We start from the raw sequence: 56,764 nt of genomic DNA on the forward strand, positions 1-56,764 counted from the left end.
AGCTTCGGGTCGAAGTGCGGGGCGATCTAGCCGACATCCTTGCGATCTCGCTGGAACGTAAAAAGCCCTCCGGTGGGGAGGGCGGTGCGCAATTTGTGATGGTTGCGGGGGCTCGCAACCTACGAGAGCGACACTCGCTCGAAGCCGCAATTTGATGGTGATTCAAATCCGCGAACGCAAATCCAGCTAACGAGGGTGCCCCATCCATCTTGGCCTTCATCTGCAGCACGATCCTGGATCAAAAATCACGCCTCGCTGGAACCCCATCCGATTCATAACGATCGAAAATCGTTCTAGGCCGAAGATTTCCGACATGGGAATGCGATCCGTCAAGCATCATTCACTTTGCCGGCGAAGGTCGGCTGATCCGCGAAACGCCATGGTCCGCGCGTCGATCGCGCCGGTCCCGCGGGACCTGCTCGGCTGAGCCGGTCTCTGGCTCGCGATCTATAGCAGCGGCCATACATCAAGTCGGTTACGGGCCGGTAGCGAACAGTGTGGCTATCGTGCCAAGTCGTCGAGGAATTCAGAGGCTGGATCGACACCGGTGATCAGCAGCCGGTCGCGAGCGCGGGTGCAGGCGACATAAAGCAGATGACGTTCGGTGTTGTAGACCTCCTCCAGATCGGACTCATCGGCGACTGTCTCGATCCGCTCCTGCAACGGCAGCACCTCGTCGTCGCACGCCATCACGGCGACTGCGCGGAATTCGAGGCCCTTGGCGAGGTGCATGATGCTGATTGCGATCTTACCTGCTTCCGCCTCTACCTTGTCGCTCAGCTCGACACCCGATGCGCCAGCGGTCTTGATCGCGGTCCGCGCACGCTTCAGTTGCTCGCCGGTTCGAACGAACAGGCCGACCTCATGCGGCTGGCAACCCTCTTTCAGGCGATCGGCGAGCCAGTGCCCGACAGCTTCGCTCTCTTCCGTGGCCGTATCGAAGGTGCAGATCTCGGGTGCCGGCCCGTTGAACACGGAGATGGTGCCGCGGCGGCTCTCGGTGTTGCCGTCAACGTCGGAGATGTTCGGCGGCAGCAGCCGATCCGCCTGGGCGCGGATCTGGTGGGAGGTGCGATAGTTGATCCGCAATGTGTGGGAGCGTCCACGCAAGTCGATGCCGAGCGATTTCCACGAGAAGGGTTGCTGGAAGATGCGCTGTCCGAGATCGCCGGCGAAGAACAGCCCGTCCGGCTTGTGCGAAACCAGTGCGGCCAGGAAGCGGGCCTCGGCCACGCTGATATCCTGCGCCTCGTCGACGACCGCGAAATCGAACGGCCGTTTCTCCGTCGCGCCATAATGCGCCGCAAGGCGACCGAACATGCCGGACCATGTCACCGCCTTGCGCTCGGCGAGACCGGCGCGCAACCGCTCGAAGATCGACCAGAGGGATTCCCGCTGCTTGCCGCCGATCCGTGTCTTGCGGCCAAGGCGCGAGACGTCCCGGTACCCCTCCCAGTTCTCGATCTGCCAGGCGTCGACGACCTCCGACCATTCCCCGGCAAGGAAGGGCAATGAGAACTTCTGGCCATCGTCCTGTCCCGCCGCCTTGGTGAGCAGAGTGTGAACGAGGGACGGCGAGGCGATGTTCGGCTGTCCGAAAAGACTGGAATAGAGATCATAGGCGACGCCCGTGATGGACTGCACGGTGATCCGCGCCAACACGGCCGGTTCGTTTCCGGCCAGATGCTGCAGCTTCACCTTCAGCGCATTGGCTAGCGCCTTCGAGAAGGTCGTCAGCAGGATTCGCGCCTGTGGATCGTTGCGCGCCAGATGCACCGCGCGATGCAGCGCGACCACCGTCTTGCCCGTGCCCGCGGCCCCCGAAATCCTCGCCGGCCCCGAGTAGCTGCGCTCCACATATTGCAGCTGGTCGGGATGCAGGAAGACCGCCCATTTCTCCCAGGGATAGTCGAGCGCGCGCTGCAGTTCCTCGATGTTGGTCAGGACACGGAAACGCCGCTGCGCATCGGGATGGGCGAACGGATCGGCCTCCACGGGGGCCGTCAGCGGCGGCTCCGGCTTCTCGCCCACCGCCAGCTTCAGGAGCGCCTCCTGCGCCTCCTGCGGCAGATGGGAGATGATGTCAAACAGGGTGTCCTCGGTCGCCAGGCGAACGTCGTTCACCCACTCCTCGGGCACGCCGAAACCCATCAGCTCGAACTTGCGCAGATTGTCAAAGAGTCTCGGCTTCGCAGCCGGTGCCGCGGCAACCGGCTCCACGACCTCCTTCGGCTTGAAGATCTCCACCTCTTCGACGCGCTCGCGCACTTCGACGAGTTGCATCGCGCCCGTTGTCGGATGCCGCTCGATCTTGCGCCGCTCGGCCCATTTGTAGGCATCGTCGTGATGATCGACGTAGACAAGCAGAAGGCTGGACCGCGTGCGGTGGACGATCAGCCGGATGTCAGCGTTCACCCGCACCGACCAGAAATTCGGGTCCTTGGCGCGGTCCAGCTTGTGGAAGGAAAGGCCCGGCGCAGAGGCGTCGAGCTGCAGGTCGAAGGCGGTTGTTTTCACCGCCTTCTGTTCCTGTGTGGTCAAGCGAGAGAGGCTCTCGGTGAAGGTGTCGGCGATGCGGAACTCCACTCAGCCTCCCTCCCGATCACCTGACGCAACATTTGCTGAAATAAGCTTCCGTTCAGCAATTCGGCTTGCCAGGGCATCTTGGTCGCGGACCAACAGCGGCAAGAGAGCGTCGTGAACTTCAGGATGATCGTCGAGCAGTGCAAGCGCTTCCTGAGCGTTTCTTATCTTAAGCGACTGCAATGTTTCGCGCTCTTTCTCGACCTGAAGGCGCTTCAGTTCGGTGTCGAGGCTAGCTTGCGTATCCCGCTCTCTCCGTAGATGCGCCTCGTCGAAATAGACCTTTATCCGCCCAACTGAATTGGCGATGGTTTCGAATACCTTGCCGATGCCAAGCAGATCGATGCCGCCAGGCGACGCGTACTGAATACGGTCAACTCTCAATCTTTCATAGGACGGAGTCTCGTACCGAGCACGCTCCAGCAGGCGTTGATTGATCTGGTCGAGCGCTGCCTCAAAGGGCAGCCCACCGTATCTCGCGCTTCCCCACATGTAGTAGTCATCGTCAAGCCAGTACGGCAGGCCACGAAGCCGACGCGATCCGACCGGCGCCAACTTGTAGTAAAATGATTCTGTGGACCTCAGTACCTCGACAAAATCCTGCGGCTCCCACGCACCGTCGATCTCAAGCATCAGCATTTTTGGTTCACCCCACCGAGAACACCTTCATGACCTCGTCGCCGAGGTGGTTGATGACCTTCACCGCGATGCGGCCGGAGACTGGCTTCGGGAAGGGGCGCGACGTGTCGCTGTGCAGACTTTCCCATGCCTCCTGATCGATCTCGGCCTTCAGCGTCGTCTTCAACGCCTTGTACGGATCGTTCGCGCCGAGGAAGTAGGCGTGGCGAACGAAGAAGCTTTCCTCGTTATAGTCGGTGTCGAGCATCCACAGCGCGATGCCGTCGGTGCCTTCGGAGACGACTTCGCCCGACTGCGGCTTGAAGACGTCGACGCCGAACACCTTCACCCGGATCATGCCGTCGCCGGCGTCCTCGATCTTGATGTCAGGCTCACCAAAGATGACGAAGAGGTTGCCCGCGCCGGTCGATTTCAGGTCGCCGCCCATGTGAAGGTCGGGGTTCATGCGGGCCTTCAGCACCGGCACGCGGCCGAGCCTGTCGAACTCGGCCGAGTGGGCGTCGTAGTTGAAGGCGCAGGCGATCAGCACGTCGAAGCCCGCATCCCCGGCCTCGCGCGCGGCCGCCACCAGATCGGGGCGGGAAACGGTGCCGAACTCGGGGCCGATGAAGATGCCGGCGCGTTTCTGGCGCTCACCCTCCATGAACGTCCCCTCGGCGCAGATGAAGCGGCCGGGCCAGCCGGTCAGGCTGGTGAAGGTGATCCGGTCTTCCTTGTGCGCCTGCTGGACGCCGGCGGCCTTCAGGTTCTCCAGGATCATGTGCGCGAAGTCGGTCACGTTCTCGTCGCGGTCCGCCGCCTTGCGCTTGCCCTCGGCGGCCTCCAGCACATCGATCAGCTCGTCGTTCCAGTCCACCGCCAGCGTGCGGTGGGGCGAGAGGCTCTCGACCGTGAACGGACCCGCGACGCGGACCTTTGAATTGTCCGGATAAGGCTTGTCGTAGAGATACTCGAACTCGGCCTTGGCGGCGATGGAGGCGTCGATCTCCTTCTGCCGCGCGATGCGCGCCTCCCACCATTCTCCATGAATCCTGATTGCCTCAGCATTCGTCCAGGGATCAATCGGTCGCTCGGGCAATGTTTTGAATGTGTAGGCTCGACCAAGGATCGCGTTGAGCTTGTCGAGTGCCCTCTGCGATTTCTTCCCGACTTCATCCTCGGCAATCGCCTCGCGCAATTTCGAGTGGATAGCGGCGGCCTCGGGCTTCCAGGGATCACCGGCCTCGCGCGGTATCTCCCATTCCTCCCAGAGCTGATTCCTACCGAGCACGCGATTCAACTCATCTCGCAGCGGCTCCAGCGTATCCTGCCACCGCTCCCAGATCACGTCGATCTCGGCATTGTTGGCGATGGATTTCAGCGTGATGTGCGGCACGCGGTCGTAGACGAAGCCCATGCGGATATCGCCGCGGGTCGGCGTAGTTTTCGGGACGGTGCGCGCGATCTCGCTTTCCTTGGCCTGCCCCTCGGGGCTGTCGGCCAGGAGGTAGTAAGGATAGCGCCCGCCCATCAGGCGCGAGCGGGCGAGCGCAATGGCGACGCGGCTGGTGTCAATAGTGATCCAGCGCCGTCCCCATTGCTCGGCCACATAGGCCGTGGTCCCGGAGCCGCAGGTGGGGTCGAGCACCAAATCGCCGGGGTCGGTGACCATCAGGACGCAGCGCTCAACGACCTTTGGTAGTGTCTGAACCACATACAGCCGATCAGCACCAAATCCGCTCGTCTGGGTGTCAATCCAGATATTCAAGAGTGGCGTAACGTTGTAGTCGTCCAAATAATTCACAAAGCGCAGCGTTTTGCCCTGCGCTACAAATCGATCTGCTCGGGAGACAACTGCTAGGCCGGCCCCGTGAGTCTTCCAGTGCGAGTTCGATGATGGTTCAAATGATTGGCCTCGCCAGATGAACGGCTTGTCGCGTGCAGACGGACCGTCCGAGAACATCGGATACGGCTGCATGATCCTAGCGGAATCAGGGATGGGGCTTTCGCCGCGCTTTTCTTTCGCGTTGAGCGGCCGCCGTTCGCCCTGGATAGTCTCAATCCAAGTATAATTCGTCGCGCCTTCATCCCCAGGTCGCTTTTCATCGTAAAGCTGACGATATTTCATTGCCTTAGCAGACTTCGCGAACCACAGAATGAAGTCCGTCACATTGGCCAGCGCTCCAGAGCTCTGCCCCCCGGTCTTCTTGAAGGCTATCTGACTGACGAAATTGTCTTCCCCAAACACCTCATCCATCAGGGCGCGAACGCGATGAACGTTCTCGTCGCCGATCTGCACGAAGATGCTCCCGCTCTCGTGCAGCAGGTCGCGCGCAACAGTCAGCCGATCGCGCAAGTAGGTCAGGTAAGAGTGGATGCCGTCGCGCCAGGTGTCGCGAAACGCGCGCACCTGTTCGGGCTCTCGCGTGATGTGGTCCTTGGCCCCGTCCTTCACGTCGCGCGAGGTCGTCGACCACTGAAAGTTCGAGTTGAACTTGATGCCATAGGGCGGGTCGAAATAGATACACTGCACCTGCCCGCGCAGGCCCTCGCGCTCGGCCAGTGACGCCATCACCGAGAGCGAGTCGCCTGAGATCATCCGGTTCGACCAGTGCTGATCGTGCTGGTAGAACTCGGTCGCCGCTTCTGCATCCCGCAGCCCATTGAAATCGGCGAAGAGGTCGGCCATCGGCGGCGCGGCTTCATCGGCGCGCGCCTTCGATTCGCGCTTCAAGTCGTCGATGATGACCTTGGGGTGCACCTTCTCTTGTATGTAGAGCGGCGGAGCGGAGACGATGAGGTCCGACCAGTCCTGCTCGTCCTTGCCGCGCCAGACGAGCTGCGGATCGAGATCGCGGTTACGCCGCTCATAGGCGAGCTGGATCGGCGTCTTGTCCGCCTCGCGCATGACGCTCTCGAACTCGGCCGTCGGGATGTTCTTGCGCGTCGCCGCGTCGTGCTTCAGCGCTTCGACCTCGATCGGTTTCTTCGCCATTACGCGGCCTCCTCTGCTTGCGCGTCGGGCAGATCGAAGCCCTCGTCATCCTGCGGGATATCCTCGCCTTCGTCGGGCGCCACGCCGGCCTTGATGACAGGGTGGCCGGTCGCCTTGGCGATCATGGCGAGGAGCCGCGCCTCGCGATCCGCCATGAACCCCTCGAAATCGTCGGCACGCAAAAGGGCCGGGTCCATCGCGTGGCTGGCGAGATACTCGTCCAGCGCGTCGGGCGCGATGGGCGGTGTATCCTTGCCGCCCATCTCCAGCCGGGAGAGATACTCCGAAGGCGCGACCCCGCCGAGGATGCGGTTGGTCTTGTAGCTGAGCGGGGTCTTGTTGACGACGGTGTCAAAGACCTTCGGTTCGATCTTCTGCTTCTTGCACCAGTCCTGCGGGAAGATGTGGTGGATATCGACATACTCGTCGAAGAACACCGTCTGGCCGTAGGGCTGGCCCGAACGGAAATCGATCGCGCCCTCGGCCATCAGCAGGGCGTGGATGCCCTTGTAGGCGGCGGAAAGGCGGGTGCGCAGCGTGCGCAGCCGTTCGGGGCGGAAACGCCCTTCGGTGATTGTGCTGGGCTCAGGTCCGCCGTCGAGCCAGGCGGGGACCTCGAGCACGTCCTTCGCGAAGCGGGATTCGATGGCCGAACCGTAAAGCTCCCCGAAGATGCCGCACCAGAACCAGCGCGCCAGCCGGTCGCGCACCGCCGCATGGTCGAACTTCGGGCCGATGATCGCGAGGATCGCGGCAAACGGGACGAGCTGGCCCTGATAAGGCAGGTCGATGACGCGGTAGATGTGGTTCTGGCGCAGGAAACGGGCGGCCGCCTTGAATCCTTCCTCGACCGCGCCACGGTGCTTCAGATAGGCCTCCAACGGCAGGTCCAGCAGCGACTGGCGCGTCGCCCGGACGGCGGAGAGCTCGGACTCCTTACGGCCCGCGGCGATTTCGGCCGCGCGCTTCTCGACGCCGTGCAGGAGCGCGATCGCCTGCAGGACATCCGTCGCGGCGACCTTCTCCAGAACACCGAACTTCTGCTCGGCCGCGCGGCCGTAGAGCTGCAGCCGTATCTGCAGCCCGGCTTGGCCATCGGCGCCGAGCCAGTCGTCGCGGAGGCGATGCCCGCGGGCGGCGTACATGGCGGTTACGAGTTCGAAGGCATCGAGCGGCTTGCCGCCGGTGTTCACCTTCTCGAAGACGAGGCATACCGCTTCGTGCGAGGTGTCGGGGCCCAGCGCGATGACCGGCAGCTGGTAGGCCTTGAAGTTCTGGAGGACTTCGTCCTTAAACGGCTTGAAGAGCTTGCGCGTCTCAGGATCCTTCTCCAGCCAGTATTCGTTGAACCCGTCCTGCCATTCGTCCCAGTCGAACACCTGGTTCAGCGGGAACATGAGGTTCTGGTATTCGAGCTCGGGCGTGGAGAGATCGAGTTCGATCTTCCGGTCGAAATCCGATTTGATCCGCCGATCCTCCGGCACCGAGACGATGGCGTTCTCGCGATCCTCGGACGGGTTCATGGCCTTGCGGATGTCGATGTAGAACCAGCGCCTCACGAGCTTGAGGCGCGGAGTAACCGTCTGCACCACCTCACGCCTCAGGCAGGTCTGGTAGAGGGACGTCATGCGCTGCTGGCCGTCGAGGAGGAGCTGGTCGGGGGCGGCGGTCGCGACAATATCGGCGCCCTGGATCGGGCGCCGCGCGAAGGTATCGGCAGCTCCCGGCTTCACTTCGAGCGTCATCAAGGCGCCGACCGGAAAGGCCTGCGAGATCGACGCGATGAGACCCTTGATCCGCTCCTCATCCCAAACCCAGCTGCGCTGAAAATCGGGAAGCTGGATCTTCCCGCTTCCGCAATGTCGGAGCAGCTCCTCGAGGCTAATCGGATTTGTCTTGAATGCTGCCTGCTTCCCCAAGGTCACACCTCGTGATCGACGACTTCTGCGGCAGCGTATTCACGCTGCGCAGCGATCAGTTTGTTGAACTCCGTCTCGATCTCGTAGACGGCAGTGAATTCGGCGAAGGCCCAACGACCGAACTTTTCGAGGTTGTTGACGCCTGGCACCCAATAGGCCCGCATCGTGTTCGCCTTCTCCTTGGCGTCCTCGCCGCGGAAGCCCTTGATCTCAACGATGAGGTTCAGCGGATCGGAAAAGCCGTCATCCACCTGGACGATGAAGTCCGGGATATACTTTCGGGGTGTCGAGCCCATCAGGTAGGGCACTTCGAGGCCAAGATTCTGGTTCTTGACGTAGGCGCGAACCTTGGGATGCGCCTCCGCCACACGGCAGAACTCCGCCTCCCAGTCGCTGTCGCAGACGACCCAGTTCACGTGGCATTTGCGCGGGTCGGTCTGCCAGCGCGTTTCCTTCGACGTCGTGAAATTGACGAAGGCTGTCGAGCCGGTGGGGTTGTAGGCGTCGAGGATCGCTTTGACCGGACGATCGCCGGCGAGCGTTTCGGTGATGGCGGCCTTGATCCGTTCGGCCGCCATGTCGGCGATTTCCTTGTAGATCAGCTGTGCGGGATAGGTGCCACCCGAACACTTGAGATAGCCGCCTTCGAGCCATTGGCGCGTAATGCGCTTGAGCTGCCCGAACAAATGGAGCTTCGGCTCCTCTCCCGGATCGCGGTACTTGTTGTAGAGCAGGTGTCGCGCGAGGTGAAACAGGACGGTCGAGGACCGCATGTCCTCCAGATGCGCGACAGTCAGATCGACGCCTTCGCCGATGATGCCCTGATTCTTGGTCACAGACGGACCGACAAGCTCCGGCGTCAGATGGAGGACGTGATCCTGCCCGAAGGCCGCTTCCAGCCGCTCGTCGGGCAGTTCGACGCGATAGCCCTGGACGCGAGGAAAGACGATCTCCAGCGCGTCGCGGTCCGGTTTGACGGCATGGACCCGCACGGTCTCGCGCGGTTTGGCGGGCGGTGAGACGACCGGTTTGGCGGCAAAGTCGAAAGGAATGCCGAGCACGTCGGCATACTCCACGTTGAACAGCCCCTCCTCGTTGAGGTCATAGGACTGTCGACGCAGGCCGCGACCGACCACCTGCTCGCACAGGAGTTGCGTGCCGAAGGCGCGAACGCCGAGAATATGGGTGACGGTGTTGGCGTCCCATCCCTCCGTCAGCATCGAGACCGAGACGACGCAACGCACCTGCTCACCCAGCCGCCCCTTCTTGCCGACGGTGTTCATGACCTCACGCAAGAGCGTGGCGTCGTCGATACTGTCGGGGGCGTGGACGTCGCCGGTGCGCTCGATCATCTCGCGACGGAAGCGCTCAATCTCATCGCCCGCCATCTCGCGGAAGTCCTTGTCGAGGGCTTCACCGGATTCGAGCTGAGCCGAATCGATCAGGATCGTGTTCGGACGGGCGATGCGGTTTCCGTAGTCGTCGTAATTGCGGAACAGCGCCAAACGCCCATTTTCAAGCGTGGTAGAGCCGTCGTCGTTTTCGCGGTGGAAGCCGGAGACATATTTGTAGATCAGCTCCGAGGTCGAGGTGTTGTTACACACGACGATGAAGACCGGCGGCACACCGATGCCCTCGTTCTCCCAGAGCTCGAACGTTTTCTGATAGTGGCCATAGAGCGCTTCGAGCGCGGTCAGCAGCTCGGCCGGCAGGCTCAGCGGATCGAGCGACTTGCCTGCGCTGCGGCCCTTCTTCGGCAATTTCTTGCCGATATGCTCCCATAGATTGCGGAACTTCGGCGTATCGCCGCCTGAAATATTGTCGGCGACCGGAACGCGCGGCAGCTTCACGATCCCGCATTCGATCGCGTCCATGAGGGAGAAGTCGCTCATGGTCCAAGGGAACAGGGTGCCTTCCGCATAACCCGAGCCGCGCAAGAAGAAGGGCGTGGCCGAGAGGTCATAAACGAGCGATATCCCGAGCTTACGCTTGACCGCTTCGAGCCCTGAGATCCACATTCGGGCGGCCTCATTGTTGGCTTTGGCCTCGTCCTTCGCCTCGCCCTTGAGGTCGGCCTCGGTTTCGCCCTCGGCGTCCTTCACTCGTTCGCGATAACAGTGATGCGCTTCATCATTCAGCACGACAACGTTCTTAATGCCCATGAGTTCGGGCATGACTCGTTGCAGCATCTGACCTTCAGTTTCCAGCGTCTGAAGCGTCTCTCCTCTCCAGCCTTCCAAGGCGGTGCGGGTGCCCTTGGAGACTGAAATCCGCTCACGCAATTTGAAGGCGTGATAGTTGGTGATGACGATCTTCGCTCGGTCGACATCGGCAAGCATATCGGGCGGCAGGATCTCACGGTGCCGGTAGTAGCTCTCAGGGTCATGGGGCAACAGGACCCGCAAGCGATCCTTGATAGTGATGCCCGGCGCGACGATCAGAAAGCCGCGCGAGAACTGCTTGCTGTTCGGATGGCGGACAGCATTCACCGTCTGCCAGGCTATCAGCATCGCCATCACGGTCGTCTTACCCGCGCCGGTGGCGAGCTTCAGCGCCAAGCGCGTGAGCTCCGGATTGGCCTGCGCGTTGCCGCCCTCGATGTGAGCCCAGAATTTCTTCGTCCGTGCGCCGAGCTTCGGCGCGACCTCCGTCAGCCAGATTGCCGTCTCAACCGCTTCGATTTGGCAGAAGAATGGGCGCACGCCCTCGAAATTGTGGTGACGCCAATGCACCAGTAGGCGCGCTGTTTCAGGCGTGACCAGCCATTGGTCGGGATTGGGCAGCTTGCGCCATTCCTCGACGTAGGTGCGGACCTCGTTGATAATCGGAGTCGGGTTGTACTCCTGCTCCTCCGACGACAAGCCGGCGTCATCGCCAAAGATCATCTGGGCCTGATTGCCGCGTCCCTGACGGCGTTTCTTCGGCTTAGGCACCGGGGTGATGAGGTCGGATCGGCGCCGTATCTCAATGACGCGATTGGTCGGCTGCCCGTCCTCGTCAAGTTCCCAATGTCGGCGGGGATACTCGTAGGGCGAGTTCAGGATCGGGCGCTCGAAGAATGTCTCGCTCATACCCGAGCCTCTCCACTGTCCTGCCGCGCCAGTCTCGGGCCAGCGGCATCTTGATTGAGCAGTACGATCTGTTGATCCTGAGGACGCCGCGCGGTCGGATCGGTATCAAGGCCGAGCCGTCGCAGCGCGTAGTAAAGGAGCGCCTTCCGAACCACGATCTTGGCCTTCCCGCCGCGCCTCCCATAAGGGCCATGCAGCTTGTTCGCGATCCCAAAGATGAAACTGATGAGATCTTGCTGGATGGCTGTCATTCGGCGTTCTTCCCGTCGTCGTCCTGAATTGTGCTGCCCTTGGTGAGCTTCTCGATCTCGTCCCTCCGGAAGCGCCAGGCGCCCCCGACCTTGAAGCCGGGAAGCTTGCCCTCTGCCGCAAGACGGTAAGCCGTTTTCTCATTGATCTTGAGATACTCGGCGACCTCTCGGACGGTCAGAATGTCATTGCTCATCAGCACGCGAACCCCTCCGCCGAAAGGATTTCGAGAAAATAGTGGAAAATTGTGGAAGTCACAAGCGAAGCTGTACACGAGCTTTAGCCGACCCATGTCTGTCAGGCTCTAGGCCGAACGCCAAGCGCTTGGCGAACCTCTTCATAGACAGGGACGTTTTCGCCTGCCTCAATCGTGACGGCAAATCCGTAACGGATAGATTGGTCGAGCGCTCCACCTTGCTCCCGACAAAAAACCCGAAGCGCCAAGGTGCCGTCATCGACGAAAGCCACTGCTCGTTCGCCTGTATAGCGAACGTGAAATAGTGACCCACGAGGCACAGCTTTATCGGAGGGCTGCCCAGAAACCCGCTTCACGCCGAAACGAGCTTCGGGTTCATCTGGTGCGACTTCCAATTTCGCCCGACGATAAGCCTGATGCCGGATGTTCACTGGCGAGAACCACGCCAACGACACAGTTAACGCTCGCGGTTCAACCACGCGCTCCAGACTCGACGGCAGCGGAATTCGATACAAAGCGGCATCTTCGCCAGCAGGAATAGTACCGTAGCCGATCATCGTTGCCCGGTTCGCCGCACATTCCATTGCCTCGTGAACCAGTGGCCGACCGTATCCTAGTAAGCGAGCGATGCCATCGCGCCGGACCACGTGAGTGCCCTGACCCTGCGGCTGCCATGTTTGATCGAGCAGTTCTCCGATGCTTCCCCATTGGGCACGATGAACCAGCATGGCCTTGACGATTACCGCATAAAAGGCGGGGTCAACGTCGGCGAGCAAATTCCCATTATCGGGATCGGAAAGCGCGTCAAATATTCGATGCGCCGCTCTCGTGGCGAGAGCCGTGGCCGCACTGGTGCCTGAGCCAAGCCCTTCTCTGGAAAGACCACCACCGGCATCTGGCATTGCGCAACGCAATCCATATAGACGTCCTGGAGGAACCAGTCTCAAGCTGACCCCATTCGCTCCATTTCCGGCGACCCGGACCAGCTCTCGTCCTCCGGGCATGAAAATATCGGGTTTGACAACCTTGCGATGTCCAAGGCCGAGAGCGGACGAAATATTAGGACCAGGCTCATCCGCGAAGGGCGAGAAAACGCCAACGTTATTCGTTACGGGAGTGCCATCTTCATGCCATGCGCCGACAGTGATCGCATTCAGGGATTCAGCCGGCGATAGCAATGTGCGCACAGCTTGCTGCTGAGCAAGAGCGCGGAGAATTGCGGCCTCACGGTTTGCAGCAGATGCATCCTCGAATTCGATGAGTCCGGCAAAATCGGGGACATTAAGGGGTTGGCTGACATTGCCTGCACTCACCAAGAATAGGATGCCAAATCTATCTGCGAGATAGTCGAGCAATCGACCCCAAGGGCTCATCGGCCCTGCAAAGGGGCGGTTGCGATCTCCTAGCGATAGATTGACGATGAATACGTTCGGAGCTGGAGCCTCGCCTTCATCGTCGCCGACTTTCATCCGCAGCACCGAGCGGTAGATCAAGTCCAACAACAAGCGATCTCCCGGCGGGCGCTCATTACCACCGGCACCGGGCGCATAGAGGACCGGCCGAAAATAGATCGGCCGAGGCAACGGTTCTTCTCCTAGATTACGGTCTCCATGCAAGATCAGAGAGGCCATCTCTGTTCCATGCTTGCGCTCCGCGACAACGCTCATCGCATCGAAATCATCTGGATCGTCCAGCACAAGACGGTTGGCCAGCAACGCATGATTCTGAACAGGCATTGCATCGAATATGGCAGCGATTGGTGGAACGTCCGCGCGAGCGGCTGGCGGCACCGCCACCGCCTCTTCCAGCAGTTCGGCGTCAACCGGGAACTCGACAGTGGACTGCGGTCGCACCATCATGACTTCGTCGCAGATCGCGAGATTGACTTCCTCGCGCCGAATGAGGCGTTGAACTTCCGCAGCCGGAAGGTCCACCAACCTAGCTACGTAACCGATTTCACCAATCTCTGCTTCATCAACGATCACACCTTCAGCTGCTGCGACAGCCCGAGCAAACGTCCTCTGTGAAGCAGTGCGGCGCTCGGTCGTGTTTTGGTACCATAGTTCGATCTCCACTCGGACAGTGGCGTCCTGACCTTTTTCGGCAAGCTCTTCCTCAAGATAAGCGATTGTCTCTTCAGGAAGCCGATCCTCCGGTCCCCATGCACGCAGTTTGTGAAGATGTCCAAACACGTGAAACCACGGAGCGAATCCATCAGGAGCGGCTTGTCCGGCTTCATAGCGCCGCCAAAGCGACAGAAGGTGCCGCAACGCCTGCACATCAGGCATTGCCATATAAAGCCGCCCTGAAATCGGCTTGTCTTCACGAATACCGGGCTCACGCCCTTTGCGCGTCTCAATCACACCGAAATCTTCATCGGGATCGAGAACAAGTTCCTCGTCCGCAAGAAAGGCTAGGCCATCAATCTTGGCGACAGCTGCACTGAAATCGTTGATAGAGCCCGCCACCTCAAAGACAAGAGCACGCTCGGGAGCGATTCCGGCAGGATCATCGCGAAGGCTTAATGGATCACCATTCTGCTCGAAGACTTGTCTTAGTCGCTGAAATGCAGGGCCTATTCGCTCGCCTTGCCGGGCTCTCGATGGCGTCTGGAGTTTGCTTCCGCCACCTCCTCCTTTCGGCCGCTTATCACGCCCCGGCTTCGGGACCGGCAGAAGGGGGTAATCTGTCATGCGAAACATCCTCCCGGGCGTTCGGTGAGGTCCGCGCGGCCCACATCTTTAGCCGCCCCTCAACGATCTTTTTTAATGGCGTATCACCCATCGCGAGAACATGTCTGCGGCGGACATCAAGACAAAACTCTTCGGCTTCAGCATAACTGATCGAGCCGAGCGCTTTCGCAATGGTGCCAGGCGCTCGCCCAAGAGGCTCCACCATACTCTCCGCGAAGCGCTGGAAATATGCGGTCAACTCAGCCTTTGTAGGGGCATTCAGCGATAACCTGAGTTGAAAACGTCGCCAAACTGCACGGTCCAGAAGTTCACTATGGTTCGTCGCCGCGACCACGATCGTATAGCTGGGCAAATCATCCATCTGCATCAGCAGTGAGGTTACAACTCGTTTTATCTCTCCGGTTTCATGCTCGTCGCCTCGCTCCTTACCAACCGCATCGAACTCATCGAAGAAAAGAACGCATGGCGTGGTCCTCGCATAGTCAAAGACGCGCTTTAGACGAGAGGCCGTCTCACCGAGATAGCTGCCGATCATCGCCTCGTAGCGTACAACGAAGAACGGTAGCGCCAATGCTTCTGCGATTGCCTCCGCAAGCGAGGTCTTGCCATTTCCGGGCGGCCCGGAGAGCAGCACGCGATGACGCGGCTCCAGTGAATGGGCGCGCAATATCGAAGCTCTACGTTGTTCTTCGATCAGTTCTTCGCAGGCATGCCGGTTCAACTCCGACAGCACCAGCTCTTCGATTCTTTTCTGCGGAATCAGCTCCAGAAGAAATTCTTTGTGTCGGCTGACGCTTGTCCCCAGAACTGGCGCGGCCTTATGGCCGTTACCGTTCACATGCAAAGCGCTCGTCAGGCGCTCCGCCAGAATATTATGATTCTTCGCTTTCTCTTCAGCGATGATAGCTTCAGCCGCCGCGCGCACGCTTTTTGCATCGCCACTTGATCCTGCCTTTACGAGCGAAATGAGTAGATCACTTCTGGCCATGATCTACCCCAAGCGCCGAACCATTGCGTTTCGAGTGCCTTTCTCGATCAAGCTTCTCAACGACAGCTTCTAGAATCCAAGTGTTTCGGGGGACTCTGACCTGCCGCGTGTTTCGCTCTTGGTCGATATCGCTGACAAGCGCGCGCGGCACCCTTACCGTCAGCGCTGAAACGCCATCTTCGGATGATTGAAGCTTCTTAGACATGGCAATCAACTATCAGAGCGGACGTCACGATTCCATCAAAATGATGTCAGCGTGACGTCGATACACAGATTGTGTACAGCTGTGAAGATGGCATCCTTAGCTAGCGTCCATCTGAGGGCGTCGGATTGGCGGCTTGGGCAGCACCTCTCCGAGCCTTGGCGAAGCCGCGATCCGTGGCGATGAACCGCTCCAACATTGGCACGATCAGCCTGACGGGATCGGCTACAGGCTGGCCGGTTTCGCGGGCCAGCACCTCGGCATAGGCGATCAGATCGCGGTTGAGCGTTGCGGGCAGCTCCAGCGTGACCTTCACGGGCTTGTCGTCGGGCAGCGGGCCGAGTTTCAACCTGGTCATGGTCAACCTCCTGCCGGCTCGAATACAAGGTCGCGGGTGACGATGATCCTGACCGGGAAGCCGGGCCGGATGGTGAGCGTTGGCGCGACCTGCAACTGGCGCTGGACGATCTGCTGACCGGCCTGATTGACGGTATCTTGTGCGCCATCGCGGATGGCCCGGATAAGCCGGTCCTCGTCGCTCGTCGCCAGCTCCGTGCCGATTGCGAGCAGCGTAGACAGCCCGGCCGCCTTCATAAGATCCCACCAATGATAATCGACGCCATCCTCAAGGCCGGCGTAGCCGCTGGCGTCCGCGCCCGGCAGGCGCTCAAGGACGATGGAACGGCCGCCCGGCAGGATCAGGCGATTCCACACCAGCAACACGCGGCGCTGGCCGAAGGTCACGCCATCATCGTATTGACCGATGATGCGCGTGCCCTGCGGGATCAGGAGCAGCGAGCCGGTTGGGCTGTCATAGACGTTCTCCGTCACCTGCGCCGTGATCTGGCCGGGCAAGTCGGAACGGATGCCGGTGATGAGCGCGGCCGGGATCACGGCCCCGGCCTGAAGGATAAAGGGCGATGCCGGCGGCGCGACGCGATCCGGCGCGACGGTCTGCCGGTCCACGGGTCCATTGAGGAAAGCCGCGTGCCGGTCCGGCGTCGCGGGCTGTCCGCCGAGGCCAAGAGCGGCAAGGCTGGGCATGGCCGCCCTTGTCGGCGTTCCCGTGCGCGGGCCGGACTGGAAGAACACATTGCTCAAGCGCGCGGCTTCTTCCTCGGCGCGGCGGCGTTCTTCCTCGGGATCGACGGTGGGCGTCGCCATGACGGGCGGCGCGACGGGCTGGCCCCTGTTCTGCGCGTCGAGGATCGGGCGGCCGAGGTCGCCGGGCAGCGCCGGGCCGAGCACCGGCCCGCTATAGTCGCTGGGCAGGCCGGACAAGCCGTCCGCCGTGGGCCGGTTCTCGGTCGAGTAGAGTTCGTCGCCTCCCGGTCCTGCATCGCGGGTCTGGAGCGCGTAGATCAGCGCCCCGCCTATGCCGAGAAGCGCAACCGCGCCGACGCCTGCCAGCATCTTGCGGGACAGGCGGGTGACGCGCGGCGGTTCGGCGCGCAGGCGCATCGGGGCTGCGGTATCGGTATCGCTCATTAGGACGATCCTCCCGTGGTCGTGCGGGCTGGCTCTGCTGCGGCCTGCGTCGGGTTGGTGCGGACGATTCTGACGACCTGCTGGCGGTTGCCGCTGCCAAGGCGCAACTCGGCTGCGCCGAACAGGCGGTCCACGATCAGGACGTTCTGGTGGATGCGGGAATTGACGATCTGCGGCTCGCCGTTTGCGCCAAGCACGAAGATGGGCGGCATCTCGCCCTGCACGATCCCGGCCGGGAAGACGACATAGATGCGGCGGCCATCGTCGAACACGGAAACCGGCCGCCATGGCGGGCTGTCGCCCTGCACCTGTAATGCGTAGCGATAATTCCGCGCAGCCTCGGCCGGGATGATTGGCGCGGCCGGGACGGTCTGGCGCTGGCCTGCTGGCGGCGCGGGATAGGACCATGCCACGGCGGGCATGTAGAGCGTTTCGCGGGCGTGCAGCTCGATCATGTAGATGCGCCGGTCGGTGGTGACGACAAGGTTCGTCGAAATGTCCGGACGCGTCGGCTTCGCAAGGATATGGACGCGGCGGTTTGCACCGCTGCCGCTCTCGGTGTCGCCGATGATCCAGCGCGTCGTGTCGCCGGCCGCGATCGGCCCCGCACCTGTCAGGCTTTCGCCCGGCTCCAGCGCGATCGTCGTGATCTGCCCGACTGCGGCATAGACCTGATAGAGCGCACCTTCCGACCACGGATAAATCTGGATCGCGTTGTAGTAGCCTTCCCGGCGCGGCTCGACGCGAGCGGCGGCGTTGGCGTTCTCGACGCGGCCGGTCGGCGTGCCTGCGGCGGTGCCGCCGCGTGCGACGGTCCATGCCGGGGGCACATGCAGCGGTCGGGGCGTGTTGTCGGTTGCCGCCGCCTGCGCGGTCGGCAGCGGCGGCACGCTGGCGTCGTAGCTGAATTGCGGCGTCCGGTTGGTGGCGCAGCCTGCGAGCATGGTGGCCGAAAGCAGCACGGCCGCAATTGTCGGGGTGCGGGTGATCGTCCTCATTGGCTCATCTCCCGCGACCACGAAATTGCATTGACGTAGATTCCCAGCGGATTGGCGCGCAGACGCTCGGCGTCGCGCGGCGGCTGGATGACGATGGTGAGGATGGCCGTCCATCGCTCGGTCGTGGAAAGCTGGCCGTTCTCGAAATGGCGTTCGGTCCACGCTACCCTGAAGCTGTTCGGGGATGCACGGATGACGCTCGAGACCTCGACGGCCACCTGCTGACGGCCGACCTTGGCGAAGGGATCGTTCGCCCTCGCGTAATCGTTCAATGCCGCCGCGCCGCGATCCGTTGTCCACTCATAAGCGCGAAGCCAGTTCTGGCGGACAATGATGGCGTCGGCCGGGATCGCGCGGACCTGCTCGATGAAGCGGCCGAGATGGAAAGCGATCTGTGGATCGGTCGGCCGATAGTCGGCGTTGGCAGGCGCGACGGTCTGCGCCTGACCGAGATTGTCCACTTGCACCACCCAAGGCACCACGGTCCCGCGCGCAGACTGCCAGACCAGCGCCGAGGCGAAGCCGGCCGAAAGGATCAGGGAGCCGAACGCCATATAGCGCCAGTTTTTCGCCTGCACGCGGGCTGAGCCGATACGCTCGTCCCAAGCCTGCGCGGCCTTCTGATAGGGTGTCTCGGGTTCCGGCGATTTGCCGTAATGAGTTGCTGGTCGTTTGAAGATGCTCATGAGCGGTCACTTTCGGAAAGGTTGACGGAGGAACCGGAGCCGTGGCTGTCGCCGGAGCGCACCGCATGGGCGGCCATGGTGGTGCCGTGGTTCATCGCCTGCGAGCGACGCATCTGCTGCGCCCACGCGGGAGGGCCGCCAGCCGGGCCGGACGACGCTGCGGCCGGGCCTGCGCTCGCGCCGCCAACCGTGCCTGCGGTGGATGAGCCGCCCGTCACACCGAAAGCTGCGCGTGCGCCATCGGAGAAGCTGGATTTGACGCTTTCGGTGGCTTTCGAGGCAGCGCGTTTCAGGGGCGAGATAGCCGCCGATCCTGCGGCGCGGGCAACACCGCCCAAACCGGAAGCGACACCGGCCGCGCCGGACTGGCCGAGCGAGCCGACGCTATAGGCTGCGGTGGCCGCGCCCGCGGTGGCCGCGCTGCCGCGAACGGCTGCGGCTCCACCGGACAGAGCGGCAGCGCCGCCCTTGGCGGCAAGCATCACCCCGCCGCCCGCGGCGACGCCTGCACCTGCGACCGCAAGCCCGGTTCCCACGGCCGCGCCCGCGCCGAGCTGCGGGCCGCCCGACACGATGCCGTTGGCGATGCCGGGGCCGAAGATGCCGAGGCCGAGCAGCGACAGCGCGGCGAGCACAATCGCCATGGCCTCGTCGATGGTCGGGGTTGTCCCGCCGAAACCGGCCGTGAATTGCGAGAACAAGGTGCTGCCGATGCCGATGATGACGGCGAGCACCAGAACCTTGATGCCGGAGGACACGACGTTGCCAAGCACGCGCTCGGCCATGAAGGCGGTCTTCCCAAACAGGCCGAAGGGGATCAGCACGAAGCCGGCGAGCGTGGTCAGCTTGAACTCGATCAGCGTCACGAAAAGCTGGATGGCGAGGATGAAAAACGCCAGCACCACCAGCGCCCACGCAAACAGCAGGCACGCGATCTGGATGAAGTTCTCGAAAAACGCGATCCAGCCCATCAGGTCGGAAATGGAATCGAGTAGCGGGCGGCCAGCATCGAGGCCGGTCTGGGCCACGCGGCCCGGCCGCATCAGGTCGGTGACGGAAAAGCCGGTGCCCGACGCCATCAGGCCGAGACCGGCGAAGCTCTCGAAAACGATGCGCGCGAGGTTGTTCCAGTTGCTGATGATGTAGGCGAACACCCCAACGAACAGGGTCTTCTTCACCAGCCGCGCGATGATGTCGTCATCCGCGCCCCATGCCCAAAAGAGCGCGGCGAGCGTCACGTCGATGACAATCAGCGTCGTGGCGATGAAGGCAACCTCGCCGCCGAGCAGGCCGAACCCCGAGTCGATGTAGGAGGTGAAGACCCCCAGAAACGAGTCGATGACGCCCGTGTTGCCCATGGTCAGCGCGCCTCGCTGCGGTCACGGCCGAGGAAACGGTCGCGGGATTCTGCCCATGCGGCGAGGCAGTCGGCATCGCTGGCGGCAGCCTCGCCGAGCTGCTGGCAGCGGCGCAGGGTTTCGCGCAGGGGATCGGGCGACGGCTGGAAGGCTGGTGCTGGGGGTGGCGTGGGAGGTTCGTCCTTCCGCGCCATGTCGATTGCGGTCACTGTCAAGGAAATCGCAACGAACACCACGGCCCCGAGCCGGGCCAGCATCTTGCCGTCCATGGCGAGCCTCCCGGTCAGTTGTTGCCGTTGCTGAACATTTGCGCGTTGCCGGGCTGATAGCCGGTGCCGGGCGTGAGGAAGCGGCGGCGCTGCTCGCGGCCCTGTTCGGCGGCAGTCGCGCGCTCTGCCTCGGTCAGCGCGTTGGCGCGGCCGTTCGCAGAGATGACCGCGATGAGGTCGGAAAGCTGCTGCGATTGAAGCGCGAGAAGCTGGTTGCCGGCCTGCGTCGCCTGCAATGCCCCGGTCGCGCCTTGGCTCTCGCCGACAAGCGCCGCCATTTCGGCGCGGTTGCTGTCGATGTTGCCGACCGCCCCCGCCTGCACGCGCATGGCGTCCTGCAAGCCGCCGACCGTGTTCTCCCAGCGCGACCGCGCATTGGCGACAAGCTGCTGTTCGGTCGCCGAAAGCGAGACATTGCCGTATTGCTGCTGGAACGCTTGGTCGATCTGTCCGACCTCGAAGGCGATGTTCTGTGCCTGCCCGAGAAGCTGCTGCGTGCGCTGGACGCTCTGCTGAATCTGCTGGAGCGAGCTATGCGGCAGGCTCGCCAGATTGCGGGCCTGATTGATGAGCATCTGCGCCTCGTTCTGGAGGCTCTGAATCTGGTTGTTGATCTGCTCCAGCGTCCGCGCGGCGGTAAGCAGGTTTTGCGCGTAGTTGGTCGGGTCATAGACGATCCGGCCGAAACCGAATTGCGCATGGGCCGGGCTTGCCAGCATGGGCGAAAGTGCGACGGGCACGGCGAGCGCCAGCGCGAGGGCCGAGGCCCCGACGATCTTGGGATAGGTCATGGAAGAATCTCCTGTGTGGCGTGGGTATCGGGCCGGGCCGGCGCGGCGGATTCCGGCCGGTCGGCAAGATTGGTGAGGTTGGGGATCAGGTCGGCCGCCCACTCGACACCGCGCTCGCGCAGCCACGCGGCGAGGAAGCCGTCGCGGCCGTGTTCGGCATGGATGCGCGCGATTTCGGTCTGGTCGGATTTGGCGGAGGCGGCGCAGAGCGCGAGGCCGACTTCGGACAAGCCAAGCTCGAACAGGCGATTGCCCCGCCGCGACTGGCAGTAATAGTCCCGCTTCGGCGTGGCCCGTGCCAAAATCTCTATCTGACGGTCGTTCAACCCAAACTGCCTGTAAATTGCGGTGATCTGCGGTTCGATGGCGCGCTCGTTCGGCAGCAAGAGCCGCGTCGGGCAGCTCTCGATAATCGCGGGCGCGATGTTGCTGCCGTCGATGTCTGACAGGCTTTGCGTGGCGAAGATGACGCTGGCGTTTTTCTTGCGCAGCGTTTTCAGCCATTCGCGGAGCTGGCCGGCGAACCCTTCGTCGTCCAGCGCGAGCCAGCCCTCATCTATGATGAGCAGCGTGGGTCGGCCGTCGAGGCGGTCGCCGATACGATGGAACAGATAGGCGAGCACGGCCGGGGCCGCGCCGGTCCCGACAAGGCCCTCGATCTCGAACACCTGCACATCCGCCGAGCCGAGATGTTCGGCTTCGGCGTCGAGCAGTCGGCCATAGGCACCGCCGACGCAGAATGGCCGGAGCGCCTGTTTCAGATCGTTGGATTGCAGCAGGACCGCGAGGCCGGTGATCGTGCGCTCATCGACCGGCGCGGACGCCAGCGAAGTCAGCGCCGTCCAAAGATACTCTTTGATCTCGGGCGTGATGGCGATGCCTTCGCGCATGAGGATGGCGGCGATCCAGTCCGCCGCCCATGCGCGTTCATAGGTGTCGTGGATGCGGGCAAGTGGCTGGAGCGAAACGGACGCCTCGTCCCCTTCCGTGAGGCCACCGCCCAAATCGTGCCAATCTCCGCCCATGGCGAGCGCGGCGGCGCGGATGCTTCCGCCGAAGTCGAAGGCGAAAACCTGCGATCCCGCATAGCGCCGGAACTGCAAGGCCATGAGGGCGAGCAACACGCTCTTACCCGCCCCCGTGGGGCCGACGACAAGGGTGTGGCCTACGTCGCCGACATGGAGACTTAGCCGGAACGGGGTTGAGCCTTCGGTCTTTCCAAAGAGCAAAGGGGGTGCACCGAAATGCTCGTCCCGTTCCGGCCCCGCCCACACCGCCGAAAGCGGGATCATGTGGGCGAGATTCAAGGTGCTGATAGGCGGCTGGCGGACATTCGCGTAGGCGTGTCCGGGCAGGCTGCCGAGCCATGCGTCAACCGCGTTGACCGTCTCGGGCATGGCGGTGAAGTCGCGGCCCTGAACGATCTTCTCGACCAGGCGCAGCTTCTCGTCGGCTAGGCGCGGGTCGGCATCCCACACGGTGACGGTGGCCGTGACGTAGGCCATGCCCGCCACGTCCGCGCCGAGTTCCTGCAGCGCCATGTCGGCATCGAGCGCCTTGTTGGCGGCGTCGGTGTCCAGCAGCGCGGACGCCTCGTTGGTCATGACTTCCTTGAGGATCGCGGCGATGGACTTGCGCTTGGCGAACCACTGGCGGCGGATGCGGGTCAGCAGCCGGGTTGCGTCTGTCTTGTCGAGCAGGATGGCGCGCGTGCTCCACCGATAAGGGAACGGCAGGCGGTTCATTTCGTCGAGCAGGCCCGGCGTCGTCGCGGTCGGGAATCCCACAATGGTCAGGACGCGCAGGTGTGCATCGCCAAGGCGTGGCTCCAGCCCGCAGGTCAATGGCTGGTCGGCGAGCAGCGCGTCGAGGTGCATCGGCACCTCGGGCACGCGAACCCGATGCCGGTTGGTCGAGATGGTGGAATGGAGATAGGTCAGCGTCGCGCCGTCATCCATCCAACGGCACTCGGGCATGAAACCATCAAGCAAGGCCAGCACGCGGTCGGTGCGGTCGATGAAGCCGCGCAGCAGCTCCCACGGGTCCACGCCTGCTTTCTCCCGGCCCTCGTAAAGCCATGCCTCAGTTCGGGCGGCTTCCTCGGCCGGCGGCAGCCAGAGGAAGGTGAGGAAGTAGCCGGACACGAAATGCGCGTCCGCTTCCACGAAACCGGCCTTGCGCTCCGCATCGACCAGCGCCGAAGCGGGATCGGGAAACATGCAGTCGGGATAAGTCGCCGCCTCGCTGCGCTGCGCCTCCACGAAGATGCTCCAGCCGGAGCCGAGACGGCGCACGGCGTTGTTGATGCGGCCGGCGACGGCGACCAGCTCGGCCGCGACGGCGGAATCCAGATCGGGACCGCGAAACTTCGCGGTGCGCTGGAATGAGCCGTCCTTGTTCAAGACGACGCCGGAGCCGACCAATGCGGCCCATGGCAGGTAGTCGGCGAGCCGGGTGGCGGTGCGGCGGTATTCGGCAAGGTTCATCATGGCCGCGCCCTCAGACCGACAGAAAAGCCGGGATGCGGAGATGCCGCCGTCCGACCTCGACAAATTGCGGATCGCGCTTCGCCGCCCACACTGCCGCGAAATGGCCGACGGCCCATATGGCGAGGCCGACCAGCCAGAGGCGCAGGCCGAGGCCCACGGCCCCGGCCAGCGTTCCGTTCAGAATCGCGATGGAGCGCGGAGCGCCGCCGAGCAGGATGTGTTCGGTTAGCGCCCGATGGACCGGCACGGTGAAGCTCGGCACCGCGTCGAGCTGTTCGAGGCCGCCCGCCATCAAACGAGCGCCCCGCCGCCAAACGAGAAGAACGACAGGAAGAAGCTCGACGCCGCGAACGCAATCGACAGGCCGAACACGATCTGGATCAGGCGGCGGAAGCCGCCGCTGGTGTCGCCGAAAGCCAAAGTCAGGCCGGTGACGATGATGATGATGACGGCGATGATCTTTGCGACCGGCCCCTCGATGGACTGGAGGATTTGCTGCAAGGGCTGTTCCCATGGCATCGACGAACCGGACGCATGGGCGGCCGGGGCGAGCATGAGGCTGATGGCAAGGGTGGATGCGGCGGTCGCGGCAAAGCGATAGCCGCGCGTGAGCGTGCGGGTCATTCGGATTCTCCTGTGTTGTCTTGGATGGCGGGGGTGATGCGGTAGTCGCCGTCCGGCCCCAGCCCTTCGACGCGGGCAAGCTCGGCCAGCCGGCGTGCGGAACCGCGCCCGGAAAGGACGGCAACAAGGTCGATAGTCTCGGCGATCAGCGCGCGCGGGACGGTGACGACAGCCTCTTGAATGAGCTGTTCAAGGCGACGGAGCGCGCCGATGCCGGTGCCGGCATGAATGGTGCCGATCCCGCCCGGATGGCCGGTGCCCCACGCTTTCAGAAGGTCGAGGGCTTCCGATCCGCGCACTTCGCCGATGGGGATGCGGTCGGGGCGCAGGCGCAGCGAGGAACGGACCAGATCGGAAAGCGTTGCCACGCCGTCTTTCGTCCGCATGGCGACAAGGTTGGGCGCGGCGCATTGCAGCTCGCGCGTGTCCTCGATGATGACGACGCGATCCGCCGTCTTCGCCACTTCGGCGAGCAGCGCGTTGGTCAGCGTGGTCTTGCCGGTCGAGGTGCCGCCCGCCACCAAGATATTGGCGCGGGACTGGACGGCAGCGCGCAGCGTATCCGCCTGATCGGCAGACATGATGCCCGCCGCCACATAGTCGCCGAGCGTGAACACCGCGACGGCGGGCTTGCGAATGGCGAAGGTCGGGGCGGCGACCACGGGCGGCAGCAGACCCTCGAACCGCTCCCCGCTCTCGGGCAGCTCGGCCGAGACGCGCGGGCTGCGGGCATGAACCTCCGCACCGACATGATGCGCGACCAGCCGCACGATGCGTTCGCCATCGGCGGCAGACAGCCGTTCGCCCGTGTCGGAAAGCCCTTCGGACAGCCGGTCCACCCAAAGGCGGCCGTCCGGGTTCAACATCACCTCGACCACGGCCGGGTCTTCTAGAAGCCGGGCGATGGCGGGGCCGAGCGCGGTGCGCAACATGCGTGCGCCGCGTTCGATGGCTTCCGATCTTTGGTGGTTGGTTGTCATGTCGGCCCCGGTTACTGGCGGGGACGCGACGATCCCCGGATCGGGGTCGATTAAGAGAGACCGAAATCTAGCCGGTTCAACAAGTATTTGCGCCTATGCGGCGCGATGCGGTGATATGCAGAAAATAGGATAGGCTGCGGATTCAGGAACGGTCTCCATCCTTCTCCCACTGCTCCGGCAAAGGAACATCGCCCGACGAATCGATGTCGCGCGACAGCTCCTTGAGAAACCTGTCTCCCGTAGCCAGCCTCCGGCCGAGCATCTGCATGAAGCCCTCGAACCGCTCGACGCCCTTGGCGCGCGCCGAGGCTTGCGCGCTGTCCGGCAGCGGCGGGGTGGAGGCGAGCCAGAAATGGATGAACAGCGCGACCGTCTCGCCGAGCACGGCGAGATCTTCGTCGAGCGTGTCGATCTGGCGCCCAAGCCTGTCCAGGCGGCGCGACATGGCCGCCTCCAACCGATCCCCCGCGTCGCCGGACAGGAAGGAAGCGACGGCCGCATCCACGATAGCGGATTTCGACACCTGCCGGCGCAGAGCCAACATCTCGATCTGTTTCAGCAATTCCGGGTCAAAATAGACATTCATGCGGGTGCGTGTGGTCATCGGCGGTCCTTCAAAGTTCGATCCCGTCATCGGGGTTCATGGCGACTTGCCGCGCGACCGCGCGCATACGCTGGCGCATGGCGCGGGCCTTGGCCGCGTCAACGTCCGGCTCGTCGTCCAGAAACTCGAACTCCTGTTCGGGGGATGGCGGCGGGGCGACGATTTCCTCATGCTCGGGCAATTCCGGCTCGCGGCGGATGCCTGCATTGGCCGGATCGCCCTCGGCCCCGTCTGCGGCGCTCGTCGCGGAACGGCTTTCCGCCGCGACCACGCGACCGGACCAGTCATCGGATGATGGGCTGGGCGCCAGCGGAGCGGCGACCAGATCGGGCGGGGTCAGGATGCGCTCCTGCAACCGTGCGTCCTCGTAGTAGCGGGCCTTGGTGGCGCGGATCGGGGGCGTTCCCGCGACCATGACGATTTCGTCGGTCGGCGGAAGCTGCATGATCTCGCCGGGCGTGAGCAGCGGCCGGGCCGTCTCCTGCCGCGAAACCATGAGGTGTCCCAGCCACGGCGCAAGACGATGGCCGGCATAGTTGGTGGAATCGCGCAGTTCGGTCGCGGTGCCGAGTGCGTCGCTCACTCGCTTGGCGGTGCGCTCGTCGTTCGTGGCAAAGCTCACGCGGACATGGCAGTTGTCGAGGATCGCGTTGTTCGGCCCATAGGCGCGTTCGATCTGATTGAGGCTCTGCGCGATCAGAAAGCCTTTGAGGCCGTAGCCCGCCATGAAGGCCAGGGCAGACTCGAAAAAATCGAGGCGGCCGAGCGCCGGAAACTCGTCGAGCATCAACAGCAGCCGATGGCGCTTGCCGGAGCCGGTCAGTTCCTCGGTCAACCGCCTGCCGATCTGGTTGATGATCAGGCGGATAAGGGGCTTGGTGCGGTTTATGTCGGACGGCGGCACGACCAGATAGAGCGTGACGGGCTGGCGGCTGCCGACCAGATCGGCAATGCGCCAGTCGCATCGTGCCGTCACCCGCGCCACCACGGGATCGCGGTAAAGGCCGAGAAAGGACATGGCTGTGCTCAACACGCCCGACCGTTCGTTCTCGGATTTGTTCAACAGCTCGCGGGCCGATGACGCGATCACGGGATGAACGCCCGCTTCGCCGAGATGCGGCGTGTCCATCATCGCGCGCAAGGTCGCCTCGACCGGGCGGCGGGGATCGGACAGGAAGTTGGCGACGCCCGCCAAGGTCTTGTCCTTCTCCGCATAGAGAACATGGAGGATCGCGCCGACAAGCAGACTGTGGCTGGTCTTCTCCCAATGGTTTCGCTTGTCGAGACTGCCTTCTGGGTCCACCAGAATATCCGCGATATTCTGCGCGTCTCTGACCTCCCATTCCCCTTGCCGGACCTCCAGCAACGGGTTGTAGGCCGACGATCTGGCGTTCGTGGGATCGAACAGCAGCACACGGCCATGCTTCGCGCGAAAGCCAGCCGTCAGCGTCCAGTTCTCGCCTTTTATGTCGTGAACAATGCAGCTTCCCGGCCATGTCAACAGCGTCGGCACAACAAGGCCGACACCCTTGCCGCTGCGCGTCGGGGCGAAGCATAGGACATGCTCGGGACCGTCATGCCGGAGATAGTCGCGCTCGTATCGGCCGAGCACCACCCCATCCGGCCCGAGCAATCCGGCCGCGCGGATTTCTCGATCTTCTGCCCATCGCGCGGAGCCGTATGTGGCGACGTTGCGTGCCTCCCGTGCCCGGATGATTGACATGAGGATGGCGGCGCCGATGGCAATGAAACCGCCGGACGCGGCAATGATCGCACCTTCGACGAAGATTGCGGGCGCATAGGCGTCGAATGAAAACCACCACCAGAAGAAGGCCGGCGGGTAATAGACCGGCAGGTCCGCCAGTTCGAACCATGGTGCTCCAAGCTGGGGCTGAAAGCCGAGGCGGAACGCTACCCATTGCGTCGCCGCCCACGTCATCACCAGAACGATGGTGAAGACAACAGCCATTTGACCCCAAAGAATTCGGCCTCCGCGCATACGGCTCCTGCCTGCGATAAGGGACGGAGCCGATCAGAGAATATGCAAATCCACGACAGGCAACAGGAAAACAGATATGGGAGGACTGGCGGATATTATCGGCGGAAAATAGGACGGGTTGCATCTGCGCTAACGGCAACATGATTACCGCCGCGCAGCCGGTAGGCGAACCTTGGTTGGTGGTCCATTTTCGCGGCAAGACTGAGAAGATTCTTGAGTGCCACATTGCGGTTAGACGGCACCCAAACAGCGGTGAAGACAACCGGCTCAGATTCATCGGCGAAGGGTAAGAACACGATGCCGGTCGTCGGCAGAAACGACGTTGCAGCACCGGCGATGGTGACACCGAAACCTTGCCCAACCAATGATAGCAGAGTGCTCCGTCCCACGTCGAAGCGCCGAATTGACGGCGCGGGCCAGCAACCCGCAAGGCGCAGCACAATATGGTCGTGAACCTGGGGGCCGGTCCCGCCATAGCCTGCAAGGAATGTTTCGCCCGTCAGATCAGCCCAGATCACGTCCCTCTGTTTAGCGAGATGATGCCCCTCAGGTAGCACAGCCATCAGCGGCTCGGTCCAGATCGGGCGTGTATGACAGTCGAGAAGCTCGGGAACACCTGCCACGAATGCCAAATCCAATTGACCAGCGCGAAGCTTCATAACCGCTTCACGAGCCGTGCTCTCGATGATCTCAAGATCAATGCACGGATAGTCTTTGCGGTATTGCCAAATCAGTCTGGCGAGAAAGCTTCGCGGTATCAAAGCGTGAATGGCCATGCGCAAGCGGCCGCATTCTCCCAATGCTGCCATACCCGCAGTCTTCACAGCATGGTCTAGTTGATCGACGCCTATAGAGACTCGCTCCACAAACAAGCGTCCGGCCTCTGTGAGCCGAACACCTCGCGTGTTGCGCTCGAACAGGAGCACGCCAAGATCTTCCTCTAATGTCCTGATCCGCGCACTAACGCTAGATTGGGTTGTGCCGAGCGCTTGGGCGGCACGATAAAAGCTCAGATGTTCAGCGACTGCGAGCGTCTGGATCAACGACGCCAAGGGGATGCGCGTGCCAAGCAAGGTCCCGCAAATCTGCCTGGGAGACACGCTGGCTGATTTTCCTCGGGACCTCGACCTCCGCCGCATGTGCCACCACGACTACAGCTTTCTGACGAGCGTCAGTCCGTCCCTCCATGGCATAAGGACCATCTCCACAGAGGCCTGAGCATGGATCATTTCGTTCAGGGCACGGACCGCATCGGTAGCAGGGCCTACGTAGTCTGGGTCGGTAGCGAGGGGGCCGGTCACCACTCGACCGTGGATGAGCGTATCATCTACGACTATCACTCCCCCCGAGCGCACAAGCCGCAGCGCTTTCTCATAGTAAGCGGGATATCCTGGCTTATCGGCATCGATCACAATAAGATCGAATGAGCCCTCACCCCGAAGCCGGATGAGATCGTCCAAGCTTTTTGCAGCGTCCCCAATGATAGCTTCGATACGGTCGGCAACATTCGCCTGTTGCCAGAACGTACGTGCCAAACCGACGTACTCTTCCGATATATCCAGTGTGATCAGCTTGCCTCCCTCTGGCAAGGAAAGCGCCATCGCAAGCGCGCTGTAGCCTGTAAAAGTCCCTATCTCCAGAACCCGTCGAGCTGAGAGCAGGCCGATCAACATCTGGAGGAACGCAGCCTGCTCAGGGGCGACTTGCATCATGGCCATTTGCCCACGAGTCTGAGCCTCGTTGCGGCAAGCAGCAAGCGCCGGATGGTCGCGATATGCGACTCGGTCGATATACTTCTCGATGTCGTCGGTCATAGGGATGTTGATACGTATCATCGGCATATTCCAAGTTTCATGCTATCAGGTGGCCGGAGCGCCGGTACGGAGCGGCAGCGCTTGTTGACGCACGTGCCTCCAGTCCGAGGTGTATTTATTGAACAGAGATTCAGAAAATGCAAGAGGCGTACGAGGACGCCCACGCAAAGCCAGTGATGAAGAGCTGCTTAAGGCAGCCTACCGGGCGTTGGGCGAGGTCGGCCCCCAACAGTTGACGCTTGGACACGCCGCCCGTCAGGCCAAGGTGTCTCCAGCGACGCTGGTGAATCGCTTCGGCAGCCGGGAAACCTTGTTGTTCAAGGTATCGGAGATGGTCACTGTCGAGACAGAAGAACGAAGCAGCCGGGGGTTTTCCTCACAAGCTGCACTTGATGATCTATTCGAACTCGTAGGGCAGGTCAGCGATGTAGCGACATCGGCATCCACACTCGCCAATTATGTATCATTCCTGCAGATGGAGCTGGCGTCCCCTGCTATGCGTGTGTGTGTTGAGCGAAGGCTGATTGCGCTGGGATCGGGACTTAAAGCGAGACTCGAAGCGGCTATACAGAACGATGAAATGATCGACACCGATATCGACAAGCTTGCTGAGCTGATTTTGGCGGTCATTACCGGCACCCAAATTGGGTGGCTACTGAAAGCAGACGAATCCCTGCCGGAACAGGTCGCAGAGAACATCCGCAGGCTATTGCAACCGTACCGAAGGCCGCCCGCATCGGGTAAACTGAAAGTTTAGGGTTGAAACCCTGGGGCTTGAGCTGGTCGCCGGCGCGTTCGATGTCGCCACGGATAAGGTGATTCGTGTTAGCTGCCTTCGCTTATCCTGCCCCCCATGATCGGGGCAGGACAGCGGCTGGGATCAACCTTCCGCGAAAGCTTACGGACAGGTGTATTCGCCCGTATGAACCCAAAATGTCACGGGGCGATCAAACTAGAGATGGCAACAGTAGGAAAATGAACAAAAAGGCCGCAAAGCATAGCGAATGCAAAATTCAAAATTTTTTGAAGGCTCTGCCCATCTCTGACGGAGCGGTAGCGGTCAGGGTGATGTCACATGCCGATGCAGAAGCATACGCTTCTGGAACTGATGATGCGCTGGTCAGGCGCTTTGCTCACTTGCCCTTGGAAAAGTACACGCCACAGGTTGTGCATGATCTCATCAAAGGTGCGATAGCAGACGGATTGCGCGATGGGACCCTCGCGGTTCTGACGATCTCGGATGCAAGTTCGGATTCGTTTCTCGGAAGTCTGGTGTTCTTTGATGTTACATCTGACGATGCGGAGATCGGCTATTGGGTTGCTCCCGAGCATCGGGGTCGAAGAGTTTCGGGCCGAGCACTTATGCTCGCTATGGAAATTGGCCGCAAACTGGGGCTGAAAAAGCTTCGTGCTCGCACGGTTCAGAACAACCCTGCCTCCGGCAAGGTTCTTTTAGACGTGGGATTTGAACAAATAGGAAATCCGCTGCCGCAGGTTGCTCCGTCTGGCAAAACTGAAATGAGCGTGAATTATCTGGTTGAGTTATGACCGAGGCATTTAGATACTTAGCTCGTTCTGTCGGCCTATTTTCCATGACGCTGACCCGCCCTGCACAATGCCCGTCACCTCGCGGCCGAGTTGGCGGTCAATAACGGGCCGCCAAGGGACAAGGGTGAACTCGTGGCTCTTTTCCACGATAGCGAACTTGCCGCTCGTTAACTGGGCAGTCCCGGTGAACCTGCCGCTAACGCTCTCGCCGTCCGTGGCGGCGCGGAACGGCAGACCCTTGCCCTCGGCCATCTCCGCGCCGATGCGGGCAATTTCCCGCTCGCGCAGCGTGACGAGAAGACTGCGCCGATAGAAGATTCGACCATCCCGGCTGCGCGTGGCGTCGCGCTGTTCGATATGATGCTCGCGGCGCTGGTCTATCGCCTCGCGGACCTGCTGGCCGAAACCGGCCAGGGCAAGATCCGATGCGTCGGCAGATAGTAGGCGCCGATCAAGCCAGGTCGCACCATCCGCGCCGATCTGCTTTTCAAGGTCGAAGACCGACAGGACGCGAACGCTGGCCTGCCGGTTGCGCCCGGCATCATAAGCGGCGGCGCGGCTCTCGAAGTCGTCGGGGATGCGCCAATGGTCGGCGTCGATCCGCTCAACGATCCCGGCGCGGCGCAACGCCTCCAGCCGGCGGACATGGGCATCGACATATTCCTCGTATTCGCCGCCCGGACCGCGCCCCTCGAACTTCGCCTGCTCCAGATGGCGGCTCGGCCGATAGACGCCATCCTCGGCGATGGCGGCAATGCTTCGGTCGGATGGCCGCTGCCCTGTGTCGGCCGGGCCTATCTCGACAATGCTGCCGATCCGCGCATCCTCGACGCGGGCCGGGTCGATACCGGCGACATGGTGCGTCTGCCCGTCGATCCCGTCCACCACAAGCGTCAGGTTCTCGCCCAACTCGTCGGACAGATACTTATCGACGACGCGCCCGACGATGGGTGTCTCGGGCGGCCCGTCATGGATTTGGAAGGTGAGCGGGTCGCGCTCCATGCCATCGGCTTTCAACACCTTGTGCATGTCGCGGATGATGTCCCCGCGCTCGCCCATCTCGCGCATGGTCGGCTCCATGTGCTCACTTAGCTCCCACACGCCCGGCGCATGTTCGATCGCCAGCCCCATCCTCTCCAGTTTGGCGAGGCGGCGCAGGCGCAGCGCCCGATTGAACTGGCGGCGCGGTTCGTCCGGCTCGTGGCGAAGGTCGAGGAACCTGTCGTCGGCTTCCTCCGTCATCGCCCGGTCGATGCGCGTGAAACGGTCCTGGTCAATTTCGGCCGACAGCTTGCGGGCCTGTTCAATCTCGCTGGCGGGGCCAAGCTCCAGCGTGGTCAATTCGCTGGCGCGCTCGCGGATGCCGTTGGCGAGATAGTCGCCATTGATGACAAGGTTCTCGCCAAGATCGTCCCTGCCCCGGACGATGACATGGACGTGAGGATGGCCGGTGTTGTGATGGTTGACCGCAACCCAATCCAGCTTCGTGCCAAGATCGGCCTCGATCTGGCTCATCAGGTCGCGCGTATGCGCTGTCAGGTCCGACAAGTCGGCGCCGTCCTCCGGCGAGATGATGAACCGGAACTGGTGGCGATCCTCCTTGCCGCGCTCGACGAAGGCATCGCCATCGGCGCGATCCTCACTCGCCGAATAAAGCCGGCCGCGCTCGCCATCGCGGGATGTCCCGTCGCGCTGGATGTAGCGAAGATGGGCCGCCGATCTGCCGTTCCGGCCCGCGTCCTTGACGTAGCGGGTCTTGACGACGACGCGGCGCATCCCCGGCGCGCTGTGCCGCCAGCCGCCCGACAAGGTGCGGGCGCGAACGAAGGTCGCGCCGCGACCACGCCGGACGCCCGGCCCCTTGGCCGAACGGGAAACCTTACCGCCCTTCGCAGCCGTGCGGGTTTCGAGACGCGGCGAGTATTTGGGATGGGCGATGCTGTGCTGCCGGGCGAGCTTCTTCGCCTGGGTCAGAAAACTCCTGGTCCTGCCCGCCTTCGGCGTGTCGGCGCGGATGCGGCCGGGCTTCGGGCGGAAGCGGTTTTCGTCGTCGGCGCTCATGGGCGCGGCTCCAGCCAAAACTGCCAAAAACAGGCCAATATGGGCCTATGGTGCCGCTCGAAACCCGGCAAAGCCAAGGCTTTGCGCGAAATTGCGGCACGCGGAGTCCGAAAACAGGGTGCCACTCGCGGCTCCCCTATCCAGTGTGCAGACAACAATAATTTCCAGAACTGGCCCGACATGGTGCCATGTTCCTTTATCTTGCCCTCGTAAAATCCCGTCCTTTCCGCCCCTCCGGCCCTCATGATTCCGCTCCGTCCGCTGGCCGTTCCTGCACACCGCGAGGCGCAACATGCGCCGCCGGCTCGCCTGGCAATGCGAATTTGAGACGCCATGTGCGCCACGCATCGGTGACCGCGCCCGTACCGGGAAACAGGTCGTCGAGCGTGTCGTCGGGACGCGCGGCGACCATCTCGAAAGCCCAATGGCAAACCGCTTCGGGCTTCGCGCCAGTGAGGCCGCGGCGCAGCGTGATGCTCTCCTGAATCCAGTCCCGCATCACCAGCCGCTTGCTGACAACGGGCTTTCGCGCGGCCTTCACGATGACCGGTTCCCACGCGAAGGCGACGGGGATGTTGCGCTTGAACGCCGCGAAACCTTTCACCCAGGCCATCCACCGCGCGCCCGTCTGTTCGACCAGCGGGGCAAGCGTGGCGATGGAGCGCGGCGTCGCGGCGGCGTGCAATATCCAGCCGTCATAGTCGCGCTCCAGCCGCTCGATCAGGCGCACATGATCGACCTCGCCGGCATAGTCTGGATGGTCGCGGTAGAGGTGGGCGCAGCCGACATAGGGTGGGTCGGCATAGGCGATCTTCATCGGCGATCCGGCTCCGAAGCGGCGGCGAACAGGTCGCCCGATTGCGGGTTGGATGACGGCGCGACCGTCGATTGGCTGCCATCCGGGCGCTGGACGAACAGGGGTGCGCCGCGCCAGTCGGGGGGCGGCGCCGGTTGCCGGGATGGTCCATCCGATGGAGTCGCGCCGCCGAGAATCGGGGCGAGCGCGGCGACATAGGCGCGTGTCTCGGCGGGCAGCGGGCGGCCCGTCGCACGGTGTTCGTCATAGCGACCGGGGCCGGCGTTGTAGGCCGCGAGCATCGCGCCGACATTGCCGTAGCGGTCGAACATTTCGCGCAGGTAGGCCGTGCCTGCCATGATGTTGTCGCGCGGGTCGTAGGCATCACGGCCGAGGCCGTAGCGGACGCGCAGGCCCGCCCATGTGTCGGGCATCACCTGCATCAACCCCATCGCGCCAGCCGATGAAACCGCGCGCACATCGCCCGCGCTCTCGGCGCGCAGCACGGCGACAATCCAATGCTCGGGGACGCCGAACCGCCGCGACGCCTCGGCGATGTGGGCCGCATAGGGATGGGCGGCGGCTGGGCGCTCGACCGGCGCGGCCTGCGCGACCGCCACGCCCGATCCCGTGCAGACAGAAAGCGCTCCGGCGAGCAACGGCACGGCAAAACGCCATGCCACCCTATCTCCGCAATGGCTCCAGCCTGCCAGCGTCCTCGCTGCGGTCAAGGGTGCGCGCGAAGCGCCGGCCGGGGGCCGCCCCTGACCTTCGCTGTGGGCGCTGGCCGTCCTGCGCCCGAGCGGGACGAAGGGATGAGCCGGATTTCCCGCGAACAAAGGGATGACCAGAACGCGCACTGATCAGCCCCGATCCTCGCGCGCCCGTGGCCGCTTCCACGCGAGCCGGAAGGTGCGTCCCTCGTCGTCGGCCTGGAACAGCGCCGGGCGAAACAGCGCAGGGAAAAGCGGGCTGTCGATCTCCAGCGCGATATAGTCGCCGGCGCGTTCGCCGACACGTTTCCACGCCCCGCCGATCTCGGGGCCGTCCTCGTCGTCGAGCTGGATGCGATAAGCGGGCGTGTTCTCGCCGTCGCCCGGCTCGATGGCGACAAGAACGATTGCCTCGTCGATGCCGAACAGCCGGACGCGGCCGGCATAGCCGTTGGCGGTGGATTCAAAGATATTGACGGGCATGGTCAGTCTCCTTGTGCTTGGGGGAAATCAGTGCGTCGGCGCGCGCCACTCGAAGCGGCCGGCGCCTTCCTCATTGGTCCAGAGCGGAACGGCTCTGCCGATGACGGAGCTTGCGGGGACGGGTCCGAAATATCGGCCGTCCAGGCTGTCGGACACGTCCCAATTCATGAGGAAAATCTGGTCGTCGCCGATGACGCGGCAGCCCTGCCAGATGGGCAGATCGCGGCCGAGGCTGTCGCGCTCCAGCGCCTCGCCCATCTCGATCCCGTCCATCGTGACCGTGCTGCCGGTGCGGCAAACCCGCTGCCCCGGCAGGCCGAGGACACGCTTCAACAGCGGGACGCCGCGCCCGACATAGCCGCGCCCGACCATGAAGGCGGCGAGCGGTTCGGGCGGCATGACGGCGACCAGTTCCGGCACGTCGAGCGCGTTGACCGGCTCGACCGTGTAGAAGCCGACCGGCGCGCTGGCGGTGGCGTTCCAGATCAGTTTCGTCGGCGTCTCGACGGCGATGCCCATTGCGGCCAGCGCCGTGACCGCAAGGTAGCGGCGGCGCGTCATGGGTCGATCCTCCGACGCCCGATCCATGCCGCATGTCGTTCCGGCGTGTAGTCGCTCGGCTCCAGATTGGCGGTTAGGCGGTTGTGCGCGTGCCGCCAGTAGTCCGGCGACACGTCGGCCGGGTCCAGGCCCAGGGCTTCCACGGCGTCGATGACGGCAAGCGCGCGTTGCACCTTCGGCCAGCCGTCGAGGCGCAGCAGGATTTCGCCGCCCGGCCGCACGAAGGGCAACGTCTGGAATGGCTCGCCCCGACCGATGGCGCGCACAATGTCGATACGGGAAATGATCGTGCCATGCTCGCCGGCCGCCCAGCGGACAAAGGCGAAAATGCTCTCCGGTGCGAAGCCGACGACGCTGCGGCGACGGTCGAGTATCTGTTCGTAGCTCTTGCGGCCGAAGCGTATCCAGTGCTCGACCTTGCGTTTATCGAAGGTGAGTTCAACCAGTGTCGTGAAGGGCGCAGGCCCGTCCAGCAGCGGACGGCCGTGCGCGCTACGATACGCGCTGCGGGTCATTGTTCGTCTCCGGGGGTGTCGGGGGTGGAGCGCACCAGCACCGCGTCGAGCGCGGCTTCGGTGCGCAGGATCGCGCGGCCGATGGCTTCGGGGATTTGCGGAAGAACGGCGTCGCCGAAGGCTTCGACGATCAGGCTGGCCGCAGAAGTCCCTTTGCGACTGCCGGGCGCAATGCGCGTGTCAGCCACCCAGGCGGAAAGCCCATCATCCAGCCGTAGGTGATGGGCAAGGCCGCCGTTCCAGTCAGCCCATGGTTCCGCAGCATCGCCGCCAGCGCCCGCGCGCCCGCCCATTTGTCCGGCGCGCGATCCGTCATCGCGCCGTCCATCACCGCGTCCATCGTCGGGGATTTCCTGCGGGCGTAGGCCGGACTCCAGCCGTCCATGCGGCTGTCGCGCTTCGTCGGTGTCGGCAGAGTTTCCGTCGCATGGCGCAGCAGATTCGGCGTGTCGATCTGCGCCTTCGCCCCGTTCGCCCGGCGTCCCGTCTCGATCTCCTGCGCGCTCAATCTGCGCCCGCCGTTCGGCTTCACCGGGGTCGGCATCATGCCCGCATGATGGCTGGCATGGCCCTGCAACTGGCTCAACACGTCGCCGCGACCGCCTCGATCCGCATCCGATTTCCTCGGCGTCGCCAGGATTATGCGCAGCGGATATGTCGATCCCGCCCCGCCGCCCGCGCCATTCGTCATGCCATCCGTCACCATCGGCGTCGGTAGCGGCAGCGGGCGATTGCGGAACAGGTCGTAGAGACCTGATTCCTTCATCGCCCTGCGCGCGCCAGAACCGCCCTCCAGACGGATGCCACCTTGCTGGTATTGCGATACGGGTGTCGGCAAGCTGTTCGGGGTCGTAGCCGATGAGCCATGACCGCTTGCGGACATGGTTGGCGCCGACATTGTCAGCACCCACCACGCACGGTTCAACGGCGTAGCCGAGCGTTTCCAGTTCAGCGAGCAGCCGGTCAGCGCCGCGAGTTCTGAGATTAGGGCTTTTCTCAAAAGCGAACCAGCGAGGGCGGCAATCTCCGACCAGGCGGACGGCTTCGAGGTAGAGGCCCGACCGTTCTCCGTCGATGCCTCGCCCTTTGGTGTTGGCGCTGGAGATGTCTTGGCACGGCGGGCTGCCGACGATGATTTCGGGCAGGATTCCAAGGTCGGAAACAAGGCGAGCTGCCGTGAGTCCGCGCACGTCCTCGTAGAGTCTGACATGGGGATTGTTCTCTGCGTAGAGGATGCGCCGCCATTCGACGATCTCGCAGGCGGCGATGGTGACGAAGCCCGCGCGATGCAGGCCGAGCGACCAGCCGCCGGCGGCGGCGCTGGACAGGTCGAGGGCGCGCATCATGGCGCACCTCGCGGCACGGTGCCGGCACCATGGGTCGCCCGCGCGTGCGTCAAAGAAGAAGAGTTAGATTCTTTGTTAGATTCTTCTATAGAGTCCGGCGAACGATTTGCGCCTGATGTCCCGATATTGCGTGCGCCTGATGTCCCGATAGGATTCACATGGTTATCAACAGGCACTGTGGATAGTTCTTCGGGAAGGAAACGCAGCAGCTCCCGGCCGTTCTCCCATTCGATCTGGAGCAGGTAGCCGGGCAGCGACTGGCGGGCAGCGATCCGCCGCAGGTCGAGCGCGAAGTCGGACGGCCGGGCGAGGCTGCCGGACTTCTGGTGAAGGTGAGCGATCTCGAAAGACCAGCCTTCCGGCTGGCGGCCGGCGTGCTTGCGCGCGACGCGGTAAAGCCAGCGCTCGATGCCACCCTTCAGCCGGAAATAGGCCGGATCAATCGCCAGCACGAGCGAGCGATCGATGACGCTGTTGTAAAACCATTCGGGCAGGACAAATTCCATGCCCTCGACGCGGCCGGCGTGCGTGGTCATTTCCTCCCATTCGTTGATCCAAGAAAATTGCCGCCTCCGCCAATGCGCGCCGTTGCGGATCGTGGTTGCGATGACGGTGGATTGCAGCCGCGCGAGTGCCGCCTTGAGCAGAAAATAGTCCCGGTTGCCCGTCGCCCGCCCGATGGCGCGCAGAAGCTGGTAGGGCATGAAGCGAAAGAAGCGCGACGTGATGAGGCCGTTGTTCTCGGCCGCGACGATCTGGCTCGCCGCCCATATCAGCACGTCGGCGTCCCAGATGGTTGCCATGCCGTGCTCGGGCATACCGAGGACTTGAACCTCGACATCGGCGGCTTTGTAGAGAATCGGCTTGGTGCGCGGCGATTTCGCCAGGGAGAAGAAAGGCCGCTCCATCAGGTCGCGCTGGTCGCGCGGTGCGGCGTTACCGGTTGCGACCACGAAGGGGTGGAGGCGGCGGCGCTCGCTGGCGTTCTCCGGTCGGGCGGGGCTGTGATCGTTGTCCCGCAACATTCAGAGCCGATTCCGTTCATCGGGCGTGAGCGGGTGCGGGGGAAAGACCGTGCCGGCGCCCTTGTCCCGCGTGCATGTGCGGGCGCCGGTTTCGGTCCAGGCTTCCAGATCGCGGATCGAATAGAGGACACGGCCGCCAACCTTCCGGTAAACCGGGCCGGTGCCATAGGTGCGATGCTTCTCAAGTGTTCGGCGCGAAAGGCCGAGGAAATACGCAGCTTCCTTGGTGCGCAGGAATCTCGGTGGCAGGTCCGCCAGCGGGTCGGGCATGGGATCACCTCGGGTTCGTCGGTTGACACCGCTGTCAGCGGCGACAGCGGGCTGTGGCGAACCTTGGCGAGGAATCGGCGACCTGTAGCGGGCCGAATTTGCAACTACATTTTAACGGCCCCCCAATAGCCGCAAAAAGGCGGAAACTATTTGCGTGGAGATTTGACCGGGTAATGCAGCAACAGCCGGTAGCCGCCTTTCATCATAGCGATGCCATGTGCAACCAGGCGCCGGGCCTTGTTGCGGCGCGGATCGTTCTCCCAATCCGTCTTGTCGCCGCGGAAACCAAGTAACACCTCGGCGATGGTGCGGTGGCTTTCACCACGCAACTTCGCGTCGAGCGCGCGCAGGGACAGGATATGAAATTGGCGCAGCTGCGACGGCATCGCGCGAAAATCCGGGCCGGGCGCGCGACCGTTAAGGGAACGCCATAAGCGCCGCGCCGCATGGGCGCGCAGTTCCAGAAAGGCGTCCATAGGCAAGCTGACGGCGTAGAACGCTGGCGCGTCGGGTACTGCCTCGCGCAGCCAGAACTGATGCGCTACGCCATCCACCTGCCACAGTCCGTGCCAGCCATCACCGGCACGTCGCAGTTCGAGGCCGTCGAGATGGGCCAGCGTGAATGTTGGCGCCTCGGGATTATCCGGCTCCAGCGCTGGCGATAGCATGACGGCCTGCGGCTGAAGGCTTGGAATCCAGAATTGGGATGGCGGATCGGCGAGCGTTTCAGGATCGCAGGGGAAATCGCAACCCCCAGCGTCGTGCGAATGCATCGAGCCGGGGGCCTGTAGGGTTCTTCATTCGCGAAATTGCGCGGAAGTCGTGATGATACTCGTCGTCGCGCCGCAGATATTCCCAAGCGAAACCGGCGGCAGGGATGGTCTTCGTATGTCTGTAGTCCGCCGATGTACGCCAATCGATGCCCAACAGCATGGCGTCACCTCCCTATGTAGGGCGGTGTTTCGATTTCAGTACTACCGCCCCTATCACAAGCGTCAGCCATGGCCAGTGACGGAGGTAGCCATTCTTTCAAGATAACCGGATCGTATATCCAATGAACGCATTGGATATGTGCGCCCTCAAAGCCCCGTTCGCCTCGACTCGCGAGCCGGCGGTGCCGGCGAGCGCAATTTCCAACGCGGCCAGTGGGACATGCAGTAACAGCAGATCGGTCCAACTGATCTGGTAGATGCTTTCCATTGTTTTTGGCAGAGCACGGAGCCAAGCACAGGCTCCGGAACTCCTTCAACTCCCGCCTTAGCGTTCGGCTTATGGCTGCTTAAGCAAGCGCCAGGGTTCTTTGCTTCCAGCGCGGCGATAATAGAGGCGACGGCAACGGAACGTGTTCCAAGTCGCGATAAGCGGCTCAAAGCCATGCCACCAATCCGCTTGAATGTCGCCGCAACGGCCTTCGAACACCACGTTTTCCTTTGCGTCGCAAAGCCAGAACTCCATCGGCAGGGCGTCGGCCTGTTCCGGCGTGCCACGGGTAGGAACGCCGTCCGCGTCTTCTCCCATGCCAAGGCAGTTTCCCCAATAGTCGGCGGTCACGATCCAGCGCATTGCAAAATCCTCTCTCGGTCCGTTGGAAAGGTGGGGCGGCTCATGCCGCCGCCCTTCCGTTCTGCTGCTGCATCCATGCAAGCCGTCTGCTGGCCGTCTCGTGGTGCCGGCTGTCCAGTTCGACGCCGATCCAGTTGCGGCCGAGCTGCTGCGCTGCCGCCAAGGTGGAACCACTGCCGCTGAACGGGTCCAGCACAATGTCGCCGGGCTTCGTGAACGCCTCGATGAGCGGCGTCAGGGCCTCGACGGGCTTTTGCGTTGGATGAAGCTTGTTGCCCGCATAGGGGAAGTCGATCACGTCCGGGATGGGGTTTTCGGGCAGACAAACATTGCCCTTCGCCAGCAAGTAGGCCTGCTCATGCTGATAGCGCAGGAACTTCGCCGATGACGCATAACGCTTGCGGAAAACGATATGCCCGACAACGCGGAAGCCTGCCGCCTTCCATGCGTCCATGAACAAATCGACCTTATTCCAGCCGTAGAAGCTGACGCAAAAACCACCATCCTTCAAAACGCGATGCATCTGATTGAAAGCGGGCCGCAGCCAGCGGGAGTTGTCGTCGTTCGCCACCTTCCTGCCGTTACGATCGCGATAGTTCACGAGATAGGGCGGATCGGTCAGAATGAAGTTCACTGATCCCCTGTCAAATGAGCGCATCGCCTGGATACAATCGGCATTGAAAATCACGTTGCGGGAGGTGTCGGTGTTGCCGGTCATGTCTTTCTTCCTTTGGGTTTGGGGTTCAGAGAAGCGAAGCGCCGCTCCTGAACCCTTGCCCGTCGGCGAGACCGGGGTAGCAAGGTGCAAGGGAAGTCTTTGGCACCGTGGAATAAATGAGAGGGGACCCGCTTGCGGGGAGTGGGCCGTTTATGCCGCGAAAGGCCGGAGAGTTCCCTTGTGCCGCGCGAGGGCAGCGCCCTTAGTAATCTGGCGCGACGCGTAGCCTACCGTTCGTGCCGAACTGACCAACCTGAAGATGTGGTTGATATCAACGGAATATGATTCAGTGGAGTTGACGAGCGAAAATAGACGACCTGACTTGCCCACAAAAAGTCTTCGACAATGGATTATTCTACGGTCCACGCATCTTGACCGGAGGGAGGCTCAAAGCCTTGGATGTAGCGCTGTAGGAGATCGTCTGTAATTGGAAAGGCCGCATTAGCATCGCGACGGGAAGCTCTATTAACTAATCGCTTCCGCAGCACGTTCTCTGGAACTTTCAGAAACACAATTTGGCAATGGTGACCATTACGATGCACAAGCTCACCGTAGTCAGCTCGCGTTTGGGATTTCCAGAAACTGAAGTCGATTACCGCCTTTGTTCCTGTCTGCAGCATTTCGACGAGTTGCTCGCGCAGTATTTTCTCTGCCGAAGCCTGCAAGATGGGATATTCATCCTCAGGATAGTCGATACCAAAGCGACCATAGGTACGCCAAATTTCCTCATCTATAGATAGCCGTCGGCAGCCCATGCCCTCTAATGCTTGGGCGAAGGTTGTCTTCCCTGATCCTGCTATCCCGCACATCATGAAGACGATGCGAGGATGAGTACGCAGGAGCGAGGACGCGCGATCAAGTGCTTGCTGAAAGCCCAAGGCTTCCCCGTCTTCACCGGCGCTGATCAACGTACCACTCCAAGCGTCACGAGGCGACTATGCCTGCAACAGCCATCGCTCCCGCAACGACGACAGTTGCAGATACTATCATGAGCATCTTCATGTTGTCCGGTATGGACGCAGATCTATGAATAACGACGTTCGCACCCGCCGCCAACGAGCCAAAAACAACTGCGACCAGACCAGCCCAGTAATTTGCCTTGTACCAAACTGATGCCGAGGCCAAGGTGGTTTCCGTGCGCACCCCGTAAAACGGGTTCGGCGGGACCATCTTGAGCACGAGGGGCATTCCTACCACCGCAAAAAGCAGTGGAATAAAGCGAACCCAGGCAACTTGTTTGTATCCGCGCACACTCTCCTCCAAAGTCTTCACAGCGAATCTCCACTGGACCATGTCGCTGGCTTTGCAACTGATCCGACCACGCCTTACTGGTGAGGTACCATCGACAGAGTCGGCGTCGCGGAAAAACCCAGCTACATAGCACTGGAAACGGCCGTGGCGATGGCTATGCTGACCTCACCAGTCCACTCACTATGACACCTTACCGCAGAAGCCCAGGCACGAAAATCATGGTGACATGGGCAGCTTGGCATTGCTCCAGAGAAGAGCGTGGTGGCACTTGCCGAACATAACACCAAAACGCGGTTGCGTACCAAAAGCAAATGATGCTTGATGGTGCTGAGCTCAGGAGACTATAGTATGATTGATCCCGCGACCCTGCTTACATATTGCGCAATTGTTCTTGGATTCGTCTTTATTCCGGGGCCGGCGACGCTTCTCACCCTTGCACGGGCATCGACCTCAGGCACTAAAGTCGGCATAGCGACCGGAGCCGGAATAACGGCCGGCGACATCATTCATACTGTCTTTGCCGTCGTAGGGATTTCCGCGATCATTGCGGCCTCAGCGACCTTGTTCAGCATAATCAAGTATGCGGGCGCGGCCTATCTCTTCTATCTCGGGATCAAGGCGATCCTGGACAAGACGCCAACGATGCCGGGGCAGGATCAAATCCGCCTCTCAGCTTCCCAGGCATTCCGTCAAGGCATTCTTGCCGAAGTCCTCAACCCTAAAACCGCGCTGTTCTTCCTGGCGTTCCTACCACAGTTCGTCCACCCCGAAAACGGTGCGGTCTTCATGCAGTTAATGATCTTAGGAGTGCTTTTCGCTGTTCTCGGCTTCGTGAGCACGATTGTTTTCGCGGTTGGTGCCGGTGGTCTCGGTGCCTTCGTTCGTCGTCATCCGGTCGTCCTGAAATGGCAGAGCAAGGTGGTCGGGGGAATCTACTGTGGCCTTGGCGTTCGCTTGGCCCTTCAGCAACGATAGCCACCCTCTGGCTCGGAAGACATCGGCCGTTAGGATGCTCATAGGCAGCACTGCGTTTCGGTAGATGGCCGGTGAAACAGTTCAATTTCTCAAAGGGGGCGTGCGGACCAGAGTGAGCGCAACAGGTAAGCGCATCGATTGCCTCAACATCCCCGAAGCCACTTTTTATGAAAGGTTTGGAAACCCCCACAGGAGTTCTGGGGATTTGGGTTGGCCGTGATTATGAAGACCGCTTACTCGGGAAGTTCAGTTGGTTCCGAGATAACTAGCCCGGTCGGACGAGCTTTGGCGCATCTACGTCAAAAAAGTCCGCATGGCGCAGGAGACGTATCCTACCCAATCACGCTGAACTTCCATCCTGATATTACCATTAATGGCGCCTTGGTTATTGACCTCATCGGCCGGCACGGAACCTATCGATCACAATTCGAGACAGGGACCAGCAGTGGTGGCCTCACTGCCTATGAAGGCGGAGAGCGTTGGAGTTGGGAAAGCCGGGTGTTCGGCGCCGCCTATGATAATGCTCATCCGTCGCTGCGACCGAAGTATGGGGCCCTGAACTATCGCCATGACCCCGCCGGCGGCTCTCGCCGATTTGGCTCATGTCACCTTCGTCTAGCCTCGCACGTCCGCTCCCGAACCTCATTCTGCTATCCAGACAGTTATTGGGAGCCTCGGCACTATGCCGTCGATGACGTTCGTCCGCTCATCGTTCTCGCAGAGGAAAACGCATTAGACCTCGACCCATTGCTCGACAACTATATCGAGGCGCATGTCCATGGCACGCTCAATGTGCCGGGAGATGTCGAGGCTGTCGTTCTTGACCCGTCTTTCAAGGACACCAGCATCGAAACAGCAGCAGCCTCGCTCGGGTGCGCGGTAGAGTGGCACGGCGGCTTTCGACTTTCTTTGGATTGTCTGGCCGACTGCGAAACATTCCGGGGTGCTGCTGTAGCCGATGCGATTACTCAAATCGCTGAGTGCGGCGTGGTGACACCGGTTGTAATATGGCGCGCTCGAGATCGTCTGCTCGACTATCAGATGGCTAAGTGGGTTTGGCATTGCGTTGCACGATACGGGGGCGCTTCTCTCCCGGTGACCTGAGGCGCGTGCCAAGATCGATCCAATATGGCTGTTCCTGTATGATCGGTATCACGCGGCTCGTCTTCAGAAACTGCGGGACATTTCACCTTTGACCCGCTAAATTGGCCCCAGAGCAGACGCGCTGCTCTGGGGCGTCGAAACCCCTACCAGTGGCTGGTGCTGGCCAGGATGGCACCACACTCCTTGACCTTATGGTCGGGGAGCCCGTGGCGTATGTCCAGGGCTGCCCGCCTAAAGGCCACGGGGCCGTCTGGTACGGTTTCGAACTCCCCGATCACCAGGGTGACAAGGATGGTTTGCGGGGGCGCACCGCGGACACCATCCAGCAAAAGAGGGAGGCAGGCCAATGCGTGTCAGACCGGAACTCGATCCCGATGTCGAGGACGAAGCTCCCACCGGGCCTGACATCACGATCTACGACGAAGAGCATTTCGTGACCTATCTGCGCTTGCTCGATGCCGACGCTGAGGGCGCAAGTTGGACCGAGGTGGCACAAATCGTGTTACATCGCGATCCCGCATCCGATGTCGTAGGAACACGCCGTTGCTGGGAAAGTCACCTGGCCCGTGCACGATGGATGACGAAGATCGGCTACCGACGAATTCTCGAACAAGCGGTTGATGGGAAGCTGTAACGGCGCGGCCTCTCCAGCGGCACTTCGACCCCGTCGTCTGGCAGACAAAGGAATAGCTGGGATGGAGTGGAGAACGGAATGACAGGATTCGGGCCGTGAGAAAGCTCTCCTTAACTTGGTCAACGAGCTTCGGCGGCAATGCGCTGCTAAACTGGTCGTTCGAGACCTTAAGGCGGATGCCCAAAACGCAGTAACTCGGCGCTAATCCGTAGCGTTAGAATTCGCTCCTCGTTGGCAGCGCGCCTGATTTCGCCTTCGGCAGAAAGTGGCCGAAGTGTAAAATTCCATGTTCGTTGTACCTAGCGTGCCCACTTCGTTATCGCCGAAAACGGGGTGTCCAGCTTTCGAGAAGGCTGTTTTCATCGTCTTCGTCGTCATCTGGATCGCCGTCCAGGCCGATGCTGCTTGAAGACAGAACTGTTAGGACCTTTCCATAGCGCCCCAAGCCGACGGATTCCTCAGATACTGCGGCGTGCGTTGTGCCGCCAAGCCAGTCCCGCACATCGGTCTCGTCACTCGATCGGCCCCCGGCAGCGACGCGGTCAGGGTCCGCTGCGAGCGTTGCTGTCGCGGTGCCCGTCGGCAGCGGTGTACCTTTGCGAATCCAGTCCAGTTTCGGCAGCGACTTCATGGCGTCCGACATGAAGCAGTAATCGATGATGCCGCCGGTGCTGACGATGACAGCGACGGCAGCATCGGACAGTTCCGCGAATCGAATGGCCGTTGCCGTGCGCGAGGTTACGCACAACTCGGCCATCTGGTCGATCGCATCCAGGCCGGGATCGAACCGGTCCATCGCTTTGCGAAATGGCGTTTCTGGCATCAGAAGCCCGGCAGCGAAATGATCCGCCTCCAGCTCATAAGGGTCGTTGGTCACGAATCCGGCACGCGAGACATGGATACCGTCTTTGATGACCTGGTCGATATGCCCCGGCAGGAAGTAATGGCCGAGTTCATGGCTGACGCTAAAGCGTTGAAAGCCGTGGCTGGGAATATGGGTGGCAAAGATGATGCCGAAATCATTACCGTGCCGCAGCAGCATCCCGGATACGCCCTCATGTTCCGCGGGCTTGCCCTGGACCACGATGTCACGGCTCTCCGCGATCGCGAAAGGATCGACCGGCAGCGTTGAAATGCCCTCATCCCGGAGGAATGCTTCCGCTGTCTGCCGGGCCAGTTTCAGGTTGAATATCCGACTCACGGGTCCTTGTCCTTCTTCGCGTTGCGCTTGGCGAGCATCTCCAGAAAGTCCTTGGCGATCTCGCGATCGCTGCCGGTCAGCTTGCCGATGTCGCGGAAAAGGGGGTCGCCCGCCTGCGCCAGTTCCGGGCTGTCCACGCGCCCCAGCAGATAGTCCGTGGTAATCTCCAGCGCATTGGCGAGTCGCCGCAGCGAATCAAAGGACGGCTTACGGCCGGTCTCGAAATGGGCGATGGAGCTGGCCGGCATGCCGGCGCGCGCGCCAAGCTGCTCTTGGCTGTAACCCCTTAATTCGCGGGCACTTTTCAACCTTTCGCGGAAAATATCGCTGGGGCTTTCACTATCGGTCATGTCTTCTCCGTCATGATAAACTTGACGCCCGTTGATCGGCGTCCTATTTTTATAGACATGTATCTCATGTCTTTTCCGACATGGGCAAGCTAAATCCCGGCGGCCCGCCACTCCAGAAGGAAATTAAAGACATGTCCGCACCGGACCCTTTTCATAAGACTGACGCCCTCGATGAGGTGCTTCTCGATGTGGCGGCGCTGATCGAACTCAGCCCGCACGACCGCAAGGTCGCCGAAAACCGCTACCGCCGCCTCAAGACCCATCTTGAGCGCCGCGGCAGCTCCCTCGCGCCGTATCTGATCGACGGCGTCAGCCTGATTTATGCGCAGGGCTCGATCGCCACGAGCACGACCATCCTCAGCGGGACGGATGACGACCGCTTCGACGTTGATGCCATCGTCGAGATCGACGTGCCCGCCGACTGGGACAACAGCCGGGCGCTCGACATTCTGGAAGAGTCGTTGCAGGGATTTCCGGGCGTCAACAAGATCGTGCGCTGCACCCGCTGCGTACAGCTCCAGTTTCCGTTCATGCACATGGACGTCACGATCCTCGACCGGCGGCAGCGCCTCGCTGTAGAGAGGGCCGGCGAAATCTTCCATGCCCCCGACACCGGTCTAGCGTTGCGGGTGCCGTCCAACCCGTGGGGATTCACCAGCTGGTTCCGGGGTCAGGTAGGCGTCGGTCAGGAACTCTTCGCGGAGGCTCTGCGGCGCCACCGCGGCGCCATTTCCAAAAATCGTTTGCACTATCTCGACGAGCAGGAACGGCTGGTCGTCGCCAAGGCCGAGCAGCACGAGTTGCCGCCCGTCATCCCCAGCGCGATCGACGCGCAGGAGGCCGTCGCGCTCAAGCTGCTGAAGCGGTACCTCAACCTGCACTACGAGGATTTGCCCCTGTCGCGGCCGCCTTCCATCTACCTGACCAAGCGCGCCGGCTGCGTAGGGTACATCCCGCTCGGCCTCACCGCGCAGCTCTATGCCTTGGCCGACAGCACGGCCAAGATCATGCGCCAGCATCTTGCGGACGACACTCGCCCGCGCGAAGAAAACCCCTCCTATCCGCCGGACCGCATCAATGACCGTTGGCCGCGGCCCGATGCCCCCGGCCTTGCCGACATGAAGGCGCTGGCCGAAGCACTTGAGCACCTTGCGGCACGGCTGGAATTCATGGCGAGGGCGTCGCTGACCGATATCGCCAACACGATCGACGAGTTGTTCGGCGAGCGGATCGGCAGGGAACAGCGTGCCATCCTGATGGAGCGCTACGACCGCCGGGACCGGGTGGAGCCGGTGCTTTCCGCGCCGCGCACCGGCGGCATCTATGCCCCGGCCGTCGTTGCCGCGCCGGAGCGTTTGCGTGAGGTGCCGCGCCACAATTTCCATCCCTTCATTCTCGGTGCACCGACGGACGACCCGGATGAAGACTGACGGGGCGCGCTCGCCCAATGCCCAGCTCAAGGCGATGGCCGCCCAGTGGCCGGACTTCCAGGGCCGGAGACTGGGGGATGGCACATTGGCATGGCGGGGGCCGCTGCGGCCCAAAGCCCGGCTGTATGAAGTGTTCCTCTTCTGGAAGCCGGGCGCGATGACGCTGCCCTATGTCATGGTCATCGATCCGCCGCTGGAGCCGCGGCCGGGCGGCACTTTCGCTGAAATCCCGCACCTGATCTACGATGCGAACGATCCCCCCAGCTCCGGCCTGTGCCTGTTTGATCCCGAGGGCGGCGAGTGGTCCGCCGCGCGCCTGATCGCGGAGACGACTATCCACTGGACCGCCGAATGGCTCGCCTATTACGAGCTGTGGCACCTGACGGGCGAATGGCTCGCGTCCGGCGTCGGCTACGAAAGCGTAGCGCGCATGCACGCCGCCGACGCGCAGATCATCCGGGAGGTGAAGGCCGATGTTCACTGACCGCCGCGCCAACAGCCTGCCGACCCGCCGCGCGCGCCAGCCTTGGCCGTCGGACAGGCCGTTCAAAATCCTCTCGCTCGACGGTGGCGGGATCAGGGGCATCTACACCGCCGAAATCCTGCGGCGTTGTGAAGAGAATTTCTGCGATGGCGCGCCGCTGGCTCAGTATTTCGACATGATCGCCGGCACATCGACCGGCGGCATCATCGCCCTCGGCCTGGGACTGGGTATTCCGACCGCCGAGATCAAGGGGTTTTACCACGATGACGGTCGGAAGATATTTCCGCCGCTGCCGGGTGGATGGATCGGCCGGGTCCGCCGGTTCCTGCGATCCCTCAACGGCCCGAAGCTGGTTCATGAAGAGCTGGAAGAGGCCCTGAAGCGCCGGTTCACCGATCATCTTCTCGGCGACTCCATGACCCGGCTGGTCATTCCGGCCTTCATGATGCCGAAGACTGAAATCGCCGTTTTCAAGACCGATCATCACAGGGACTTCAGGAACGATCACGCGACCCCGATGTGGAAAGTGGCGCGAGCAACTTCAGCAGCGCCCACCTACCTCAAGGGGCTTGAGCACGAAGAGAGCGGTCGGATTTTCATCGACGGCGGCGTATGGGCCAACAATCCGATTATGGTCGCGCTCGTCGATGCCATCACTGCCTACGCCATAGGTTTTGACCAAGTGGAGATTTTCAGCATCGGCACCGGCAATGCGCCCTTCGCACTGCGCAAGCCCGACGTGTTCCGGGGGCTGATCGCGTGGCGGGAGGCGATCAAGGCGGCGATGTTCCTGACCACCGACAACGCGACCGCCCAGGCGAAGTTGTTGCTCGGGCCTGACCGCTGCCTGCGTATCGAGCCCGACGAATCCGATACGGCGATCGAGATGGACGACTATGACGAAGCGTTTGCCCGCCTGCCGGACCGGGCTGCGGAGCATTTTGAAAGCAGGCGCACCGAGATTTCCTCCTTCTTCCGGAATAGGGTGTTGCCGCGGGAGAAGCATTTTTCCGGGAAGTAGCCTATCCGTGTGTGTCTGCGGACTTGGGGTCGCACCCGGCGCCCGACATGCCGACCTGAAGGTCCGCTTCTTCCTGAACGATCAGGACCGGCTTGGACACATGCTCCGCCAGCCGGACTGGATCCAGAGAGAACGCGCTGATGAGGGGGTCTTGAATGGCGGGTGCGGACAATGGCATCAGAGGCGCGGGCAGATCGGTTGCGTCAACCCGGTTACCGCCGCGAGGGCATCGATAGCCGCGTCGGCTTGCGGCAGAAGCGGGGCGTTGGCCGGATTGGCATGGAGCTGCCCCCTCAGCACCTCCCCGAGCGGGTGGCCGTGGGTCGCGACGAGGATCAGTCAGCAGATGGCATGGCCCCTGCCTGCAAGATATGCATCAAAACCTATTAACCTTACAAATCCTCACAAAAAGGCTGGGCTCTTGGCCTTTTTCAACCGCGAGTCTTTGTCACAATGACGAAGGCACCCGCGATCTGACTTGAAGCAACCGCCGTGCGCAACCGTTACGAGCGCAGGTAACGCAACGCGAGAATTGCCTCGCCTAACTTGTCGTTGCCGATCTCCACTGCAGCATACTCTCCAAATTGCGGCCAGTCCTTATTGTACGCTATTATATCCTATACGCCGCACGGCTGCATTGGGGGACTTTCTTTTCATGCGCGAACGGTTCTTCGATGGTCCCTGCCCCTTCCGGGCATGGGATTTCTGGAGACGATGGCGCTCAAACGCGACAGGATCAGCATCGAGGTCATAGGGCCGGAAGCGGGCCGGAGCGATCCTGCGCGCGCCGATGCAGCCATCCGCTCCCTCGCCCAGCTGATCGGCCGCCAGATCGCCCGCGAGCAGTTCGAGCGCAAGATCGCGCTGGAACGCAGGGCGCAGAAGAAGCTTCTGGCAGGCGAGGATGCGTGATCCCGGCCTTGTAAAAACACGAATTACACGTATAATTCAGGTGCCCCAAGCTAAAGGATGCCTGCCATGCCGACAGTCGGTTCCCTCGAATTCCAGCGCAAGTTCGGAGAGTTCCAGCATCAGGCGCAGCGCGAGCCGGTGGAGATCACCCGGCACGGGCGGCGCGAGTTCGTGCTGATGTCCGCCGACCACTACGACTGGCTCCGCGCCGCCGCGCAGCGTACGCACCGCTCGGCGGACGCCGCCGATGTGGTGATCGACGCCGTTGAACGGGCCGAGATGGACCCGGAACACGCCCATCTCGACGACCTGCTGAAGTAAGGTCGGCGACGTGGCGATCCCTGAACCGAAGCCCGGCCTTGTCATCCGCTACGATTACCTCTGGACGCATGAGGCTGCCGCCGGCCAGGATCAAGGCAAGGACCGTCCGGCCTGCCTCGTCGCCGCGACCGATGCCCTTGTTCGCCCGCGCCATGTGGTGCTGCTGCCGATCACCCACACGCCGCCCTCCGGCGAAACGTTCGGCATCGAGATCCCGGCGAAGGTCAAGCAGGCCATCGGCCTCGACGACGCGCCGAGTTGGGTGATCGTCTCGGAACACAATATCGACGAATGGCCCAATGGCGGGCTGTCGCCTGTTCCCGGCAGGCGGGGCGCGTTCGCCTATGGCTTCATTCCGCCGGGGCTGTTTGCGAAGATCAGGGCCAGCTTCCTCGAACTGGCCCGCGCGAAGAAGAGCGGCGCGGTGCGCCGCTGACCATGGAGTTTTAAAAGGACCGGCCGATGACCCGCGTTGCCCTTTATGCCCGCTATTCCTCCGACAACCAGCGGGACGCCTCGATCGAGGATCAGTTCCGCATCTGCCGCGAGCAGGCGAAGCGCGAGAAGTGGAAAGTGATCGGCACCTACAAGGACGCGGGGATTTCGGGAGCGAGCATGATCCTGCGTCCCGGCATTCAGGCGCTGTTGCAGGATGCGCAGTCGGGACAGTTCGATATCGTGCTCGCCGAGGCGCTGGACCGCATCTCGCGTGACCAGGCCGATGTGGCGACGCTGTTCAAGCACCTGAAGTTCGCCGGCGTTCCCATCGTCACGCTGGCGGAGGGCGAGATCAGCGAGCTTCATGTCGGGCTAAAGGGCACGATGAACGCGCTGTTCCTCAAGGACCTCGCCGCCAAGACGCATCGCGGCATCCGTGGCCGCGTGGAGGAAGGCAAGTCGGGCGGCGGGCTTTGCTACGGCTACAAGGTCGTGAAGCAGCTCGATGCGCGCGGCGATCCGATCCGGGGTGACCGCGAGATCAATGAGGCTGAGGCCAATGTCGTGCAACGCATCCTCCGTGACTATGCCGCGGGGATCAGCCCGCGCATCATCGCCAGGACGCTGAACGAGGAAGGTGTCCCCGGTCCCGAAGGACGGCTCTGGAACGACACCACCATCCATGGTCACGCGAAGCGCGGCACAGGCATCCTCAACAACGAACTCTATATCGGCAAGCTGATCTGGAACCGGCTGCGCTACATCAAAGACCCGTCGACCGGAAAGCGCGTCTCGCGGCTGAACCCGGAATCGGAATGGATCGTCAAGGACGTTCCCGACCTGCGCATCGTCGACGATGAACTCTGGCAGGCTGTCAAGGCCCGGCAGGCCGCGACCTCCGCCAAATATGCCAATGTCGCCGAAGGCATTCACAAGCACCACAGGAAGAACCGCCTGAACGGCACCCACCGGCCGAGGACCCTGCTGTCCGGTCTGGTGTTCTGCGGCTGCTGTGGCGGGCCGTATTCGATTCGCGGCTCGGATCGCTTCGCCTGCTCAACCCATGGGACCAAGGGCACCTGCTCCAACAGCCGGACGATCCCACGCGAGGAGTTGGAGCGGCGCGTGCTTGCCGGCCTCAAGGAGCGGATGATGACGCCCGAAGTCGCGGCGGAAGCGATGCGAGCCTATGCCGAGGAAACCAATCGGCTTAACCGGGAACGCCGCTCAAACGGCGATGTGTGGAAGGCCGAGCTGGTGAAGGTCGAGAAGCAGATCAGGGGCATCATCGAGGCGATCAAGGCGGGCATGTTCCACCCGAGCATGAAGGGCGCGATGGATGCGCTCGAGGCGCGTAAGGCCGAACTGACCGAGCAACTCGTCGATATTCCCGAGGACACGCCGGACCTGCTGCCGAGCGCCTCGGCGATCTATGCAAGGAAGGTCGCGGCGCTGACCGCCGCGCTTGCCAAGCCCGACGAACGGCCCCAGGCGGCTGAGGCGCTGCGGATGCTGATCGACAAGATTGTGCTGACCCCCGGCCCGGAACGCGGAGAAATCTACGCCACGCTGCACGGCGAACTGCGCACGATCCTTGAATGGACTGAGCGTCAAGCTATTGGAAAGGCTGGTAAAAAGACAAAACCCGCCGTTGGTGCGGCGGGTTTGTCGGTCTCAATGGTTGCGGGGGCTCGCAACCAACGATACTTGCGATTGATCGAGCGCGAGATCCCTAAGCTTGCTGCATAACGTAGCTGACTGTTCTATATGGAACAATAGAACTGTTGGGCTTCATCTGCATTGAACATCGCGCCTGTTATGGTCAGCTTCTCAAGAATCAAACTGCATCAATCCTGCAATGGAGAAGCCTCCGTCGACCGCCAGAATTTGGCCGTTGACGTAGGAGGCGTCCTCACCGAGCAGGTGGAGAGTCATCTTCGCAATCTCTTCAATGCGACCATAACGCCCCAGTGGCACGCGCGAGACCCAATTCTGTCGTGTCACTGCGTCGTGCCAGCGTTCTGTCATGGGCGTTTCGACCGGTCCGGGCGCTATGGCATTCACGCGGATGCCGCGAGATGCCAGTTCGACCGCCATGATGCGTGTCATGGTGTTGGCGGCACCTTTCGAGGCGCCATAGGCGACCCTTCCAACATTGCCCTGCATACCCGAGACCGAGGTGATGTTGACGATGGCTCCTGCCTCCATTCTCCCCACCGCGGCTTGCGAGACATTGAATGAGCCCACAACATTTACGTTCAGGATGGACAAGAATTGGGCGCTTGTCGTATCCTCGATAGCGACATTCTGACCAATTCCAGCGCAGTTCACCACGCCGTCGATGCGGCCGAAATGCTCCATAACCTTCTCGATTGCGGCGCGGACATCGGCCTCAACAGTGATGTCGATGCCGATGCACAATACGCCTTCGGTCTTGGTCCGCAGCGCTTCCAACCCAGAACCCGGCAAGTCGAATACTGCACATCGCCAGCCTCGCGCGATCGCTTCATCGAGAATGCCGCGGCCGATCCCGGAGGCGCCGCCGGTAAGGACTACCACTTTTTCCATGACGATCCCCTACAGCCAGCGACGGATATTTTCTGTCATTGCCTCACGGGTAATCCCATAGCGGTGCTGCAACACAGGAAGGGTGCCTGCATCAAGGAAGCGGTCCGGCAAGGCGATGCGTCGCAGTTCGGGGCATACGCCATTCATCGCCAGAGTGCTGGATACCGCCTCGCCCAGGCCGCCGATACTGGAGTGGTTTTCCGCAGTAACGACAAGGCGACCAGTCCGCCTGGCTTCGCGAAGTATTGCCAACTCATCCAGTGGTTTGATTGTGGGCACGTGCAAGACGGCAACATCGATACCGTCACTCTTCAGTTCCTTGGCGCTGTCCAGGGCGCGCATCGTCATGAACCCGGTTGAGATGATCAGCACATCGCTGCCGCCGCGCAAAAGGGCCGCCTTTCCGATCTCGAATCGATAATCGTATTGATCAAGGACACGGGCCACGTTTCCGCGCAGGATCCGGGAATAGACCGGTCCGTGATGATCGGCCAATGCCGGGACCAATTGCTCGATCTCATAGGCATCGCATGGGTCGATAATCGTCAGGTTCGGCATTGCCCGGAAAATGGCAATGTCATCGGTGGCTTGATGGCTGGGACCATAACCGGTGGTCAGGCCGGGCAAACCGCCAATCAGCTTGACGTTGGCGTCCTGCTCGGCAACCGCCTGCGACATGAAATCGTAGCAGCGGCGCGAGGCGAAGGTGGCGTAGGTCGTTGCAAAGGGTATGAAGCCTTCTTTGGACAGGCCGCCCGCAGCTGTTGCCATCAACTGCTCGGACATACCCATCTGATAGAACCGATCGGGATAAGCCTCCGCGAAGATGTGGATATCGGTGTATTTCGCCAGATCTGCACTCATGCCCACGATTTCGGGGCGAGTGCGGCCGAGTTCGATCAATGCATTTCCGAACGGCATCGAGGTCGTAGGATGTCCTTCGTCGATAGCAGAGGCTGTGATGTCGGGGGACTTGGTCTTGAGCATTGTGTTTTCCTTGTGAAGCTGCATGTTCATTGCACTGACGAGGCCTCGAGTGCCTGATACGCGCGCTTCCAGTCGTCAGGCTGAAGGCGGATGAAGTGGCTTTTTTCACGGCCTTCCAAGAAGTCGACACCGCAACCCATCTTTGTGTCGCAGATGATGATGCGAGGCTGGGGCTCCGGATGCTCCCGGGCCCGGTCGAAGGCGGCCACTAGCGCCGACATATCATTCCCGTCGATGCGCTGGACATAGAATCCGAAGGCTTCGAATTTGGCGACCACGGGCTCTGTATTCATGACCTTGGTCGACGGGCCGTCGGCCTGCACCTGATTGAAATCGACGACCGCAATGATGTTATCAAGCTGATAGCTTGCGGCGGAGATCGCAGCCTCCCATGTCGGCCCTTCAGCCAACTCACCATCACCCATCAGAGTATAAATAAAGGATTTTGATTTCTTTCGCTTCAATCCAAGGCCCATACCGACAGCCATGGGTAGACCAAGACCGATCGATCCTCCTGACATCTCGGCGCCTGGCGTGTAAGAGGTCATACCAGACATTGGCAGGCGGCTGTCATCAGCAGCATATGTGATCAGCTCTTCTTCGGGCAGATATCCCGCTGCAACGAGGACAGAGTAATGCGCAATGCCGTAATGTCCGGGCGACAACAGAAACCGGTCGCGATCTTCCCAGCTCGGCTGATCCGGGCGATGGTTCATCGCATGGAAGTAGGTCACGGTCAGAACATCGGCAACGCCGAGCGCTTGTGCGATATAGCCTTGTCCTTGTGTCTCGGCCATGACCAGCGCGTTATGTCGCACGCGGCGGGCGTGATCCTTCAGGCTGGAATTGTGCAGATTCGTGATTTCGTTCATGTCAGATCCTTCCGAAATTTCTGGACTGAAAAGGTTGGGAGATCAGATCACGCTTAGTGAGATCCACGGGACCGCCGATATGATGGCAAGTCCGATCAAAAGCGCACCAATATATGGCCAGACGGCACGGATCGCGCTGTCTGGCGCGACATTGCCAATACGGCAGGCGAGATAGAAACCGATTCCCAATGGTGGAGCCATCAGACCGATATTCATCGCGACGACAATGATCATGGCATAGTGCACTGCATGGATGCCCAGGTCAGCAGCGATAGGGAACATAAGTGGTGACATCAGCACCAAGGCGGGTAGCCCTTCAAGCACGCAGCCCAACACCAGGAAGATGGCGATAGACAGCACGATGAATGAAATCGCGCCTCCAGGCATGCTGACCGCGAACTGGGCCAGAACCTCTCCGACACCAGCCTGGGTGATAGCCCAGGCCATCGATAGGGCCGTGCCGAGGATCAGCAGGATCGCACCGCTCATCGCTGCAGTTTCGACGAGCATGCGGTAGATCTGGCTGTAGGTGATGCCGCCATAAAGTATCGCGCCGATCACCAGTCCATAAATGACAGCGATAGTCGACACTTCAGTGGCGGTGGCGATGCCACTGGTGACCGACCCCCGGATAATGAAAGGCAGGATTAGCGCAGGCGCAGCGATGACCAGCAATTGCCCGACGGTTTTTAGGTTGGCGCGCTTCACACCATCCATCGATTCATGACGGGCACGGAACCTGGCCAGTGCCATCAATGAGAGTAAAAGAACCAGTGCGACGACAAATCCTGAAGCAAACAGATCCGCGATCGAAATGCCGGCGACCGAGCCAAGCACAATCAATACGATCGATGGCGGAACCGTATCAGCCATTGCAGCGCCGGTGGCCAGTTGCGCGATCATCTCGGGTGGCTTGTTGCCACGGCGTTTCATCTCCGGAAACAACGCTGGAGCGACCGTTGCCATGTCCGACACTTTTGAGCCGGAAATCCCGGAAACGATA

56 protein-coding genes and 1 pseudogene (1 of these 57 cut by a window edge) are annotated in these 56,764 nt (G+C 61.9%); 12 read left to right on the forward strand and 45 right to left on the reverse strand.

All coding sequences use genetic code 11. From position 1 onward, the window contains the following. Nucleotides 1-501: 501 nt before the first annotated feature. The 24 genes and pseudogenes from Q0601_RS19555 to Q0601_RS19670 all read right to left on the reverse strand — a co-directional run bounded on the left by Q0601_RS19555 (nt 502) and on the right by Q0601_RS19670 (nt 29,635). Complete coding sequence (locus Q0601_RS19555) at nt 502-2,586, reverse strand: 3'-5' exonuclease (protein WP_305291598.1); 2,085 nt, start codon at nt 2,584-2,586, stop codon at nt 502-504. Continuing rightward, the gene (locus Q0601_RS19560) at nt 2,587-3,222 is read right to left on the reverse strand and encodes a hypothetical protein (protein WP_305291599.1); all 636 of its coding nucleotides are present in this window, start codon (nt 3,220-3,222) and stop codon (nt 2,587-2,589) included. A 7-nt stretch (nt 3,223-3,229) separates the two neighbouring features. Beyond that, nucleotides 3,230-6,196, reverse strand: a complete 2,967-nt coding sequence (locus Q0601_RS19565; protein WP_305291600.1) for a site-specific DNA-methyltransferase — start codon at nt 6,194-6,196, stop codon at nt 3,230-3,232. Then, entirely contained in the window at nt 6,196-8,115 is a 1,920-nt protein-coding gene (locus tag Q0601_RS19570; protein WP_305291601.1) for a GmrSD restriction endonuclease domain-containing protein, read from the reverse strand. Before Q0601_RS19570 ends, Q0601_RS19565 begins: the two co-directional genes overlap by 1 nt. Nucleotides 8,116-8,117: 2 nt before the next feature. Then, a complete protein-coding gene (locus Q0601_RS19575) occupies nt 8,118-11,186 on the reverse strand; it encodes a BPTD_3080 family restriction endonuclease (RefSeq protein WP_305291602.1) in 3,069 nt (1,022 codons plus the stop codon). After that, a pseudogene (locus Q0601_RS19580) lies at nt 11,183-11,371 on the reverse strand (hypothetical protein); the annotation flags it as partial. The gene Q0601_RS19575 and the pseudogene Q0601_RS19580, both read right to left, overlap by 4 nt. Before the next feature lie 62 nt (nt 11,372-11,433). After that, entirely contained in the window at nt 11,434-11,631 is a 198-nt protein-coding gene (locus Q0601_RS19585; RefSeq protein WP_151659505.1) for a helix-turn-helix domain-containing protein, read from the reverse strand. Between the two features lie 101 nt (nt 11,632-11,732). Next, nucleotides 11,733-14,324, reverse strand: a complete 2,592-nt coding sequence (locus tag Q0601_RS19590; RefSeq protein WP_305291603.1) for a S8 family peptidase — start codon at nt 14,322-14,324, stop codon at nt 11,733-11,735. Further along, nucleotides 14,281-15,312 carry an AAA family ATPase gene (locus tag Q0601_RS19595; RefSeq protein ID WP_305291604.1) on the reverse strand — a complete coding sequence of 344 codons (1,032 nt, stop codon included), beginning with the start codon at nt 15,310-15,312 and terminating at the stop codon, nt 14,281-14,283. Before Q0601_RS19595 ends, Q0601_RS19590 begins: the two co-directional genes overlap by 44 nt. 305 nt (nt 15,313-15,617) lie before the next feature. Further along, nucleotides 15,618-15,872, reverse strand: coding sequence for a DUF2274 domain-containing protein (locus tag Q0601_RS19600; protein WP_305291605.1), 255 nt, complete (start codon nt 15,870-15,872; stop codon nt 15,618-15,620). Between the two features lie 2 nt (nt 15,873-15,874). Then, the gene (locus tag Q0601_RS19605; protein ID WP_305291606.1) at nt 15,875-17,002 is read right to left on the reverse strand and encodes a TraB/TrbI/VirB10 family type IV secretion system protein; all 1,128 of its coding nucleotides are present in this window, start codon (nt 17,000-17,002) and stop codon (nt 15,875-15,877) included. Beyond that, a complete protein-coding gene (gene trbG / locus Q0601_RS19610; protein ID WP_305291607.1) occupies nt 17,002-18,000 on the reverse strand; it encodes a P-type conjugative transfer protein TrbG in 999 nt (332 codons plus the stop codon). The genes Q0601_RS19605 and trbG overlap by 1 nt, the downstream gene beginning before the upstream one ends. Next, on the reverse strand, nt 17,997-18,686 hold the full coding sequence (gene trbF, locus Q0601_RS19615) for a conjugal transfer protein TrbF (RefSeq protein WP_305291608.1): 690 nt from the start codon (nt 18,684-18,686) through the stop codon (nt 17,997-17,999). Before trbF ends, trbG begins: the two co-directional genes overlap by 4 nt. Next, a complete protein-coding gene (gene trbL / locus Q0601_RS19620; protein ID WP_305291609.1) occupies nt 18,683-20,044 on the reverse strand; it encodes a P-type conjugative transfer protein TrbL in 1,362 nt (453 codons plus the stop codon). Before trbL ends, trbF begins: the two co-directional genes overlap by 4 nt. Before the next feature lie 2 nt (nt 20,045-20,046). Beyond that, complete coding sequence (gene trbK-alt / locus Q0601_RS19625) at nt 20,047-20,313, reverse strand: putative entry exclusion protein TrbK-alt (protein WP_305291610.1); 267 nt, start codon at nt 20,311-20,313, stop codon at nt 20,047-20,049. 14 nt (nt 20,314-20,327) lie between these two features. Continuing rightward, nucleotides 20,328-21,104 (reverse strand): P-type conjugative transfer protein TrbJ, encoded by a 777-nt coding sequence (gene trbJ, locus Q0601_RS19630; protein WP_305291611.1) that lies wholly within the window; start codon nt 21,102-21,104, stop codon nt 20,328-20,330. Beyond that, nucleotides 21,101-23,593, reverse strand: coding sequence for a conjugal transfer protein TrbE (trbE, locus tag Q0601_RS19635; protein WP_305291612.1), 2,493 nt, complete (start codon nt 23,591-23,593; stop codon nt 21,101-21,103). Before trbE ends, trbJ begins: the two co-directional genes overlap by 4 nt. A gap of 10 nt (nt 23,594-23,603) precedes the next feature. Beyond that, on the reverse strand, nt 23,604-23,885 hold the full coding sequence (locus Q0601_RS19640; protein ID WP_305291613.1) for a VirB3 family type IV secretion system protein: 282 nt from the start codon (nt 23,883-23,885) through the stop codon (nt 23,604-23,606). Then, nucleotides 23,885-24,217, reverse strand: a complete 333-nt coding sequence (locus tag Q0601_RS19645; RefSeq protein WP_305291614.1) for a TrbC/VirB2 family type IV secretion system protein — start codon at nt 24,215-24,217, stop codon at nt 23,885-23,887. Before Q0601_RS19645 ends, Q0601_RS19640 begins: the two co-directional genes overlap by 1 nt. Beyond that, nucleotides 24,214-25,149, reverse strand: coding sequence for a P-type conjugative transfer ATPase TrbB (trbB, locus tag Q0601_RS19650; RefSeq protein ID WP_441848434.1), 936 nt, complete (start codon nt 25,147-25,149; stop codon nt 24,214-24,216). Before trbB ends, Q0601_RS19645 begins: the two co-directional genes overlap by 4 nt. Before the next feature lie 190 nt (nt 25,150-25,339). Beyond that, nucleotides 25,340-25,801: a ribbon-helix-helix domain-containing protein gene (locus tag Q0601_RS19655; RefSeq protein WP_305291616.1), complete on the reverse strand. Its 462-nt coding sequence runs from the start codon at nt 25,799-25,801 to the stop codon at nt 25,340-25,342. Between the two features lie 10 nt (nt 25,802-25,811). Next, nucleotides 25,812-27,800: a conjugal transfer protein TraG gene (locus Q0601_RS19660; RefSeq protein WP_305291617.1), complete on the reverse strand. Its 1,989-nt coding sequence runs from the start codon at nt 27,798-27,800 to the stop codon at nt 25,812-25,814. Nucleotides 27,801-27,895: 95 nt separating this feature from the next. Continuing rightward, nucleotides 27,896-28,900, reverse strand: coding sequence for a LysR family transcriptional regulator (locus Q0601_RS19665; protein ID WP_305291618.1), 1,005 nt, complete (start codon nt 28,898-28,900; stop codon nt 27,896-27,898). Between the two features lie 51 nt (nt 28,901-28,951). Further along, complete coding sequence (locus tag Q0601_RS19670; RefSeq protein WP_305291619.1) at nt 28,952-29,635, reverse strand: O-methyltransferase; 684 nt, start codon at nt 29,633-29,635, stop codon at nt 28,952-28,954. Nucleotides 29,636-29,732: 97 nt separating this feature from the next. Between Q0601_RS19670 and Q0601_RS19675 the strand changes: the two genes are divergently transcribed. Both Q0601_RS19675 and Q0601_RS19680 read left to right on the forward strand, forming a co-directional pair. Beyond that, entirely contained in the window at nt 29,733-30,371 is a 639-nt protein-coding gene (locus Q0601_RS19675) for a TetR/AcrR family transcriptional regulator (protein WP_305291620.1), read from the forward strand. A gap of 218 nt (nt 30,372-30,589) precedes the next feature. Then, the gene (locus tag Q0601_RS19680; RefSeq protein WP_305291621.1) at nt 30,590-31,162 is read left to right on the forward strand and encodes a GNAT family N-acetyltransferase; all 573 of its coding nucleotides are present in this window, start codon (nt 30,590-30,592) and stop codon (nt 31,160-31,162) included. A 9-nt stretch (nt 31,163-31,171) separates the two neighbouring features. On the opposite strand, the gene Q0601_RS24735 is transcribed toward Q0601_RS19680, so the two are convergent. The 15 genes from Q0601_RS24735 to Q0601_RS19750 form a co-directional block, all read right to left on the reverse strand. After that, entirely contained in the window at nt 31,172-33,223 is a 2,052-nt protein-coding gene (locus Q0601_RS24735; RefSeq protein WP_370656153.1) for a relaxase/mobilization nuclease domain-containing protein, read from the reverse strand. A 241-nt stretch (nt 33,224-33,464) separates the two neighbouring features. Next, complete coding sequence (locus Q0601_RS19690) at nt 33,465-34,040, reverse strand: hypothetical protein (protein WP_305291622.1); 576 nt, start codon at nt 34,038-34,040, stop codon at nt 33,465-33,467. Next, entirely contained in the window at nt 34,037-34,702 is a 666-nt protein-coding gene (locus Q0601_RS19695; protein ID WP_370656154.1) for a lytic transglycosylase domain-containing protein, read from the reverse strand. The genes Q0601_RS19690 and Q0601_RS19695 overlap by 4 nt, the downstream gene beginning before the upstream one ends. A gap of 180 nt (nt 34,703-34,882) precedes the next feature. Then, entirely contained in the window at nt 34,883-35,215 is a 333-nt protein-coding gene (locus Q0601_RS19700; protein ID WP_305291623.1) for a DUF736 domain-containing protein, read from the reverse strand. Between the two features lie 27 nt (nt 35,216-35,242). Next, nucleotides 35,243-35,776 (reverse strand): S26 family signal peptidase, encoded by a 534-nt coding sequence (locus Q0601_RS19705; protein WP_305291624.1) that lies wholly within the window; start codon nt 35,774-35,776, stop codon nt 35,243-35,245. Continuing rightward, a complete protein-coding gene (locus Q0601_RS19710) occupies nt 35,773-36,291 on the reverse strand; it encodes a DUF2840 domain-containing protein (RefSeq protein WP_305291625.1) in 519 nt (172 codons plus the stop codon). Before Q0601_RS19710 ends, Q0601_RS19705 begins: the two co-directional genes overlap by 4 nt. Beyond that, nucleotides 36,288-37,637 carry a DNA cytosine methyltransferase gene (locus Q0601_RS19715; protein WP_305291626.1) on the reverse strand — a complete coding sequence of 450 codons (1,350 nt, stop codon included), beginning with the start codon at nt 37,635-37,637 and terminating at the stop codon, nt 36,288-36,290. The genes Q0601_RS19710 and Q0601_RS19715 overlap by 4 nt, the downstream gene beginning before the upstream one ends. Beyond that, nucleotides 37,634-38,662 carry a replication initiator protein A gene (locus Q0601_RS19720; protein ID WP_305291627.1) on the reverse strand — a complete coding sequence of 343 codons (1,029 nt, stop codon included), beginning with the start codon at nt 38,660-38,662 and terminating at the stop codon, nt 37,634-37,636. The genes Q0601_RS19715 and Q0601_RS19720 overlap by 4 nt, the downstream gene beginning before the upstream one ends. Next, nucleotides 38,663-38,932: a helix-turn-helix transcriptional regulator gene (locus Q0601_RS19725; RefSeq protein ID WP_305291628.1), complete on the reverse strand. Its 270-nt coding sequence runs from the start codon at nt 38,930-38,932 to the stop codon at nt 38,663-38,665. It abuts the gene before it with no gap. Nucleotides 38,933-39,078: 146 nt separating this feature from the next. Next, on the reverse strand, nt 39,079-39,600 hold the full coding sequence (locus tag Q0601_RS19730; protein WP_305291629.1) for a DUF2285 domain-containing protein: 522 nt from the start codon (nt 39,598-39,600) through the stop codon (nt 39,079-39,081). Between the two features lie 58 nt (nt 39,601-39,658). Beyond that, nucleotides 39,659-39,865, reverse strand: coding sequence for a transcriptional regulator domain-containing protein (locus Q0601_RS24740; protein ID WP_244630474.1), 207 nt, complete (start codon nt 39,863-39,865; stop codon nt 39,659-39,661). Between the two features lie 336 nt (nt 39,866-40,201). Continuing rightward, complete coding sequence (locus tag Q0601_RS19735) at nt 40,202-40,495, reverse strand: hypothetical protein (RefSeq protein ID WP_305291630.1); 294 nt, start codon at nt 40,493-40,495, stop codon at nt 40,202-40,204. Between the two features lie 40 nt (nt 40,496-40,535). Beyond that, nucleotides 40,536-41,213 carry a DNA methyltransferase gene (locus Q0601_RS19740; RefSeq protein ID WP_305291631.1) on the reverse strand — a complete coding sequence of 226 codons (678 nt, stop codon included), beginning with the start codon at nt 41,211-41,213 and terminating at the stop codon, nt 40,536-40,538. A gap of 350 nt (nt 41,214-41,563) precedes the next feature. Next, entirely contained in the window at nt 41,564-42,121 is a 558-nt protein-coding gene (locus Q0601_RS19745; RefSeq protein WP_305291632.1) for a P-loop nucleotide/nucleoside kinase family protein, read from the reverse strand. Nucleotides 42,122-42,137: 16 nt separating this feature from the next. Then, nucleotides 42,138-42,485: an SdpI family protein gene (locus Q0601_RS19750; RefSeq protein WP_305291633.1), complete on the reverse strand. Its 348-nt coding sequence runs from the start codon at nt 42,483-42,485 to the stop codon at nt 42,138-42,140. Between the two features lie 327 nt (nt 42,486-42,812). Here Q0601_RS19750 and Q0601_RS19755 point away from each other — a divergent pair, with 327 nt between their 5' ends. The 3 genes from Q0601_RS19755 to Q0601_RS19765 all read left to right on the forward strand — a co-directional run bounded on the left by Q0601_RS19755 (nt 42,813) and on the right by Q0601_RS19765 (nt 45,177). Continuing rightward, nucleotides 42,813-43,439 carry a LysE family translocator gene (locus tag Q0601_RS19755; RefSeq protein WP_305291634.1) on the forward strand — a complete coding sequence of 209 codons (627 nt, stop codon included), beginning with the start codon at nt 42,813-42,815 and terminating at the stop codon, nt 43,437-43,439. Nucleotides 43,440-43,724: 285 nt separating this feature from the next. Further along, nucleotides 43,725-44,543, forward strand: a complete 819-nt coding sequence (locus Q0601_RS19760; RefSeq protein WP_247881901.1) for a DUF3626 domain-containing protein — start codon at nt 43,725-43,727, stop codon at nt 44,541-44,543. 346 nt (nt 44,544-44,889) lie between these two features. Further along, the gene (locus Q0601_RS19765; protein WP_305291635.1) at nt 44,890-45,177 is read left to right on the forward strand and encodes a DNA -binding domain-containing protein; all 288 of its coding nucleotides are present in this window, start codon (nt 44,890-44,892) and stop codon (nt 45,175-45,177) included. 316 nt (nt 45,178-45,493) lie between these two features. Here Q0601_RS19765 and Q0601_RS19770 read toward each other — a convergent pair whose 3' ends face one another. Next, the gene (locus Q0601_RS19770; protein WP_305291636.1) at nt 45,494-46,378 is read right to left on the reverse strand and encodes an ImmA/IrrE family metallo-endopeptidase; all 885 of its coding nucleotides are present in this window, start codon (nt 46,376-46,378) and stop codon (nt 45,494-45,496) included. Beyond that, a complete protein-coding gene (locus Q0601_RS19775) occupies nt 46,375-46,728 on the reverse strand; it encodes a helix-turn-helix domain-containing protein (protein WP_151599372.1) in 354 nt (117 codons plus the stop codon). Before Q0601_RS19775 ends, Q0601_RS19770 begins: the two co-directional genes overlap by 4 nt. A gap of 131 nt (nt 46,729-46,859) precedes the next feature. Here Q0601_RS19775 and Q0601_RS19780 point away from each other — a divergent pair, with 131 nt between their 5' ends. From Q0601_RS19780 to Q0601_RS19810, 7 genes are all read left to right on the forward strand, one after another. Continuing rightward, a complete protein-coding gene (locus tag Q0601_RS19780; protein WP_305291637.1) occupies nt 46,860-48,158 on the forward strand; it encodes a nucleotidyltransferase domain-containing protein in 1,299 nt (432 codons plus the stop codon). After that, nucleotides 48,148-48,642 (forward strand): hypothetical protein, encoded by a 495-nt coding sequence (locus Q0601_RS19785; protein ID WP_305291638.1) that lies wholly within the window; start codon nt 48,148-48,150, stop codon nt 48,640-48,642. The genes Q0601_RS19780 and Q0601_RS19785 overlap by 11 nt, the downstream gene beginning before the upstream one ends. After that, on the forward strand, nt 48,632-49,663 hold the full coding sequence (locus Q0601_RS19790; RefSeq protein WP_305291639.1) for a CBASS cGAMP-activated phospholipase: 1,032 nt from the start codon (nt 48,632-48,634) through the stop codon (nt 49,661-49,663). Before Q0601_RS19785 ends, Q0601_RS19790 begins: the two co-directional genes overlap by 11 nt. Nucleotides 49,664-50,377: 714 nt before the next feature. Continuing rightward, a complete protein-coding gene (locus tag Q0601_RS19795; RefSeq protein ID WP_305291640.1) occupies nt 50,378-50,575 on the forward strand; it encodes a hypothetical protein in 198 nt (65 codons plus the stop codon). A gap of 66 nt (nt 50,576-50,641) precedes the next feature. Then, nucleotides 50,642-50,896, forward strand: coding sequence for a type II toxin-antitoxin system prevent-host-death family antitoxin (locus Q0601_RS19800; protein ID WP_305291641.1), 255 nt, complete (start codon nt 50,642-50,644; stop codon nt 50,894-50,896). Nucleotides 50,897-50,906: 10 nt separating this feature from the next. After that, on the forward strand, nt 50,907-51,332 hold the full coding sequence (locus tag Q0601_RS19805; RefSeq protein ID WP_305291642.1) for a hypothetical protein: 426 nt from the start codon (nt 50,907-50,909) through the stop codon (nt 51,330-51,332). 26 nt (nt 51,333-51,358) lie between these two features. Next, nucleotides 51,359-53,083: a recombinase family protein gene (locus Q0601_RS19810; protein WP_305291643.1), complete on the forward strand. Its 1,725-nt coding sequence runs from the start codon at nt 51,359-51,361 to the stop codon at nt 53,081-53,083. Between the two features lie 81 nt (nt 53,084-53,164). Here the strand turns inward: Q0601_RS19810 and Q0601_RS19815 are convergent, their stop codons facing one another. The 4 genes in view from Q0601_RS19815 to Q0601_RS19830 are tightly spaced (at most 42 nt apart) and all read right to left on the reverse strand, a layout consistent with a single transcriptional unit that may run on beyond the window. Then, nucleotides 53,165-53,902 carry an SDR family NAD(P)-dependent oxidoreductase gene (locus Q0601_RS19815; protein ID WP_305291644.1) on the reverse strand — a complete coding sequence of 246 codons (738 nt, stop codon included), beginning with the start codon at nt 53,900-53,902 and terminating at the stop codon, nt 53,165-53,167. Between the two features lie 9 nt (nt 53,903-53,911). Beyond that, nucleotides 53,912-54,889 (reverse strand): transketolase family protein, encoded by a 978-nt coding sequence (locus Q0601_RS19820; RefSeq protein WP_305291645.1) that lies wholly within the window; start codon nt 54,887-54,889, stop codon nt 53,912-53,914. A 26-nt stretch (nt 54,890-54,915) separates the two neighbouring features. Further along, a complete protein-coding gene (locus tag Q0601_RS19825) occupies nt 54,916-55,761 on the reverse strand; it encodes a transketolase (protein WP_305291646.1) in 846 nt (281 codons plus the stop codon). A gap of 42 nt (nt 55,762-55,803) precedes the next feature. Continuing rightward, nucleotides 55,804-56,764: the 3' portion of a TRAP transporter large permease gene (locus tag Q0601_RS19830; RefSeq protein ID WP_305291647.1), read on the reverse strand. The gene runs 905 nt beyond the window's last position; 961 of the gene's 1,866 nt are visible here — the last part of the coding sequence; its start codon lies beyond the right edge, outside the window; the stop codon is at nt 55,804-55,806.

Origin of the sequence: Paracoccus wurundjeri (genome assembly GCF_030678915.1) — a bacterium.
In the GTDB taxonomy this organism is placed as follows: Bacteria; Pseudomonadota; Alphaproteobacteria; order Rhodobacterales; family Rhodobacteraceae; genus Paracoccus; species Paracoccus onubensis_A.

Coding starts and splice junctions, on each gene's coding strand:
- Q0601_RS19560 (WP_305291599.1), bottom strand. CDS start 3,222: ATGCTGATGCTTGAGATCGACGGTGCGTGGGAGCCGCAGGATTTTGTC.
- Q0601_RS19565 (WP_305291600.1), bottom strand. CDS start 6,196: ATGGCGAAGAAACCGATCGAGGTCGAAGCGCTGAAGCACGACGCGGCG.
- Q0601_RS19575 (WP_305291602.1), bottom strand. CDS start 11,186: ATGAGCGAGACATTCTTCGAGCGCCCGATCCTGAACTCGCCCTACGAG.
- Q0601_RS19585 (WP_151659505.1), bottom strand. CDS start 11,631: ATGAGCAATGACATTCTGACCGTCCGAGAGGTCGCCGAGTATCTCAAG.
- Q0601_RS19590 (WP_305291603.1), bottom strand. CDS start 14,324: ATGACAGATTACCCCCTTCTGCCGGTCCCGAAGCCGGGGCGTGATAAG.
- Q0601_RS19595 (WP_305291604.1), bottom strand. CDS start 15,312: ATGGCCAGAAGTGATCTACTCATTTCGCTCGTAAAGGCAGGATCAAGT.
- Q0601_RS19600 (WP_305291605.1), bottom strand. CDS start 15,872: ATGACCAGGTTGAAACTCGGCCCGCTGCCCGACGACAAGCCCGTGAAG.
- Q0601_RS19605 (WP_305291606.1), bottom strand. CDS start 17,002: ATGAGCGATACCGATACCGCAGCCCCGATGCGCCTGCGCGCCGAACCG.
- trbG (WP_305291607.1), bottom strand. CDS start 18,000: ATGAGGACGATCACCCGCACCCCGACAATTGCGGCCGTGCTGCTTTCG.
- trbF (WP_305291608.1), bottom strand. CDS start 18,686: ATGAGCATCTTCAAACGACCAGCAACTCATTACGGCAAATCGCCGGAA.
- trbL (WP_305291609.1), bottom strand. CDS start 20,044: ATGGGCAACACGGGCGTCATCGACTCGTTTCTGGGGGTCTTCACCTCC.
- trbK-alt (WP_305291610.1), bottom strand. CDS start 20,313: ATGGACGGCAAGATGCTGGCCCGGCTCGGGGCCGTGGTGTTCGTTGCG.
- trbJ (WP_305291611.1), bottom strand. CDS start 21,104: ATGACCTATCCCAAGATCGTCGGGGCCTCGGCCCTCGCGCTGGCGCTC.
- trbE (WP_305291612.1), bottom strand. CDS start 23,593: ATGATGAACCTTGCCGAATACCGCCGCACCGCCACCCGGCTCGCCGAC.
- Q0601_RS19640 (WP_305291613.1), bottom strand. CDS start 23,885: ATGGCGGGCGGCCTCGAACAGCTCGACGCGGTGCCGAGCTTCACCGTG.
- Q0601_RS19645 (WP_305291614.1), bottom strand. CDS start 24,217: ATGACCCGCACGCTCACGCGCGGCTATCGCTTTGCCGCGACCGCCGCA.
- trbB (WP_441848434.1), bottom strand. CDS start 25,149: ATGTTGCGCACCGCGCTCGGCCCCGCCATCGCCCGGCTTCTAGAAGAC.
- Q0601_RS19655 (WP_305291616.1), bottom strand. CDS start 25,801: ATGACCACACGCACCCGCATGAATGTCTATTTTGACCCGGAATTGCTG.
- Q0601_RS19660 (WP_305291617.1), bottom strand. CDS start 27,800: ATGCGCGGAGGCCGAATTCTTTGGGGTCAAATGGCTGTTGTCTTCACC.
- Q0601_RS19670 (WP_305291619.1), bottom strand. CDS start 29,635: ATGATACGTATCAACATCCCTATGACCGACGACATCGAGAAGTATATC.
- Q0601_RS19680 (WP_305291621.1), top strand. CDS start 30,590: ATGAACAAAAAGGCCGCAAAGCATAGCGAATGCAAAATTCAAAATTTT.
- Q0601_RS24735 (WP_370656153.1), bottom strand. CDS start 33,223: ATGAGCGCCGACGACGAAAACCGCTTCCGCCCGAAGCCCGGCCGCATC.
- Q0601_RS19690 (WP_305291622.1), bottom strand. CDS start 34,040: ATGAAGATCGCCTATGCCGACCCACCCTATGTCGGCTGCGCCCACCTC.
- Q0601_RS19700 (WP_305291623.1), bottom strand. CDS start 35,215: ATGCCCGTCAATATCTTTGAATCCACCGCCAACGGCTATGCCGGCCGC.
- Q0601_RS19705 (WP_305291624.1), bottom strand. CDS start 35,776: ATGACGCGCCGCCGCTACCTTGCGGTCACGGCGCTGGCCGCAATGGGC.
- Q0601_RS19710 (WP_305291625.1), bottom strand. CDS start 36,291: ATGACCCGCAGCGCGTATCGTAGCGCGCACGGCCGTCCGCTGCTGGAC.
- Q0601_RS19715 (WP_305291626.1), bottom strand. CDS start 37,637: ATGATGCGCGCCCTCGACCTGTCCAGCGCCGCCGCCGGCGGCTGGTCG.
- Q0601_RS19720 (WP_305291627.1), bottom strand. CDS start 38,662: ATGTTGCGGGACAACGATCACAGCCCCGCCCGACCGGAGAACGCCAGC.
- Q0601_RS19725 (WP_305291628.1), bottom strand. CDS start 38,932: ATGCCCGACCCGCTGGCGGACCTGCCACCGAGATTCCTGCGCACCAAG.
- Q0601_RS19730 (WP_305291629.1), bottom strand. CDS start 39,600: ATGCTATCGCCAGCGCTGGAGCCGGATAATCCCGAGGCGCCAACATTC.
- Q0601_RS24740 (WP_244630474.1), bottom strand. CDS start 39,865: ATGCTGTTGGGCATCGATTGGCGTACATCGGCGGACTACAGACATACG.
- Q0601_RS19735 (WP_305291630.1), bottom strand. CDS start 40,495: ATGCGCTGGATCGTGACCGCCGACTATTGGGGAAACTGCCTTGGCATG.
- Q0601_RS19740 (WP_305291631.1), bottom strand. CDS start 41,213: ATGACCGGCAACACCGACACCTCCCGCAACGTGATTTTCAATGCCGAT.
- Q0601_RS19755 (WP_305291634.1), top strand. CDS start 42,813: ATGATTGATCCCGCGACCCTGCTTACATATTGCGCAATTGTTCTTGGA.
- Q0601_RS19765 (WP_305291635.1), top strand. CDS start 44,890: ATGCGTGTCAGACCGGAACTCGATCCCGATGTCGAGGACGAAGCTCCC.
- Q0601_RS19775 (WP_151599372.1), bottom strand. CDS start 46,728: ATGACCGATAGTGAAAGCCCCAGCGATATTTTCCGCGAAAGGTTGAAA.
- Q0601_RS19780 (WP_305291637.1), top strand. CDS start 46,860: ATGTCCGCACCGGACCCTTTTCATAAGACTGACGCCCTCGATGAGGTG.
- Q0601_RS19785 (WP_305291638.1), top strand. CDS start 48,148: ATGAAGACTGACGGGGCGCGCTCGCCCAATGCCCAGCTCAAGGCGATG.
- Q0601_RS19790 (WP_305291639.1), top strand. CDS start 48,632: ATGTTCACTGACCGCCGCGCCAACAGCCTGCCGACCCGCCGCGCGCGC.
- Q0601_RS19795 (WP_305291640.1), top strand. CDS start 50,378: ATGGCGCTCAAACGCGACAGGATCAGCATCGAGGTCATAGGGCCGGAA.
- Q0601_RS19800 (WP_305291641.1), top strand. CDS start 50,642: ATGCCGACAGTCGGTTCCCTCGAATTCCAGCGCAAGTTCGGAGAGTTC.
- Q0601_RS19810 (WP_305291643.1), top strand. CDS start 51,359: ATGACCCGCGTTGCCCTTTATGCCCGCTATTCCTCCGACAACCAGCGG.
- Q0601_RS19815 (WP_305291644.1), bottom strand. CDS start 53,902: ATGGAAAAAGTGGTAGTCCTTACCGGCGGCGCCTCCGGGATCGGCCGC.
- Q0601_RS19820 (WP_305291645.1), bottom strand. CDS start 54,889: ATGCTCAAGACCAAGTCCCCCGACATCACAGCCTCTGCTATCGACGAA.
- Q0601_RS19825 (WP_305291646.1), bottom strand. CDS start 55,761: ATGAACGAAATCACGAATCTGCACAATTCCAGCCTGAAGGATCACGCC.